Source organism: Chloroflexus sp., from assembly GCF_034431535.1.
Lineage (GTDB): Bacteria > Chloroflexota > Chloroflexia > Chloroflexales > Chloroflexaceae > Chloroflexus.
Genome location: NZ_DAOUDC010000072.1, coordinates 57672 through 115342, shown reverse-complemented (window position 1 = coordinate 115342; position 57671 = coordinate 57672). Strand labels below are relative to the sequence as shown.

49 protein-coding genes and 2 pseudogenes (2 of these 51 cut by a window edge) are annotated in these 57671 nt (G+C 58.7%); 22 read left to right on the top strand and 29 right to left on the bottom strand.

From position 1 onward, the window contains the following. A protein-coding gene (hisF, locus tag U9R61_RS17955) for an imidazole glycerol phosphate synthase subunit HisF (protein WP_322490186.1) crosses the window boundary here: on the top strand, window positions 1-117 show its 3' portion. Its footprint begins 663 nt before the window's first position; 117 of the gene's 780 nt are visible here — the last part of the coding sequence; its start codon lies off the left edge, out of view; it ends in the stop codon at window positions 115-117. 29 nt (window positions 118-146) lie between these two features. Here hisF and U9R61_RS17950 read toward each other — a convergent pair whose 3' ends face one another. Further along, window positions 147-2129, bottom strand: coding sequence for an NHL repeat-containing protein (locus U9R61_RS17950; protein WP_322490185.1), 1983 nt, complete (start codon window positions 2127-2129; stop codon window positions 147-149). A gap of 222 nt (window positions 2130-2351) precedes the next feature. Here U9R61_RS17950 and U9R61_RS17945 point away from each other — a divergent pair, with 222 nt between their 5' ends. The 3 genes from U9R61_RS17945 to U9R61_RS17935 are packed head-to-tail and all read left to right on the top strand — an operon-like array spanning window position 2352 to window position 5778. Further along, window positions 2352-3476 carry a glycosyltransferase family 4 protein gene (locus U9R61_RS17945; RefSeq protein ID WP_322490184.1) on the top strand — a complete coding sequence of 375 codons (1125 nt, stop codon included), beginning with the start codon at window positions 2352-2354 and terminating at the stop codon, window positions 3474-3476. After that, entirely contained in the window at window positions 3473-4585 is a 1113-nt protein-coding gene (locus U9R61_RS17940; protein WP_322490183.1) for a glycosyltransferase family 4 protein, read from the top strand. Before U9R61_RS17945 ends, U9R61_RS17940 begins: the two co-directional genes overlap by 4 nt. Continuing rightward, window positions 4582-5778: a glycosyltransferase family 2 protein gene (locus tag U9R61_RS17935; RefSeq protein WP_322490182.1), complete on the top strand. Its 1197-nt coding sequence runs from the start codon at window positions 4582-4584 to the stop codon at window positions 5776-5778. The genes U9R61_RS17940 and U9R61_RS17935 overlap by 4 nt, the downstream gene beginning before the upstream one ends. 67 nt (window positions 5779-5845) lie before the next feature. On the opposite strand, the gene U9R61_RS17930 is transcribed toward U9R61_RS17935, so the two are convergent. The 5 genes from U9R61_RS17930 to U9R61_RS17910 form a co-directional block, all read right to left on the bottom strand. Continuing rightward, window positions 5846-6640 (bottom strand): hypothetical protein, encoded by a 795-nt coding sequence (locus tag U9R61_RS17930; protein ID WP_322490181.1) that lies wholly within the window; start codon window positions 6638-6640, stop codon window positions 5846-5848. 291 nt (window positions 6641-6931) lie between these two features. Then, on the bottom strand, window positions 6932-8458 hold the full coding sequence (locus U9R61_RS17925) for an O-antigen ligase family protein (RefSeq protein ID WP_322490180.1): 1527 nt from the start codon (window positions 8456-8458) through the stop codon (window positions 6932-6934). A 25-nt stretch (window positions 8459-8483) separates the two neighbouring features. After that, the gene (locus tag U9R61_RS17920; protein WP_322490179.1) at window positions 8484-8627 is read right to left on the bottom strand and encodes a hypothetical protein; all 144 of its coding nucleotides are present in this window, start codon (window positions 8625-8627) and stop codon (window positions 8484-8486) included. 3 nt (window positions 8628-8630) lie between these two features. After that, window positions 8631-9413: a CpsD/CapB family tyrosine-protein kinase gene (locus U9R61_RS17915; protein ID WP_322490178.1), complete on the bottom strand. Its 783-nt coding sequence runs from the start codon at window positions 9411-9413 to the stop codon at window positions 8631-8633. A gap of 91 nt (window positions 9414-9504) precedes the next feature. Continuing rightward, on the bottom strand, window positions 9505-10551 hold the full coding sequence (locus U9R61_RS17910; protein WP_322490177.1) for a lipopolysaccharide biosynthesis protein: 1047 nt from the start codon (window positions 10549-10551) through the stop codon (window positions 9505-9507). Window positions 10552-10856: 305 nt separating this feature from the next. Here U9R61_RS17910 and U9R61_RS17905 point away from each other — a divergent pair, with 305 nt between their 5' ends. After that, window positions 10857-11417, top strand: a complete 561-nt coding sequence (locus U9R61_RS17905) for an acyltransferase (RefSeq protein ID WP_322490176.1) — start codon at window positions 10857-10859, stop codon at window positions 11415-11417. Between the two features lie 3 nt (window positions 11418-11420). Here U9R61_RS17905 and U9R61_RS17900 read toward each other — a convergent pair whose 3' ends face one another. Together U9R61_RS17900 and U9R61_RS17895 are read right to left on the bottom strand one after the other, a co-directional pair. Beyond that, on the bottom strand, window positions 11421-12662 hold the full coding sequence (locus U9R61_RS17900; protein WP_322490175.1) for a hypothetical protein: 1242 nt from the start codon (window positions 12660-12662) through the stop codon (window positions 11421-11423). Window positions 12663-12682: 20 nt separating this feature from the next. Then, window positions 12683-14284, bottom strand: coding sequence for an alpha-L-arabinofuranosidase (locus U9R61_RS17895; protein ID WP_322490174.1), 1602 nt, complete (start codon window positions 14282-14284; stop codon window positions 12683-12685). A gap of 387 nt (window positions 14285-14671) precedes the next feature. Between U9R61_RS17895 and U9R61_RS17890 the strand changes: the two genes are divergently transcribed. The 9 genes from U9R61_RS17890 (at window position 14672) to U9R61_RS17850 (ending at window position 24045) form a co-directional block, all read left to right on the top strand. Next, window positions 14672-15415: a sugar transferase gene (locus U9R61_RS17890; RefSeq protein WP_322490173.1), complete on the top strand. Its 744-nt coding sequence runs from the start codon at window positions 14672-14674 to the stop codon at window positions 15413-15415. A 15-nt stretch (window positions 15416-15430) separates the two neighbouring features. Next, window positions 15431-16951, top strand: a complete 1521-nt coding sequence (locus U9R61_RS17885; RefSeq protein WP_322490172.1) for a WecB/TagA/CpsF family glycosyltransferase — start codon at window positions 15431-15433, stop codon at window positions 16949-16951. After that, window positions 16948-18648 carry a sugar transferase gene (locus U9R61_RS17880; RefSeq protein ID WP_322490171.1) on the top strand — a complete coding sequence of 567 codons (1701 nt, stop codon included), beginning with the start codon at window positions 16948-16950 and terminating at the stop codon, window positions 18646-18648. The genes U9R61_RS17885 and U9R61_RS17880 overlap by 4 nt, the downstream gene beginning before the upstream one ends. A 77-nt stretch (window positions 18649-18725) precedes the next feature. Continuing rightward, a complete protein-coding gene (locus U9R61_RS17875; RefSeq protein WP_322490170.1) occupies window positions 18726-19064 on the top strand; it encodes an STAS domain-containing protein in 339 nt (112 codons plus the stop codon). A 12-nt stretch (window positions 19065-19076) separates the two neighbouring features. Further along, a complete protein-coding gene (locus U9R61_RS17870; RefSeq protein WP_322490169.1) occupies window positions 19077-20600 on the top strand; it encodes a PP2C family protein-serine/threonine phosphatase in 1524 nt (507 codons plus the stop codon). Next, window positions 20597-21028, top strand: a complete 432-nt coding sequence (locus tag U9R61_RS17865) for an ATP-binding protein (protein WP_322490168.1) — start codon at window positions 20597-20599, stop codon at window positions 21026-21028. The genes U9R61_RS17870 and U9R61_RS17865 overlap by 4 nt, the downstream gene beginning before the upstream one ends. 14 nt (window positions 21029-21042) lie before the next feature. Continuing rightward, window positions 21043-21441, top strand: a complete 399-nt coding sequence (locus tag U9R61_RS17860; protein WP_322490167.1) for a response regulator — start codon at window positions 21043-21045, stop codon at window positions 21439-21441. A gap of 103 nt (window positions 21442-21544) precedes the next feature. Beyond that, window positions 21545-22507 (top strand): glycosyltransferase, encoded by a 963-nt coding sequence (locus U9R61_RS17855; RefSeq protein ID WP_322490166.1) that lies wholly within the window; start codon window positions 21545-21547, stop codon window positions 22505-22507. Continuing rightward, window positions 22504-24045, top strand: coding sequence for a flippase (locus U9R61_RS17850; RefSeq protein ID WP_322490165.1), 1542 nt, complete (start codon window positions 22504-22506; stop codon window positions 24043-24045). Before U9R61_RS17855 ends, U9R61_RS17850 begins: the two co-directional genes overlap by 4 nt. Window positions 24046-24048: 3 nt before the next feature. On the opposite strand, the gene U9R61_RS17845 is transcribed toward U9R61_RS17850, so the two are convergent. Then, window positions 24049-25392, bottom strand: coding sequence for an MFS transporter (locus U9R61_RS17845; RefSeq protein ID WP_322490164.1), 1344 nt, complete (start codon window positions 25390-25392; stop codon window positions 24049-24051). Window positions 25393-25513: 121 nt separating this feature from the next. On the opposite strand from U9R61_RS17845, the gene U9R61_RS17840 reads away from it, so the two are divergent. From U9R61_RS17840 to U9R61_RS17820, 5 genes and pseudogenes are all read left to right on the top strand, one after another. Continuing rightward, window positions 25514-26065, top strand: coding sequence for a CvpA family protein (locus U9R61_RS17840; protein ID WP_322490163.1), 552 nt, complete (start codon window positions 25514-25516; stop codon window positions 26063-26065). Window positions 26066-26144: 79 nt separating this feature from the next. Next, window positions 26145-28607, top strand: a complete 2463-nt coding sequence (locus U9R61_RS17835) for an endonuclease MutS2 (protein ID WP_322490162.1) — start codon at window positions 26145-26147, stop codon at window positions 28605-28607. A gap of 508 nt (window positions 28608-29115) precedes the next feature. Continuing rightward, window positions 29116-29928, top strand: a complete 813-nt coding sequence (trpC, locus tag U9R61_RS17830) for an indole-3-glycerol phosphate synthase TrpC (protein ID WP_322490161.1) — start codon at window positions 29116-29118, stop codon at window positions 29926-29928. Window positions 29929-30096: 168 nt separating this feature from the next. Then, the gene (locus tag U9R61_RS17825) at window positions 30097-30483 is read left to right on the top strand and encodes a DUF4190 domain-containing protein (RefSeq protein WP_322490160.1); all 387 of its coding nucleotides are present in this window, start codon (window positions 30097-30099) and stop codon (window positions 30481-30483) included. A gap of 147 nt (window positions 30484-30630) precedes the next feature. Beyond that, window positions 30631-30900, top strand: a pseudogene (locus U9R61_RS17820) (DNA adenine methylase); the annotation flags it as partial. Between the two features lie 264 nt (window positions 30901-31164). On the opposite strand, the gene hpf reads toward U9R61_RS17820, so the two are convergent. The 3 genes from hpf to U9R61_RS17805 form a co-directional block, all read right to left on the bottom strand. Beyond that, the gene (hpf, locus tag U9R61_RS17815; protein ID WP_322490158.1) at window positions 31165-31758 is read right to left on the bottom strand and encodes a ribosome hibernation-promoting factor, HPF/YfiA family; all 594 of its coding nucleotides are present in this window, start codon (window positions 31756-31758) and stop codon (window positions 31165-31167) included. 334 nt (window positions 31759-32092) lie between these two features. Next, window positions 32093-32935: an MBL fold metallo-hydrolase gene (locus U9R61_RS17810; protein WP_322490157.1), complete on the bottom strand. Its 843-nt coding sequence runs from the start codon at window positions 32933-32935 to the stop codon at window positions 32093-32095. Further along, on the bottom strand, window positions 32932-33837 hold the full coding sequence (locus U9R61_RS17805; protein WP_322490156.1) for an MBL fold metallo-hydrolase: 906 nt from the start codon (window positions 33835-33837) through the stop codon (window positions 32932-32934). Before U9R61_RS17805 ends, U9R61_RS17810 begins: the two co-directional genes overlap by 4 nt. A gap of 151 nt (window positions 33838-33988) precedes the next feature. Here U9R61_RS17805 and U9R61_RS17800 point away from each other — a divergent pair, with 151 nt between their 5' ends. Further along, window positions 33989-34741 carry an LLM class F420-dependent oxidoreductase gene (locus U9R61_RS17800; protein WP_322490155.1) on the top strand — a complete coding sequence of 251 codons (753 nt, stop codon included), beginning with the start codon at window positions 33989-33991 and terminating at the stop codon, window positions 34739-34741. A gap of 78 nt (window positions 34742-34819) precedes the next feature. Here U9R61_RS17800 and U9R61_RS17795 read toward each other — a convergent pair whose 3' ends face one another. From U9R61_RS17795 to lspA (U9R61_RS17760), 8 genes are all read right to left on the bottom strand, one after another. Continuing rightward, the gene (locus U9R61_RS17795) at window positions 34820-35791 is read right to left on the bottom strand and encodes a hypothetical protein (protein WP_322490154.1); all 972 of its coding nucleotides are present in this window, start codon (window positions 35789-35791) and stop codon (window positions 34820-34822) included. Window positions 35792-36548: 757 nt separating this feature from the next. Further along, complete coding sequence (locus tag U9R61_RS17790; RefSeq protein ID WP_322490153.1) at window positions 36549-36938, bottom strand: PPOX class F420-dependent oxidoreductase; 390 nt, start codon at window positions 36936-36938, stop codon at window positions 36549-36551. 51 nt (window positions 36939-36989) lie between these two features. Then, a complete protein-coding gene (gene rsmA / locus U9R61_RS17785; protein ID WP_322490152.1) occupies window positions 36990-37862 on the bottom strand; it encodes a 16S rRNA (adenine(1518)-N(6)/adenine(1519)-N(6))-dimethyltransferase RsmA in 873 nt (290 codons plus the stop codon). A 2-nt stretch (window positions 37863-37864) separates the two neighbouring features. Further along, window positions 37865-39652 (bottom strand): GAF domain-containing sensor histidine kinase, encoded by a 1788-nt coding sequence (locus tag U9R61_RS17780; RefSeq protein ID WP_322490151.1) that lies wholly within the window; start codon window positions 39650-39652, stop codon window positions 37865-37867. 60 nt (window positions 39653-39712) lie between these two features. Continuing rightward, window positions 39713-40642 carry a malate dehydrogenase gene (mdh, locus tag U9R61_RS17775; protein WP_322490150.1) on the bottom strand — a complete coding sequence of 310 codons (930 nt, stop codon included), beginning with the start codon at window positions 40640-40642 and terminating at the stop codon, window positions 39713-39715. 89 nt (window positions 40643-40731) lie between these two features. Next, window positions 40732-41682: an RluA family pseudouridine synthase gene (locus tag U9R61_RS17770; RefSeq protein ID WP_322490149.1), complete on the bottom strand. Its 951-nt coding sequence runs from the start codon at window positions 41680-41682 to the stop codon at window positions 40732-40734. Further along, entirely contained in the window at window positions 41679-42254 is a 576-nt protein-coding gene (gene lspA / locus U9R61_RS17765) for a signal peptidase II (protein WP_322490148.1), read from the bottom strand. Before lspA (U9R61_RS17765) ends, U9R61_RS17770 begins: the two co-directional genes overlap by 4 nt. A 5-nt stretch (window positions 42255-42259) precedes the next feature. After that, window positions 42260-42769 carry a signal peptidase II gene (gene lspA, locus U9R61_RS17760; protein ID WP_322490147.1) on the bottom strand — a complete coding sequence of 170 codons (510 nt, stop codon included), beginning with the start codon at window positions 42767-42769 and terminating at the stop codon, window positions 42260-42262. A gap of 67 nt (window positions 42770-42836) precedes the next feature. On the opposite strand from lspA (U9R61_RS17760), the pseudogene U9R61_RS17755 reads away from it, so the two are divergent. Beyond that, window positions 42837-43452: pseudogene (locus U9R61_RS17755) on the top strand (restriction endonuclease). A gap of 499 nt (window positions 43453-43951) precedes the next feature. After that, window positions 43952-44497: a dihydrofolate reductase family protein gene (locus U9R61_RS17750; protein WP_322490146.1), complete on the top strand. Its 546-nt coding sequence runs from the start codon at window positions 43952-43954 to the stop codon at window positions 44495-44497. 81 nt (window positions 44498-44578) lie between these two features. Here U9R61_RS17750 and U9R61_RS17745 read toward each other — a convergent pair whose 3' ends face one another. The 9 genes from U9R61_RS17745 to U9R61_RS17705 all read right to left on the bottom strand — a co-directional run. Next, window positions 44579-45331, bottom strand: coding sequence for a hypothetical protein (locus U9R61_RS17745; RefSeq protein ID WP_322490145.1), 753 nt, complete (start codon window positions 45329-45331; stop codon window positions 44579-44581). Between the two features lie 319 nt (window positions 45332-45650). Then, a complete protein-coding gene (locus tag U9R61_RS17740) occupies window positions 45651-46568 on the bottom strand; it encodes a hypothetical protein (protein ID WP_322490144.1) in 918 nt (305 codons plus the stop codon). Between the two features lie 161 nt (window positions 46569-46729). Beyond that, window positions 46730-48718 carry an ATPase, T2SS/T4P/T4SS family gene (locus tag U9R61_RS17735; RefSeq protein WP_322490143.1) on the bottom strand — a complete coding sequence of 663 codons (1989 nt, stop codon included), beginning with the start codon at window positions 48716-48718 and terminating at the stop codon, window positions 46730-46732. 282 nt (window positions 48719-49000) lie between these two features. Next, the gene (locus U9R61_RS17730) at window positions 49001-50260 is read right to left on the bottom strand and encodes a ParA family protein (protein WP_322490142.1); all 1260 of its coding nucleotides are present in this window, start codon (window positions 50258-50260) and stop codon (window positions 49001-49003) included. Window positions 50261-50358: 98 nt separating this feature from the next. After that, window positions 50359-51564, bottom strand: coding sequence for an ATPase, T2SS/T4P/T4SS family (locus tag U9R61_RS17725; RefSeq protein WP_322490141.1), 1206 nt, complete (start codon window positions 51562-51564; stop codon window positions 50359-50361). Between the two features lie 162 nt (window positions 51565-51726). Next, complete coding sequence (locus U9R61_RS17720) at window positions 51727-52533, bottom strand: SAF domain-containing protein (protein ID WP_322490140.1); 807 nt, start codon at window positions 52531-52533, stop codon at window positions 51727-51729. Between the two features lie 25 nt (window positions 52534-52558). Next, entirely contained in the window at window positions 52559-53071 is a 513-nt protein-coding gene (locus U9R61_RS17715) for a TadE/TadG family type IV pilus assembly protein (protein WP_322490139.1), read from the bottom strand. A gap of 9 nt (window positions 53072-53080) precedes the next feature. After that, on the bottom strand, window positions 53081-53491 hold the full coding sequence (locus U9R61_RS17710; protein WP_322490138.1) for a TadE family protein: 411 nt from the start codon (window positions 53489-53491) through the stop codon (window positions 53081-53083). Between the two features lie 222 nt (window positions 53492-53713). Beyond that, on the bottom strand, window positions 53714-57671 hold the 3' portion of the coding sequence (locus tag U9R61_RS17705) for an SdrD B-like domain-containing protein (protein WP_322490137.1). It continues 512 nt past the right edge of the window; only the last 3958 of its 4470 coding nucleotides appear in the window; its start codon lies off the right edge, out of view — the gene reads right to left on this strand; its stop codon occupies window positions 53714-53716.

Here is a 57671-nt window from a genome sequence, read left to right as displayed (position 1 = left end):
GTCGAAGGCGGCGCTGACGCAGTACTGGCAGCCTCGATCTTCCACTTCGGCGACTATTCGGTCGTCGATGTCAAGCAGTATCTGGCTGAACACGGCGTTCCGGTGCGAAGGTCGTAGGGACATGGCACCGCAATGTCCCTACGTTATCACGGTACGCCGATTAATGCCACCGCATCGATCTCGCTCCAACTGCCATCGCGCTGATCAAGCGTGATCCGCGCGCCAACGATCCGGGTAAGGGCCTGCTCTACCGTGATCGTGAGCGCGAACGGGCACTCAGGCGCCGGGGCCGGTTCGGCGCGGTAGACCACCTTGGCTGTACCCTGTTCGTCAATCAGTTCGACCAGCGTGATGTAGCCGGGTTGGTGGTTTTGGTAGATGATCAGGCCGGTGGCAAAGACCGGATCGGCAAAGGAGACGGTCAGCGTCTCGCGGCTGCCGGGAGTCGCCGGCGCCCACGCCTTGGGGCTGTCTTGGCACGACGGCACATCAGGCGGCCCGACCACGCCGCTGGGATCGTAATCGGGCGCGTAGAAGCTGCTGGCCGTAGCTGACGCTGCCCACTGCTGCACCGTCTCGCTCGGCGGCGCTTCAGCGACCGGCGTGAGCGCCATTGCTGTCGCCAGCGCATCGGCGTCGGTTTGCAAGCGGAACGCTGTCACCGCGCTGTATTCGCCGCTATTGTCACTCACCCAGACCACGCCACCGGGAGCGGCCACAATCCCGTTGGGCAAGCTCAACTCGCCGGGGTTGGGGATGCTGCCGGGAGCAGCCGGCGCGCCGCCACGGGCCACAATCGTGCCGTCCGGAGCAAGGCGCAGGATCGTGCCGGCATAGGTGGCGAGGTAGAGGTATCCAGCGCGGTCAATATCGAGCACCGGCCCAGCCAATCGGGCAGGATCGGCTGGATCACCCCAACGGGCCAGCACACTGCCGTCAGGGGCCAATTTAACGATCGCACCGGCAAAACTCTCGGCCAGATAGATCGCGCCGCTGCGATCCACCACCAAGTCTGCAGGCGCGAGATCGGGCGGCAAGGCAATCCGTTCCAGCAGACGGCCTTCGGCGCTAAAGCGGACAATACTGCTAGCGGCTAGACCATCAAGGCCGAGACGGGTATCAAGCGCGTACACGCTGCCATCCGTACCAACGGCGATCCGTTGCGGCGCCGACAGGCCAAACTGGTCGGGGGCATCGCCGTGGCCGCCCCACCGGCCAAGAAACGCGCCATCGGCACTGAAGCGGACAATCGCGTTGCGTCCGTAATCGGCGACGTAGAGATCGCCGTTCGGACCAAGCGCAACATCGTAAGCGTCGAGCAATTCATCGGCGCCGAAGGTGGTGCGCAGCATGCCATCAGGAGCAAAGACCCAAATCCCGCGCCCGCTTTCGGCGAGGTAGAGCGCGCCATCGGGCGCTGCCGCCAGCCCGCGCACGGCGACAAACCGGCTATTGGCTGGGCCGCTGCGACCACCCAGCCGCAGCACAAAGCCCGGCGGCCCTGAACGCACAATTTGCGGCTGGGCAGCCACATCAACCGGCGTCGGGGTGGGAGTAGGCAACGGCAACACCTCCAGCGAAGCCACGATCCGTTCAATGATCGGTTGTTCAGCTTCCCAGTCGGCGGCCGCCGCTTGAGCCAACACGCGCACCACCCGCATCTCATCAACCAACACCCACAACCGGCCGGCACTGGCCGGGCCGCTGAGATCGGCGGCCAACCCTTGGGCCGCGCCGATCTGCACCGCTTGGGTAGGCCCAATCGTATAGCCAGCCGACTGGATCAAACTACTCGCCAGTTCAAACACCGTCTCTGGGTTAGCCGCCGCCGGGCCGTATTGCGCGGTCAGCGCCGCCAATGGCGTCGTATCGAGCGCAATTACCGGCCCATTGATCACACCGGTCGCGAGAGTAGCCGCATCAGGGGCAATACGTAACGCACTCCCTTCCACCCGGCTCTGCCATCCATCCGGCAGACGCAATCGCACGCCGAGTTCGGTAAACATCACTTCATTTAGCACGACCGCCGTCGTGCTAGGCGTCACCGGCGCCGGTGTTGGCGGCGGCGGCGCAGCACAAGCCGCGATCAGACTAGTGAGCAGGAATGCGATCAGCAGAGGTACGCGCATGCCGGTTCCTTTTGCCATCAGACCATCATTATTGCACCTGTAGATATACCACATACCGGCAGATGCATGGTTCAGCACCGTGCCAAGCGGTATGACAACATTGCAACCCGATCGAGCGTCAGATTAACGTTAAGGTTATGCTCATTCGCTATACTCAACGTCACAGGCAGGCAGGTTTTCGTTCAAGCGAGACAGCTTCTCTAGATTCGGCAGGCAATCAAGATGAATGGCTCAGCGTTGTACAACATTGGTTTTGTGCTTGAGCAAGCTCTTGGTCACGTCACGCATGCCAAAAACTTGCAGACAAACGTCCGGCGCGATCCTGACGTGCGGCCACACTGGGCACTGATCCCGTTCGAGACAAGCGGGATCGCGGCACAAATACCGATTTACAAAAGCAACTGGACAGTGCGCGCCGGTTTGCGCACTCGCCATTCGCTACGCCGGCTGGCCAAATACGCGACCATCGATGCCCTCTTTTTCCACACGCAGGTGCCGGCGGTATTAAACCCCGATTGGCTCCGCCGTTACCCCAGCATTGTTTCGCTAGATGCCACACCCTTGCAATACGACCAGCTCGGCCCTTATTACCAGCATGAGTCTGGTCCGCAATGGCTCGAACAGCTCAAGTGGCGGCTCAACCGGCGCTGCTTTTGTCTGGCGCGCCATTTAGTCACATGGAGCCAGTGGGCCAAAGAGGGGCTGATCGAGGGCTACGGCGTACCGGCAGATAAGATTACTGTCATTCCGCCCGGCGTGAATGTGTATGAGTGGCAACGCCCCACTCCACACACACGGCACGATGGACCGGTGAAAATTCTCTTCGTGGGGGCCGATTTGGAACGCAAAGGCGGCTTACTGCTGCTCGAATCCTTCCGAGCTCTCCGCCCGCTCGGCGTCGAGCTGCATCTTGTGACAAAAGATCACGTGCCAGCGGGAGAAGGAGTCTTTGTCTACCACGGCATGCAACCGAACAGCGCAGCTCTTAAAGCGCTCTACTCTCAAGCTGACATCTTTGCCCTACCAACGTTTGGTGACTGCCTGCCGATGGTATTGTCGGAAGCGGCCGCAGCCGGCTTGCCTGCCATTAGCACTCGCGTGGCCGCTATTCCTGAAATCGTGCGTGATGGCGAGACCGGTCTGCTTATTCCTGCTGGAGATCAAGCCGCGCTTACCGAAGCGTTGCGCCGTTTGGTCACGCATCCTGACGAGCGACTCCATTTCGGCGAACGGGCACAAGCCCATGTCATCCGGCATTATGACGCAGGCCGTAATGCTGGCCGGCTACTTGATGTGATCAAAGGTGAAATTGAGCTTACTCGCATGCAAGAGAGGATTCCGGCGTGAATCATGTTTTGCTCACCGTTTCGGGAGTGATTCCTCCCGATCTTGAACAGCAGATTGCAGCCGGACGCCGCCCGCGCGCCGATTACCTTGAGCTAGCCCGTCACTTCGATGCGGATCTGCTCGATTACCGCATAGCCCGCGCCACCAGCGGCGTCGTTGGTCGCCTATTTGAGAAATTGGGCGGGCCAAATTTGATGCTGGCATGGGCCTGTTTTACCCGCCGCCATCACTATCAGGCTATCTTCACCGATGGCGAGCAGGTTGGGTTGCCGCTAGCGGCATTGCTCAAGTTTTTTAGCCCCAATCGGCGACCGCGCCACCTAATGATCGTGCATATCCTGTCGGTGCCCAAGAAGATGGTCTTTCTCGACCGATTTGGCGTCCAGAGCCATATTGATCGCTTCGCGGTTTATTCAACATGGCAACAAAGGTTCATTACCAGCCGTTGGAACCTGCCGCAACAGCGGGTGCCCTTTACGCCATTTATGGTTGATGACCGCTTCTTCAACCCCCGTCTCGCCCCACCCCGACCTACGCCGCGGCCCCAGATCTGCGCGGTTGGCCTCGAACGGCGCGACTACCCCACGTTACTGCGCGCTGTCGATGGTCTCAACGCTGACGTAGTGGTCGCCGCGGCTAGCCCGTGGTCGAAACAACGCGATAGCACCCAAGGTCAGGCCATTCCGCCCAATGTCCGTGTGCAGAAGTTTAGCCAATACGAACTACGCCAACTCTACAGCGACAGCCGGTTTTTGGTCATGCCGCTGGAACCGGTGGAGTTTCAAGCGGGCGTGACCGCCATCCTTGAATCGATGGCAATGGAGCGCGCCGTGATTTGTACTCGCACTCCCGGCCAGACCGATGTGCTTGTCGACGGCGAGAACGGGTTATACGTGCCGCCGCGCGATCCGGCAGCCTTGCGCGCCGCGATCGAACGGCTGCTAGCCGAACCGGAAACCGCGACCCGGATGGGGCGCGCTGGTCGCCGGCTGATCGAAGAGCGGATGAACCTTGACCATTATGCCGTTCGCTTAACCGATCTGCTGTACGAGACGCTGGCTGAAGCTGGGGTTGAACCCCTCTCTACCAAGCAAAGGGAACGGCTATGATGTCGTTGGTGTGGCAAGTGCTGGCGATTGGCTACTGGATCATCGGCGGCGCACTGGCGTTGATCGTTGCTTATCTGCTGTTGTTGACGATTGCCGCCTTCTTTGCCCGTCGCACAACACCGCTACGTGACCGGCCCACGACCCGTTTCGTAATCATGATCCCGGCTCACAACGAAGAGCGGCTGCTGCCTGATCTGCTGACCAACCTCAACCAACTCGACTATCCGCGTGAGCTGTACAACGTTCACGTGGTCGCCGACAACTGCACCGACCGCACTGCCGCTGTAGCCAAACCTCACGGCGCGCAGGTGTACGAACGCTTCGATCAAACGCTGCGCGGCAAAGGGTATGCGCTCGAGTGGCTATTGCAGCAGATTTGGCAACGCAATGTGCCGCATGACGCGCTTGTCATTCTCGACGCTGACTCGGTCGTCTCGACCAATTTCTTGCGGGTCATGGATGCCCGCCTCGCTCGCGGTGAACGGGTGATTCAGGCTTATTACACGGTGCGCCAACCCGAAGGCGCGTGGAGCGCCGGAATTCGGGCCGTGGCGCTGATCGTCCTGCACTACCTGCGTCCGCTAGGCCGGATGGTGCTGGGCGGGTCAACCGGGTTGAAGGGCAACGGCATGGTCTTTGCCGCCGAGATTGTGCGTCGCCACCGCTGGACGGCCTCGCTCACTGAAGACATAGAGTACCACATGGCCTTGATTTTGGCCGGCGAACGGGCAATGTTCGCGCCTGACGCGGTGGTGTGGGCCGAGATGCCCGATAGTCTGCGCGCGGCACAAAGCCAAAACGAGCGGTGGGAACGAGGCCGGATGGAGATGGTGCGCAACTACGTGCCCCAACTCCTCCGCGAAGGGATCCGGAGGCGTAGTTTTCTCTTGATCGACGCCGCCATCGAGCAACTCATCCCGCCCTTCTCAGTAGTGACCGGCGCGAGCATTCTGATTGCACTCGCCGCAGTAGCCTTGCGCGATCCTGCAGCGTTGGCGCTGGCTGGGTTCATTCTCGGCGGTCAGATCGTCTACATCCTCAGCGGCTTGATCCTCGTGCGCGCGCCGTGGCCGATTTACCGATCGTTGCTATTTACACCATTTTTCATTGTGTGGAAGTTGTGGCTCTATGCGCGGCTCGCACTCGGCATCAAACCACGTGATTGGATCCGCACCGCGCGGAACCGGTCGTAAGGACACACGGATGTTTTTGGAGGCGCACTGCGGTGTGTTTTTGGAGGCACACGGCAGTGTGCCTCTACTACGGTGCGCGCACGAGGAATTCGATCTGATCGACGTAATATTGCGGCACGAGATCGCTGCTCGTTTTGAGGTAAAAACCGGTTACGTAGGCATATTCCGGCTCGTAGATCAGATCATCAAGCCAGACATAAACCTCGGCCCACTCACCAGGCGCAATTGCGCGATTGAGACCGAGAAAGTAGAGGCGGGTTTCAGGGAAGAGCGGCTCGGCACTATCAGTCACCCGTCCTTCCAACGTTACTGAATTATCGTCAGGCATCCAATACGGCACGCGATTGCTCCCCACCACTGAAATCGTCATAGCATCATTGGCAAGCGGTGTATCGCCGCCGCTCAGCCGGAGCCGCAGCGCCGCCACTTGATCGCGCCGCAACTCAATTCCGCTCTCGCGGGTGAGGGTGAAAAAGAGGATGCCGGTGCTCTCACTCGGCGTGACTGCAATCGCGGCTCGACCCAGCGCGATAACATTTGTCTGGGTTAGCGACAAACTGCTCAACAACGCGCTGTGCTCCACACTCCAACCCGGACTGAGGTCGTCACGGTAGACCGGCACGATCTGAAGATTACTCGTGTCATTACTGGTCACGGCAGTAGCAGTTGCCGCTAGATGCGTTGGCCATGGCGTGAAGGTCAGCAGTGGTATAAACGGAGTAGCAGTTGGGCGTTCTTGAAAAAAGGGTGCGATAGTTGGCGTGGGGGCAACAATAGTTGGCGGGTCAAAGCCCACACGGCGGCCACAACCGGTCAGGGCGATAAGCAGGCAAAGAATGAAACAAGCAAGCCGCACACGCATACGACCTCTGAATAAGAGCGCAGACCTAGCGGAACGATTGTTTTGAAGAAGCCTATTGCTGACAGCCACTATCGTTTCGGTGCTGCGAACGCATATCGACACAGCGATTTGTATGCTTCCCGGAAGTCATGGCCTGCATTGAGCTGGGAAACGCCCGCACAATGACATACAAACGCCAATCACAAGCATCCCGCTAGTGAGAGATAGCTGCACCGCTAGCGGCGGGCGATGATTGAGGGCCAACGTTGGCATACTGCGTCGCCAGTAACATCCAACTCATCTCAACAACCACTAGCTGCGATCAGAGGGCGGCTGGAACACACGCCATGGCCTCACCGGTGCCGGCTTGCTGGCGGCAATTTGCGGCATCGCATTGATCACACCCATCATTGTACCGACAAACACCATGCTGCCACCTTCCCATGACATGTCAACGTAGGCATAGACAAAGTGGGTAAAGATATAGAGGGTCGCAGTAAGCGCAAACACTCGCAATTGACCACGCGGCATTAATCGCACCATCCGCGCCCCATAGAGCATTGTAAGCGCTAATAGGAGGATGAGTGCATAAAATCCGATCACACCGATCTTCATCCAAACCCACATAATCGAGTTATGCGTGATATATTCCCACCATTCAAAGAAGCTAATATCAGGCATCGGCACAATCATGTAAAACTTATTGCCAAAGCCGATACCTGTTAACGGCGCTTGGCGAATGGTGAACATAATATTAATATTTTCCAAATCCCGATAGATATTCGAGGCTGCATCACGGGCGCTCGCTTGGCCGATCACTGAGCGCACGGCCCGAGCTAATATACCGAGTGGCCCCTCATTGTTCCAGAAGATCATCAAATATGCCGCCACTGCTATTGCACCGGTTGGCGCAATCAGATAAAACAGGCGACGATGTTCGAGATAAAGCAGCAACACAATCAAGCCAATTGCCATCCCCAAGGTCAAAAAGCCAGCACGGCGAAAATTGGCGACAAGGCTAAACAGCACAAACGGCGCCATCAAGACCATTGAGAAACGACGGGCGGTGGTGTCATAGTAGAGCCACGCCGCAATCAAGAGCACAAAGAAGAAATTGAAGTGGATCGACATCGCATGCTCGGCGATCCGCTCCACCCCCTCCAAATCCCACTTCAACACATCATGCACATACCAAACGCCGGCCATCCCCTTGGCAAACAAGGCCACGGTCGCAACCCAAAAAAGCGTATTCAATTGGGCGCGCGTTTCGATCAGATTGCTCGCCAACAGCAACATGAGCGGCAAGTAAAAGATTGAACGCACTTCCCAGAGCGCAATCACGCGATTACCGCCATTGGCTAACCCGTACCCCAAGCCAATCGCGTTAAAGATCAAAAAGAGCGCCGCCGGCCAAAAGAGCGGGCCAAAATGAATCCGCAACCGCCGTTCCGCCACCGCACGCACAAACCATACCACCAGTGTCCAAACAATTGTCAGCTCTTGCGGGCTAAACGAAAACGAGTCGGACACATACATGATCGACTCGAGACTGGACAGATTCTTGGTGAAGGGATACCACGGGTGCAGCGAGCGATCGCCAAACAGGGTCAAACCAAGAATGGCATACAGGCCGAAGCGCGGTTGGATCGCAGTCGCGAGCAGCACCCCGCCGAAAAGCAAAAAGGCCAGCACCGATTCGGGCGCTATCCGGCGGCGCAACAAGAGCATCACCACGCCGGTTAGCGCCACCACGGCCATAAACAGGATCCACCAGCGCCGTTCGTTACGGCGGGCGACAGTCATGACATCGGGATAGCGGGGAACGAGCAGATCAAGCATAATGCCACGCTGGCCTAGATACCGGTCAAATGAGGTTAAAGAAGTAGTAGGCAGCAACCACTGCAGCGCTCAACACGATCATCAGCGGCACCAGATCACGCATGCGCCAATGCGGTGTTAGCACACCAATGAACAAGCACAACACTAAAAAAGCGACAAAGAACTTCATGCCTTACTCCTGTGGAATGAGGCGATGGATCCAGCGCGGGGTTGCAATCTGCGCTTGATTAAGGATCACCCCTAACACTGGCACATGCTGAATGTCGTTGAGCGCACGTTGCACCTCGGTGATCGGTGTCACCCCCTGGCGCACAACGAGCGCACATGCGGTTGCCAAAGCGACGAGCGCCAACGAGTCACTGACTTCCAACACCGCCGGCACATCGAGCAACACGTGATCAAAGCGTTCGCTAAGCGTGTTGAGCAGGGATCGCAATTCGGCGCTGCGGGCCAGCAGCGGTCGTTGTTCAACCGTCGCAGCGCCAGCGGGCAGCAACCACAACCCAGCATGGTTCGTAGCGAGCAATGCTTCATCGAGGGTAACTTGCCCGCGCAACACTTCAGCCACACCGGGCAATACCGGCAGCGGCGTCGGCGTCGGGGCTGGTTCCCGGCGTTTGCCCCGTCCGCTGGCTAGCGGTGGCGGGTTAAGGTTGGTCAGCATCCCCGGCGCCAACCAATTGAATTCGACGGCGCAAACCCGCCGGCCAGTATCATGGGCAAGAGTGACAGCGCTGGCTAAGGTGATGTAGCTAACCCCCTCGCCGCGCAATGCTGCCGTGAAGCCGATCCGGTCAGGCAACCGCTGGCCGACGAGCAAATCGGTCACCATCCGGCGAAGCTGGCTAATCTGCGGGCCGGCAAAGATGCGGCGCAGACTGCCATTGGCCGTCTCGATCAGCAACGGTAATTCAGCGGGGGCCGCCGTGGCGGATTTTTTCCGCAATTTTAACATAACCTCATTCCTTGCAAGCAATGGGCCGGCTCAGCGCATCTGCACCCGTTAGCACATCTAGACAGGGCCCGAAAGCGATTTCCACGGCCAATCACACCTCTTGCGGCTGCAGCGAAGGCCGCTCCGCTTCGGGCGCGGCTGCCGCGACTACAGCCGGCGGCGTTACCTCTTGATTAAACGGCACGAGCGCCAAGAGCGGCACATTAAGCCCGTGACGCACATCGACCGGGAAGCGCAAGCTACGATCGAGCAGCGCGCCGCCGCCGATCAGACTGACCGACAAGAATACGCCAATCGCGACAAAGATGATCATATTCTTGACGAAGCCGGTGAGCGAGAATTCGGCTTTCTGCGGCAATTCGGGCTGGTCGATGATCTGATACGTCTGCCGGATCAGGCTCTCATTCTTTACCAGCGCCAACCGGGCGCTCTCTTCATTTTCGCGCACGGCGATCAATCGCTCTTCAGCCCGCTCCAGTGCTGCCCGCAACTGATCAAGCTGGAACTGCTCGCTGGGCGGGCGTTCGCCGCGCACCGGTTCGGGATTGTTGCTGAGAAAGTCGATCAATGCCTGCCGGGCCTGATCAACTTCGGCTTGATACGGCGCAATCAAGCTCTCGAAAAATTTCTGCGCCGCTACGCTCTCTTGGAAATCAGTGTTTAGTTTCCACTTGAGATAAGTATCCATTGTTGCCACTACCAACTGATACGAGAGTTCGGGATCATCAGTCGTGGCCCGGATTTCGACCAACTTATCACCAAGCGAGTTGATGCTGACTTCACGGCGAAAGAAGGTGAACGTTTCCCATACCACCTCTGGGCCGCCAGCCATCAGCGGTTCGAGTTTAGTCTGCTGGATCGCCGAACGGACAAAGGCATTCGTCGCCAGCAATTCACCCAACTCGTTGGCCGTGGCCTGTGCCGGCGTTACCCACCACGAGACATCGGTATTCGAGGAAGTGAGCGAGGCGAGTAGACTATCTTTCTCGACATAGATCTTACCGCTCGACAGGTATTCGGGCGGTGAGAGAAAGATGTAACCGGCACCCAAGATGAGCGCAATGGCGAATGGAGCGAGATTGAGCAATGGGCGGCGGAAAAAGCTCTCTAATAATCTGAGAATGATCAAACGAACCATACGCTACATCCCTCTTGCTGAGTTATCTCATGAACGATGCCTTGCTCATGCTACATGCATCATACCAGCTATAAACGCTCTTTGCATGAATACAAGCTTGTTAATTCGTTATGCAGTGCAAGGCAAACTTGACAGTGTCAAAAGCCACGCATGGCATTAGAACGGCATCAATGGGCCACATTCACCACGCGCAACCACACCCAAGCAGTTAACAGTTTCGTTAGCCGGCGTCAAGCCGCTAGCAGCAAACCCATTGATCTGGCACAATAACCGCTGTAAGCCGGCTATCACGCGAGGAGAACGCCATGCCAGAATCACGTATCGCTAAACTCCGCCGGATCGTGGATGAAGAGCTCGGTGCTTGGCAGCCGCGCTTGATCATTATGAACAGCCTGATTCGCTTGCTGCCGCGTTATACGGCAGCGCGCTTACGACCGCGCTTGCTTCGGTTAGCTGGCTTCGCCATCGGCTACGGCACGGTCATCATGGGGCCGATGCGCTTCCACGGGTACGGCCCGATCCACCGCCGGCTTCAGATCGGCCAACATTGTATTATCAACACCGATTGCTTTTTTGATCTGAACGATTGCATCACGATTGCCGATCACGTGGGTGTTGGTCACGAAGTGATGATTCTGACCGCTTCGCATACAATGGGCGCTGCTGAACATCGCGCCGGCCCGCTAACCACCGCACCGGTAGCCATCGAATCTGGCGCATGGATCGGTGCGCGAACCTTGCTGCTGCCCGGCATCAAGATTGGCGCCGGCAGCGTGATCGCTGCCGGCAGTGTGGTCAATCGTTCGGTGCCAGCCAACACCTTGGTGGGAGGGGTACCGGCTAAGCCGATCCGCACTCTTACGTAAAGTTTACCGGGTGACAATCGGCACCCAATACTTAAACGGTGAGAAGATGGAGATCGTAGCGCCGATTTCATCCTCTTCCCTGGGATCACCGTTATGATTAGGATCAGGATCAAAACCGGGCATCGAAACATCGGTGACGGTAACATTTCCTGAGCGGGCAACCAGATTGACGACATTCCGAAACACGACCGGCCCCGGCGGTGGCTGCACCCAAACGACCAAGCTCAAACGCGCCCGCTGACCGGGAGCCAAACTCTGATTGGCCGCCAATAGTTCAAGGTCGTGCTGACCGTCAAATGACGGATTGACATTAAACACGGCAAACCCGCTTTCAGACATTGAGCTGAGTGAAACAACTTCCCATGCTTCGGCGCTGGCAAACACAGTAGCGAGATCATCCATTGCTTGTACGTCTGCCACCGGATTAGCGCCCAAGTTACGGAACGTGATCCAGTACTCTAGCCGGAAACCCTCTTCACCGTTGCGCGTTTCGGCGACCGGCGGGAAGGCATATTTCGCCACGCCAACTCCGCTCACACACTGCTTGAGGTTAATCTGGGTCATGGCGAAATCATCGCCAAAGGTGCTGTTGGTCAAACTATCAATCTGTAAGGTGATGCTCGTCACATTGTTACCAGTGGTAAATGCAAACTGGATCGGCACCCAGCGATCAGGTGTCTTGGGGACCCTCGTCGTACCTACTGATAGGTTATTGACGCGCAGCTCGATAAGCGGATCGGCAGTGCCATTGGCACTCTTCACCGGGTCGAGCAAATTGTCGAAATAGGCAAAGAAATTGTAGGTGGTGTTGGGAGCTACCGCCACGACCTGCGTCCACAAATTGACCCGGCCATTGCCGGCGAGGTAATTCGCTTCGCTAGGGTTTGAGTAGAAATAGGTATCTGACGGCGGCACATCACGCTGCGGGTCGCCGGGAAACGGGCGGCCATATAGATACGGATTGGCCTCGAAGGGTGGATAGACCACAGTACCCGTTTGGATCGAGAAACCGCCACCGTTGGAGTCATCAGGGTAGACGCTATGACCTCGATTGATCAAGTTTGAGGTAAAGCCCACCACACCTTGGGCAAAATCACCGTTTTGTACCAGATTGGCACCACCCACGATCGTATTGATCGGGCAGCCGCCGGAGCCGGGATCGAGAATTTCAGCGCTAGCATCTTGAGCAGGGACCAGAGCCTGAACCAGAATGACTGCTATAATTAACAACGATACTCTACGCATCACCTTCCTCCTCTATTGCTCTATTGAGGGATGACAAATGTGAGAAGCGTCAGCGTATAGGGCGCAAAGGTATAAGAGTCGCCGCTAGCGACAAGCAACGCTTCTGATTTGGCCAGCGTCACCGTCTCGGCGAGCAAATCGGTCGCGCTTACCACGGTGGCAGACATCTGCCAATCACCTGCTGGCAACGCTATCGTGGCCGTCAACGACTGATCGGTCTTGTTAAGCGCTAGCAGGGTTAATGAGCCATCGGCGCGCCGGCCAGCATACACGCTCAATGTCGTAGCTGGATCAAACGGATGCTGCACGTCCAGCAATTCATCACCAAACTGGCTCCAGAGCAGCAGGGCATAGTATTGGGGATTGGGCGCAAAGGTATCGGCATCGAGCAAGCCATAGTCAGTGCCATTATAGGCTCGCCCATTCGCTAAATCCCACTGATTGGCGATTGCAACGCCGTGAACCGCCATCTGGCCGATAGTATCGGCGATAAAGAACAGATTCACCGCGCGCCGCATCAATTGGCCGTTATCGCTGTCTTGAAATGAAACGAGATTGTACTCGGTGACAGCTACCAGCACTTGCCGGCCAAGATGGCGATCGAATGCGGCGCGCAGATCAGCCATGATCCTCGGCCAACTGCGTTGCGGCTGCTGCAACGCGCCGGCCGGGTTTTCGGGCGGTTGGAAGTACGGGTAATAGTGAACAACGTAGAAATCAAGCTTCTCGCCAGCGCCGGCAATGACGCGATTGCCCCAATCGCTCCAATCGTCGGGCTTTTCCACCCCGACTGCGCCGATCTGAATCGAGCGATCAACCGCTTTCATCGCATCGTAAAAGGCGAGATAGCCATCATAGGCTACCCCGTTAAACGTTGCGCCGCGCAGATATTCATCGGCATCGCACGTCCAGACATCTTCCCAACCCCACTCTGAACAATTCGGCCCTATCTCGCGCTTTGCGCCATACACTTCATTGCTAATTTCCCAGTAGCGAACCGGAAACGGCTCTTGACCAACCACTTCGGCGCGCAATCGCGCCCAATGGCCTACTGTCTGCCAATCACGCCCGCGAGAATCCGGCCCAATTGGTCGTTCATCATCTATAGAACCATTGAAAAACGCCACTAACGCTGCTGCTTCTTGCGCTGAACCGTTGATCGAGACCGTCCAGATTATCTCGGCGTTTACTGTACGCGCAAACCGGAGGAAATCAGACGGCTTTGCCGCCCACGGCCAATAGCAACCTTCCCCACCCGTCTCACAATCGGCCCATGCGTAAGCATTGCTCCAGCTTCCCCCCGGCATCCGTAACAACGTCAGGCCGAGCTCGGCTGTGCGGCTCATAAATGTTTCATCATTCAGACGATATGGATTAAGCCATGCCGGAACGTTGGCGCCGAGCAATTCCCGGGCAAATGGACGCGCCACGCTTGGATCGATCATAATCATGGGGCTAGCTGGCGCTGCGGTTGGCGACGCCGGCACAGCCGAAGGCGATAATGCCGGCGCCGTGGGGCCGGCTGGAGCCACGGCCGTTGGCGCCGGAGCCGAAACCGGCGCTTGGCAAGCGACTAATATGATTACAAACCCGATCCAAAGCCAGCGGGAAACCGTTGCCATACAAGAACCTCATCACGATAGAACAAGAACGCTCAATCGAAAACCGATTCGCCATCCTTACTATGCCACCGCAAGCTGACAAATCAATGGTTATATGCATGGACAAGCGCATGGAAACCGAAGAGCGTTGATATGCTGCAAACAACGTCGCAACGCTAACGAAAGATAACCGTCTATTAACAAAAAACAATCTTTTGGATGACAGTTTACAAGCTGCCACTTATCACGCAAAAAAGCGAGTATATACCATGCAGCAGTATAGTACGAACACCGCACAAAGATTGCCGGCAGCGTGACATATTCGTCACCGCCAGATCTTTTCGTGTAAGCATTTTGTTCGCTTGCTGGTATATAGTAAGAACGAACAAAACCGGAGAGGTGTCAGGTATGAGCACAACTAAACCAATTCCAACAAGCTACGATGCCAAAAGTCAGCGTATGTTAGAAATCTTTGCAAAACGGCGATTTCAGCGCAACCGCGCCAACCAACGCCTGCGTTTTACCCTCTCGCTCTGGGTCATTCGCACCAAGCTCCTCACCCGACTCAAGCGCGTTTTGGATATTACCGTTGCCAGCATTGCAATTGTGTTAACTGCACCGATCATGCTGATTACCGCGATCTTGATCAAGCTTGAATCGCCGGGTCCGGTAATCTTCAAGCAGGTGCGGGTCGGGAAAGACGGCGAACATTTCTATTGTTATAAATTTCGCTCGATGTATGTTGATGCCGAACAGCGGCTGCGTGAATTGCAAGCCCAAAATGAAGCCGACGGCCCCGTGTTCAAAATGAAGCGCGATCCGCGCGTGACACAAGTTGGCCGGGTGATCCGTAAATTGAGCATTGACGAACTGCCACAGCTCTTCAACGTGCTGAAAGGCGACATGAGTCTGGTCGGGCCACGCCCGGCGCTGCCCAGCGAAGTTGCCAAATACACCTATGAGCAGCTTGGCCGGTTGCATGCAATTCCGGGCATTACCGGGCTGCAACAGGTGTCAGGGCGCAGCGATCTCGATTTCAAGCGCTGGGTCGAACTCGATCTGCAATACATTGCCGAGCAGAGCATTTGGAAAGATATTGAAATCCTGCTCCGCACTATTCCAGCGGTCTTGCTCGGTCGCGGCGCGTATTGACGAGGATGGAAAGACATGCGCAAACTGCTCGTCATTTTAGGAGTGCCAATTGACAATCTGACCATGGCTGAAGCGCTCGACCGTTGCGATGAATTTGTCGCGACTGGGCGAGCCACTGGCCGGCTGCACCAGATCGCTACGGTCAATGCCGATTTTGTGGTCAACGCCCTCCACGATCCCGAATTACGGCGTATCTTGCAAGAGGCGGATATGGCCACAGCCGATGGCATGCCGCTGGTATGGGCATCGCGACTGCTCGGCGGGCCATTACCCGGCCGGGTCACCGGCGCCGATATGGTGCCAGCGCTAGCCGAACGAGCAGCGCAACGCGGCTATTCGATCTTTTTCCTTGGCGCACGTGAGGGGGTGGCGGCCAAAGCTGCCGCCATCTTACAAGAGCGTTATCCCGGTCTGCGGGTAGCCGGCGTGCTCTCGCCACCGCCAAGCTCGGTACTCGAGATGGATCGATCGGTGGTAGAAGCCGTGAAAGCGGCACAGCCTGATATTGTGCTGGTTGCGTTCGGCAACCCCAAGCAAGAGAAGTGGATCCGGATGTATGCCCACGAGCTGCGGGTACCGATCGCGATTGGGGTCGGCGGCACCTTCGATATGATTGTCGGCGTTACCAAACGAGCGCCGCTCTGGATGCAACGAACCGGGCTAGAGTGGGTCTACCGCCTTGCGCAGGAACCACGCCGATTGTGGAAACGGTATGTTCACGACTTCATCTACTTTGGCTATTTCTTCCTGCGCCAGTGGTGGGCAATGCAGCGCGGCAACACCTTAAGCATGGTTCCGCGAGAGGCGCCTGCCCCACCGCCAGCGCCGCCTGCCGCGCCAACGCCGGTCATTCCATGGCCTGTGCTAGCCGTTGGCTCGCGACTCGACGTGAGCAGTCTTGAGCCGTTTACTCAAGAGGCCAATCGGTTGCTGGAAACGAATCAGTATATCATCCTTGATCTCAGCGCCACCCAATTTCTCGACAGTTCAGCGCTAGGCGCATTGGTGGCATTGGCCAAGCGCGCTCGAACCAATGGCGGCGATATCTTGCTGTTGCGTGTACAAGAACCGATTAACCGCTTGCTTGATCTGCTCAAGCTTGACCGGTTCTTCGAGCGTTTCACCGATTTGCCGGCAATCACCGCATGGATCGAACAACACCAACAGACGCAACTACCAGCACCGGTCACTCATGGCTGGACCATCATCACCGCGCCACGGCTGTTTGACGCAGCTACTGCGCCCGCCTTGCTGGCACAGGCCAGCGTAGTGCTGGAACAGGGCGGGCGCGTGATCATCGATTGCAGCACGACAACCTTTATGGCCAGCGCCGGCATGGCCTCATTGGTGAAGCTCGACCGGCAGGCGCGTGAGCTGGGCAGCGCCCTCCGCATCGCCGGGTGCGCACGTGATGTCTTGCGCACACTCCAGTTAGTGAAGCTCGATCAGGTGCTGTCGATCTTCGCCGATGTGCCGGCAGCGACGGCGGCGCCGTTGATGACTGCAACTGTTGCAACAGAAGGTGCTAAGCAATGACGATAGCGTTGTTACTTGCGACGGCTGAAGAACACCGGTTGCCGCCTTTGACTAGAGTATTGCCAAACGTCTTGCTGCCGGTGGTTGAACGGCCAGTGATGGTAACTACAGTAGAACTACTGGCTCGCGCCGGCATCAAACGAATCCTGATCGCACTGCATGAACAGAGCGCTCTCATCACAGCAGCGTTTGGCAGCGGCCGGCGTTGGGGAGTTGAGATTGAATATATCACCTTGCCCGAAGCATGGGCCGATGGCGGCGCGCTGCGTTGGGCCGGGCCGTTAGTGCATGAGACTTGCCTTGTGCTGCCGGGGGCTGCAATTATCGACTTGCCGATTGAAGCGGCGCTATCCCAGCACCAACGCCACCGCGCGCTCATCACTGCAATCAGCCACACGCCGCGCGATCAGCAAACTGGTCTACGCGCACACATAACACCGGATGGCCTCATCAGCACCATTGTGCCGGCAGCACATAGTCTCGATGCGCCGGAATTGACCGGGGCCTACATCGTTGAACCGGCGCTGATCGCTCAGATTCCGCTCCGCAGCCGCTGCAACATCGCAACCGATCTCCTGCCGCGTCTGCTTGAACAGGGCCAGTTAGTGGGGAACTTTACATTCGACGGCTATTGGAACCCGCTCGGCACATTGGCCGATTACCACGCTGCGCAACAGGTCTTTCTCTACAGCGCATACCGGGCTGCGGATGCGGCAATCACAGACGGGCCAAGCGAAACTGTGCGGTATCCATCAATCAGCGGGCGCCAGATTGCCCCCGGCATCTGGGTGGGGCGCAACGCCTCGATTCATCCCAGCGCGCGAATTGCACCGCCGTTGTACATTAGCGATAACTGTTGGATTGGGCGCGACAGCGAACTCGGCCCCGGCGCGGTGATTGGCGCCGGTTGCATGATCGATGATGAAGCTACGGTCACAATGAGCACGATTTGGCCTGACACCTACGTCGGCCAATTAGTCAACGTCAACCGGCGCATTGTCTATCCGGGTATGATCATCGATCCCGACACTGGTGAACAGACAGCAGTGGTCGATCCGTTCCTGATTGGGCGGGTATCGGCAGTGACGGCGAGCGTGAGCCGGATTGCGAGCGTAATCAATCGGTTAGGAGCATTCTTCTTGCTGATCATCCTGAGCCCACTGCTCTTGCTGAGCGGCCTGCTCGCCGCCATCGGCAACGGCGGGCGCCCATTGATTGGCGTACCGTGCGCAGGTGAACGAGTGGTGCTGGCCAATGGGCAAACGACGCTGCGGTCGTTCACGCTTTGGCGCTGGCGCACCCGACGACCAGATGGGCGCTATCTCTGGTTTGGAGAATGGCTTGAACGGTATGAGTTCCACCGGCTGCCTGAACTCTTGAACGTCATTCGCGGCGAACTCCAACTCGTGGGAGTCAAACCATTGACGCTTCCCGAAGCCGAATTGCTCAGCGAAGAATGGCAGCAACGCCGACATGATGCGCCGCCCGGCATTACCGGGCTATGGTACGTTCAAGCCAACAGCGAGATCGATGCGGTGATTGTGGCCGATGTATACTATAGTGCAATCCGCACGTGGCGAGAAGATCTCAACATTCTATTGCGTACACCCATTGTTTGGCTGCGCCGGACCAAAATGTCAAGCGCTTCAGCCCAAACGATGATCACAGCAGATATCGCGCCACCAACAGGTCAATAGGCAACACACGCCATTTGACTTCTCAACTATCATGCATGTGTCACAGTGAACTATTACTGTAAGGAGAATGGTTGGCCATGGAAATGAAGCCGCAACAAGTCAACAATGTGGCAATTCTTGCAATCGAAGGCCGGTTCGATGCAAATACTGTACCGCCAGTACAACACTGGCTCGAACAGGCAACCGCAACACCCGGTGCGCGAGTACTCGTTGATTTGAGCGAAACCACCTTTGTTGATTCGACGGCATTGGCAACGCTGGTCTCAGCGATGAAACGTTGTCAGCAGAGCAAGGGTGAATTTGCTCTCTGTGGGTTACGGCGCCCGGTGTTGATGATTTTTGAACTGACCCGCCTTGACAGAGCCTTCAACATTTTTGTCGACGCTGACCATGCGTTGGCCGTCTTAAACGCCTGAGGCAGCAGCTGTATGTTGGTTTCCCTCCTCAGTTCACAATACAGCCGGATACAGACGATTGCCGAAGCATGGATCGCGCAGGGGGCACAAGCCTTCGGCGTCTACGAACATGGCCGACCTCTCGTCTATTGGCCATCTGGTCAACGTATGCTGCCGCCGGATCTCACGGCTGCGATCTACCAGTATGACGAGATTGTCGGCGAGCTGCACCTGAGCGGGTTGCGGAACGAGGCGGCACGGCGGCGGTTACAAGCTGACGCCAGTTTAATCGGCTACATCCTGCAGCTCGAATACGAATTACAGTGTCTAACAGCAGATTTGGTCACGAGCCAAGATCAGCAACTTGCCCTTTACCGATTGACCCAAGCAATGCGCGATCTAGTAACCATTCGCGAAACCCTAACTGCGGTGGTAAGCGAAGCGCAACGCATGCTGAAGGGTAGATCAGGATTCGCCGCTTATATCCCAACGCATGGGGGTGATCCGCTGATTGTGCAATCAGCCGAGAATAGCTTGAACACCGAAGCGATCTGGCGGCTGTACTGGCAATTACAAACCGCAGATCGTCCGCTGTTATTAAGTGAAGAAGATGGCGATTTGCGCCGCCCGCCCGGAGTGCGCAACCTGATGCTGATACCAATTCGCGTACGCGGGATGGTCATGGCATGCTTGGGTATCATGGATCGCGCCGATCGGTTCGGCACGCCAGAATTGAAGCTTGGCCGGGCAATTGCCGATCAGGCAAGCGCCCAGATTGAGCGCATCTTGTTATACCAAGAGATGGTCGAGCAAGCCCGGCTGCGCAGCGAGATGGATCTGGCCCGGCGCGTGCAAACTGATCTTCTGCCGCGCTCGTTGCCCAACGTGAGCGGTCTTGATATCTACGCCTATTCACGCCCAGCCCTGCAAGTGGGCGGCGATTTCTTTGACTTCATCAACCTGCCGAACCACCCATTCATCTTTACCATCGGCGATGTTAGTGGCAAGGGCGTTTCAGCGGCGCTGTTAATGTCAATGACGCGCACCGCGCTCCATAGCAAAGCGCAATTTATGCCTGCGCCGACGCCGGCGCTGGTGATGCGACAATCGAATGAAGATCTCTACAACGACTTCACCCGCATTGGCGTCTTTGCAACCGTGTTTGTTGGCCAATATGATGATGCCGAACGAGTCATTACTTATGCGAACGCCGGCCACGCTCCGGTGATCTACCGGCCACGCAATGGACGCGCTGAATTGCTCTTGGCCGACAACACAGCGATTGGCATCTTGCCGGTTAATCATTTTCAAAACCGTTCATTGGCGATAGAGGACGGAGATCTCCTGATTGTCGCTACCGACGGGTTTAGCGATGCACGCAATGACCAAGATGAATTATTCGGCATCGAGCGACTATTGGTAGCAGTTGATGAATTGGCCGCCCAACCGGCGCAGGCCATTACCGATGCTCTCTTTCGAGCCATCGACCAATTTAGCGCCGGCCATCCGCAAGATGATGATCAAACCCTCATCGTGCTCAAAGGAGCAGCACCGTGAGTCTGCAACACAGCGAAGTCATCCGGCTTGATTTGCCGGCCCGCCCGGCCTACCTCCATCTGCTGAGCGAAACTATCGCTGAATTACTGCGGCAGATAGGAGCGTCTGATGAGGCATTAGTATATAATGTGCAACTGGCAGCCCATGAAGTCTGCACCAACATTGTCAGCCATGCATATCGTAACCGTCGCGCTGGCGAAGGACGTATTGCGATCACGCTTGCCCTCCATCCGCAACCGCTGAGGCTTGAAATCGAACTGCAAGACACCGGCGAATCATTTGATCCGGAACTGGTGCCTCAACCTAATCTTAGCGAAGCGCAAATTCACGGCTATGGCATGTTCCTGATCCGCCATCTTATGGATAGGGTGAGTTATACTACGCGCCCTGACGGCAATCATTGGCATTTGATGAAACGTCTGGCATAGAGGAGACAACAGCCATGACAACTATCATGATAGTTGACGACTACGTTCCCAGTCATCGCTTGATGAGCTTTGTGCTCGAACAGTACGGCTATGTTGTTGTTACTGCGCTTGATGGCCAGCAGGCGTTGCATCGTCTCGACTCCTTTCCAGTTGATCTCGTGATAACTGACCTGACGATGCCAAGGATGGATGGGATCGAATTAGCGCGCGCCATCCGGGCTCATACGCGCCACGCTGAACTACCGATTATTATGATCACTGGCAGCGTCAAAGAGCAAGATGAAGTAAAAGCGGCTGGTGTCGGCGTTAATTCCTTTCTCACCAAGCCGGTCGATTCTGATGATTTGATCAACGAGATTCAACGACTCTTATACCCCATCCCGGTGCGAACCATAGCATCATCTGAAAGGTGACGGTCTCGTTAAGTACGACCGGCCACCGTTTCAGCAAAGTGTCAACTATCAGGCGTACACTGCTGCCGTCAGCGGTTATGGGCAGTAATTAGGCAGTAATACTATGCATACGCCGGCAGTTGATGTTGTGATTTCGACCTACGAACGTGGCGCAGTGATTGATGCCACGATCACGAGTCTCCGCCAAAGTGCATATCCGCATTTTACGCTTTGGGTGCTCGACCAGAGCAAAGATGACCGAACTGAACAATGTGTGCGTGCGCATGCCGCTAGCGACGCGCGGATCAGATATCTGCGCCGGCCGGTGTATGGCATTTCGGCGACCCGTAATGCCGGCGCTGCTTTAGGCAATGCTCCCTACATCCTGTTCACGAACGATGATTGTGTTCTTGATCCGCATTGGATCACCGGTTTGGTGAGCGAATTGCGCCACGATCAGGTCTGGCTTGCTTTCGGCGCAGTGTATCCGGGAGTACAGCCAACCACTAGCGACGAATTGGTGCTTGGCACCTGCAGCGGGCCACGCCGCGTCTTTCATCAAAATCGGTTTAACCTCTCTTTTGGTCACGGCCACAATATGGGTGCGCGGCGGGAAGCCTTTGAACGCTTAGGCGGCTTTGATGAGTTGATTGGGGCTGGCGCGCCGCTCGGCGCATGGGAAGAGCGTGATCTCGGCTATCGCGCATTGAAAGCTGGCGGTTGGATTGTGTTTACGCCGCATGCCATTGCATACCATCATCACCTTCAGAATTGGCAAGGCGTGCGCCGGAGCTATCGCGCCTATGGCATCGGCACCGGCGCTGTCGCCGGCAAATACCTGCGCTGTGGTGATGTGGGCGGGCTGGTCATGCTAGGTGAGTGGCTGTTTAGCCAAGGGTTGCGCCAAATCGCTTCCGGCATTTTGAAATGGCACCGTCGTGATAAAGTGTTGCTTGGGCTTGATCAGCTCTATTATCCATTTGCCGGCTTGAGCAAAAGCTGGAAGTATGCGATCAATCACGCGTCGTGCTGCTACGTTCCAATCGCCCAATTAGCTGATCAGTCGCAGAGAGGAGTGAAACTGTGAGCGCTGAACCATCACCCAACGCCGGCTCGCCGCCGCCAATCAGTGGAGCGCGGCTGGCGCGCAATGCCAGCGCTATGATGGCCGCCCAGTTACTCACGTGGAGCATGGCGTTTTTGGTGGCTATCTTTCAGCCCCGCATTCTTGGCCCGCTCGCCATCGGCCAACTCTCGATTGCGTTCTCAATCTGGATGATTGCCGGCGTGTTAATCACGTTTGGCATGGATACCTACCTCACCAAGGTTATTGCCCGCGATCCTCAGCACACCGGCGCCTTGGTAGGGACGAGCATGCTGGTGAGGGTGGCGCTATGGGCCATTGGGTGTCTGGTTGTTTTCGGTTACGATCTGCTTGCAGTGGCGGCTGATCCTACCCAAACCGCGCTGATCTGGATAGTCGGGATCACGACTCTGCTCACTGTGCTTAGCAGCGGCTTGATCGCGGCGCTCAACGGGCTAGAGCAGACGCATTATGTCTCGTTGGTCTCAGTGATCAGCAAGATTGTGCTCACGATCGTGAGCCTTGGCCTGCTCTTCGCCGGATTTAACGTGATCTGGATCGGCTGGGCAAATGTGCTGGCAGCGCTGGTCGCTTTGGCGGGCGATGCATTTTTCCTCTTTCGCCAACACCCCCCCCGCTGGAGGATTGATCTGGCTGCGGCGCGCAGTATGCTGCTCGCCTCAAAACAATATCTAGTGACGGCATTGACACTGATGGTCTATCAGCAGATTGACCGACTCTTTATCGCGCTTTTCGCCTCAACCGAGGCGGTAGGCTGGTATGGCACGGCTGTCAACCTTTTTGGCACGTTGATGTTCTTTCCAATGGCGATTGGCACCGTCATTTTTCCCACACTGACCCGCCGCTTCGCCGCTGGTCAAGATCATCTGAGCCAAGCGGCCCGCCCGATTTTTAACATTATGCTGGCGCTCAGTATGCCAATCGGATTGGGATTGTTGGCGCTGGCTGAGCCAATCGCGCTGCTACTCTACGGCGAGGCCTTTCGCCCGACTGGCATGGTGCTGGCCGTGCTGGGGTTGGTGTTGATCTGCACCTACCTCAACACGGTGCTGAGCCAGTTGTTGATCGCCGCTGAACGAACTGCGGCACTCAATATGATAATGATCGCCGCGACCATCGCCACCTTGCCGCTCGACTTTGTGTTGGTGCCTTGGACAGATCAGGCGTTCGGGAATGGCGCACTGGGCGGCGCGCTAGCCTACACCATCACTGAGTTGGGCATTTTAATTGCAGCGATTAAGGTATTGCCGAAAGGCACGCTGGGAGCGCAAAACTGGCGGGCCAGCGGCCTCACCGGCTTGGCTGGGATCGGGATGCTGATCTCGATCTGGTGGCTGCGGGAATCGGCCTTTTTCTTCCTCGCTGTGCCATTGGGTATGGTGGTGTATACCGGCCTTGTACTCGCGTTACGGGCTTTGCCTGCTGAAGACATGGCTATCATCAAAGAGGCGCTTACCAAGGCCCTCGAACGGCTTCCGTTTCTACGCCGCAAGCTGGCCGCCATCCCGCCCAAAGCCTAACCGCTAACGCGCTAACACGCGCCAGAATGCGACCACCATCACAATCCGGCCGATCATCGTGAGCGCAAACAGCGTTGCCAACCCGCTCACGGCCAGCGGCCCCAAGGCAATGGTGACGCCGGCCATCGCTTGGCCGATGGCGCCGCCGGCCAACGAGGCCAGCAACGTACCAAAGCCGGTGAGCAGGCTAAAGATCGCCATCGCCGCACCCCGCTGCGCTGCCGGCGCCCGCCCCATCAAGAGGTTGCCTAACCCTTGATTCACCCCCGGCCAGAAGACTCCAGAGAAGATTGAAGTCAACCACAGCGGCACGATATTGTCAGGGGTCGAGAGGACCCAACCCAAGGGCAGCGGTATTGTCCCCATAACGCACGCCGTCACCACCAACCGGTAGCCGTAGCGATCCATCAACCAGCCGGCCAACGGTGAGAAAAAGAGGGCGACCGCATTGGTCACCACGCCAGTGAGCGCCAGCAGCGAGAAATCGAGCCGCAGGGCAGTGAGGCCGTAGGCGTTAAAGAAGGGGGCGGCAATGCCGGTGACTAAGGCCCAGCCAGTCGCCAGCACGGTAAAACTCCGGAAGCTGGCATCGCGCAATGGATCAAACAAAAACGCGCTCACGCCGTTCCACGGGCGCGGAGTAATGGGCGGTTCAGGCTGGCGCGCAATCAGCAGCGCCGCACCAAACGCCGCCAGCACCGCCACGCCAAAGATGACGGCATAGCCCTGCGCTGTAGCGCCATCGGCGCGAAACCGGTCGAGCGCGAGACCGGCAACGTAGACGCTGACCATGGCGCTGATCCCGACTACCGTGTTGCGGATGCCAAAATAGCTGCCGCGCCGGTTGGGCGGCACCAGATCGCTCATCCAGCTCATCCACGCATTGCCGGCCATGCCGTTGAGGCCGTAGGAAAAGCCAAGAGCAATGAAAAAGACGGTTAATTGCCATGCTGTCGGCCAACCGGTAAACGGCAAGCAGAGCAGAAATACCCAGACCAGCCGGCCAGCCAGCACTGCATAGAGCACAATCGCGCGCCGATTGGCGAAACACGCTTCGAGGTAGGCGCTGAGAAATTGAAAGAGCTGACCAATAAACGGCAGCGCCCCCAACAAGCCGATTTGGAAATGATTGGCGCCGAGCAAGATGGCAAACCCGCTAAGGAAGACGCTGCCACCAATGGCGCCGGTGATACTGATGTGAATGTTGGCAATCGCCCCTTCCCAAATGGAGATTGTCAGGCCACGCTGCACTTCCGATGGCAGTAACGGGCGCGGGGTAGAAGGCGCTGGGGCGGTGTGATCGGTCGTTGCGGCGGCTGGGCCGGCAACATCGGTTTGGCTTGTCATTGTGACAACCTCATAGAACCATAGACGCGCTGCGAACCAGAAATGGGTAAGCCAGTATGCTATAATCGGCTAGCATGTCTTTGCGCTATAGACAGAGATTAGCGCCGGGAGAAATGGAATTATGAATATCATCGATCTCCTCTTCGTTGTGCTCTTCTTCGGCGCGCTGGCGGTAGGCTTTTTTCAGGGCACCGTGCGGCTGCTGTTGATCATCCTCTCGTTTTATCTCAGCACCGTGCTGGCCAGCTTGTACTACCAGAGTCTGGCCGATATCTTTGTGCGCGAACTAGGCGGGCAACGTTTCGTCAGCCAATACGTCGCCTTTGCACTGATCCACATGCTCTGCTTTATCGTGCTCACCTTTGTCGGTATCTACACCTTCCGCTACGTGCATACCCCGCACCATCTTGAGATGGTTGACCGCATTGTCGGCACCGCACTCGGCCTTATCATCGGCGGGATGATACTGGGGCTGACCGCCGTTCTGCTCTGGAACCTCTTCATTGTGCGCGGGTTTGCCAACATCGATTACCCAATTACGCGCTGGCTCGGCGGTCAAATCGGTGCCTCGCTGATGTTGCGGTTCTTTGCCAATGCCGTTTTACCCAGCCTGTACGAGATTGTTGATCCGGTGTTGCCCGATGCGGCGCGGATCATCTTTCAAGTGCAGTAATCAACCTTGCGGCTGATGGCGCGATCGCAGCGCTAATGGTAGGCTGAACGCAGGAACGGCTGGGTTCAACGGTACGAGTATGTCGATCCCGGAATCATCGCTGCATACGCTTGAATTTGACGCGATCCGCGACCGCCTAGCGCACTATACCGCGTTTTCGGCCTCGCGTGAACTGGCCTTAAGTCTGACTCCGGCCACCGATCTGGCCGAGGTGCGCCAGCGGCAGGCGCTGACCGCCGAGGCGCGCTTGTTGTTGGAAGCGTGGCCGGAATTGAGCATCGGCGGGGCGCGCGATGTGCGCCGGGCGGTGCAGCATGCCGCGCGCGGCGGCATCCTCGACGGCGTTACCTTGCGCGAGATTGCCGCTACCTTGCAGAGCGCGGCGCTGTTGCGCCAGCGCCTCAGCCGGCTTGACGCGCGCTTTCCGCATCTGATTGATCGTGGCAACACGTTGCCGGCGTTGCCGCAGGTGGTCGAAGCGATTGAGCGAGCGATCGATGATGACGGGCAGGTGCTCGATAGCGCCAGCCCTACGCTGGCCCGCTTGCGCCATGAGGTGCGAGTGGCCTTCAACCGTCTGCACGAGCGCTTGCAGAGCATGATTCATTCCAGCGCGCTGGCCAATGCCCTGCAAGAGCCGATTGTCACGGTGCGGAACGGGCGGTATGTCATTCCGGTCAAGGCTAGCCACCGGCGCGAAGTGCGCGGGTTGGTGCATGATCAGTCCGGTTCGGGGGCGACGCTCTATATCGAGCCAATGGCGGTGGTTGAGCTGAATAACCGCTGGCGCGAGTTGCAATCGGCGGAAGCGGAAGAGGTGCAGCGCATCCTCAGCACACTCTCAGAGCAGGTTGGCGCGGCGGTGAGTGCGATTACCAGCGCCGTCAGTACCCTCGCTGCGCTCGATCTGGCGTTCGCGCTGGCCCGTTATGCGATTGCCACCCGCAGTATCGCACCGGAGATTGTCGAATGGCGGCCTGACGATCCGCCACCTGCCGAACCGCCCTTCCGGCTGACCCGCGCTCGTCACCCGCTTTTGCCTACTGACACGGTGGTACCGATCGATCTGTGGCTCGGCGGCGAGTTTTCAATCCTGTTGATTACCGGCCCAAACACCGGCGGCAAAACCGTGGCGCTCAAGACAGCCGGCTTGCTGGCGCTGATGGCGCAGGCCGGCATGCAAATCCCTGCTGATCAACCCTCGCGCCTGCCAGTCTTTCAGTATATCTTCGCCGACATCGGCGATGAGCAGAGCATCGAGCAAAGCCTGAGCACTTTTTCGTCGCACATGGCGAATATCATTCGCGTGTTGCAGACGCTCGACGCAGCGCAACAAGCGCCGCCGGCGCCTGACGAGCAGGGTCTGTTCGATCATCGCCGTTCGGTAGCGTTGGTCTTGTTCGACGAGCTAGGGGCGGGCACCGATCCGGTTGAAGGCGCGGCGCTGGCGCGAGCGATCATTGGCCGGCTATTGGAATTGGGAGTGCTGGCGATCGCGACGACCCACTACGCCGAATTGAAGGCGTTTGCCTACACCACGCCGGGAGTGCAGAACGCTTCGGTCGAGTTTGATGTCGAAACGCTAGCGCCCACCTACCGGCTGAGCATCGGCATTCCCGGTCGCTCGAACGCGCTGGCGATTGCGGCCCGGCTGGGGCTTGATCCGGCGCTGATCGAGCAGGCGCGCTTGTTCATTGACCGCAAAGAGGCGCAAGTCGAAGACCTGCTGGCCGGCATCCAACGCGAGCGCGACGCTACCGCGGCGGCGTTGCAACGCGCCGAAGAGCTACGCGCCGACGCCGAGAAGTACCGTGACCGGCTGGCCGCCGAGCAGCAGGCGTTTGCCGCCGAACGCGAGGCGGCATTGGCCGCGGCTCGCCAAGAGATCGAGGCCGAACTGCGCGAGGCGCGCCAGCAATTGCGCCGGCTGCGCGAAGAATTCCGCTCGGTCAACATCTCGCGCCAATGGCTGGAAGAAGCGGAAAAGCGGTTGGCCGCCGCCGCCGAACAATCCCAGCAAGCCACCGAGAAGCTGCGCCAGAAGCATGCTCCTACTGCGCCGCCGCCCCCCGCCGAACGTCCGCTACAAGTTGGGGATACGGTGCATATCGCTTCGATCGGCCTCAATGGCGAGATTGTTGCCATCGATCAGGAAGATGGCACGGCCACCGTGCAAGTGGGCGGCTTCCGCATGACGGTCAAGCTCAGCGAACTCAAGCGCACCAAAGCGCAGGCCAGCGACGAGCGGCGCTACACCCCCCCCGAACGCAGCGTCAACCTGCCCAGCGCCCCCGACGTCTCAATGACCTTCGACATGCGCGGCTGGCGCGCCTCCGAGGTCAGCGACCGGCTCGACCGCTACCTCAACGACGCCTATCTGGCCGGCTTGCACCAAGTGCGCCTCATTCACGGTAAAGGCACCGGCGCGTTGCGCCAAGTTGTGCGTGATGTGCTGGCCACCCACCCGCTAGTAGCTTCGTTTAGCAGCGGCGGGCGCGACGGCGGCGAGGGGGTGACGATTGCTACGCTGATTGAGCAGTGAATCGAACGACCGGTTATTCAGCAATAGGACACGGATCAACCCGGATGATACGGATGTGCCCGAATCAGGCGTGGAGCACGGCCTCGCTCTGGTCATGACGAGCCCCATGGCGGCGCAGCAAGCTCCCGCAAGCACGGAGATAATCTGTTCAGCCATCTCTCCCGCCGCAGCGAGAGATGGCTACGGGGGCTGCGCCCCCTCGCTATGACCACCGATTACGCCCCGCTCCGGTCATTGCCAGCCTCCCACGGCGACGAAGCAAGCTCCCCCTCAATGCGACTGCTTTGCCGTGCAGCTTAGCAAGAAGACACAGCTAAAAAATAGGATTGGGCATTATGTTGGCAAGACCGCTCCCGCCCGACACGGGAACGATCCAGCGAAACGGGAGAAAATGCGGACATGGATTGACACAGATCGGCGTAAATCCGTCGCACCCGTGCCAATCCCGTGTCCCATTCATGTGATGATACAATACCCCTCAGCACCCTCACAGCGCCAAGGAACACGTATGAGCGAACCGACTATTCTGGAACAGATTCTGGCCCATAAACGGATCGAAGTAAGCCGCCAGCAAGCGAAAATCCCGCTGGCGGCCCTACAAGACAAGATTCAGCGGATGCCGACGGTGCGCGATTTCGCCGCTGCGCTGCGCCGCTCGCCGGCCACCGCGCTGATCGCCGAGGTGAAGAAAGCCTCGCCGAGCCGTGGCGTTTTGCTGGCCAATTTCGACCATCTGGCCCTTGCCCGTACCTATGTCGCCAACGGCGCGACGGCCATCTCGGTCTTGACCGACCAGCGCTTTTTTCAGGGCAGCCTGACCTATCTGGCCGGCATTCGCGCCTTACCAGAGGTGCAAGCCGCCGGTACTCCTCTGCTGCGCAAAGACTTCCTCATCGATCCGTATCAGGTGTATGAGGCGCGTGCGTATGGCGCCGATGCCGTCTTGCTGATTGTCGCCGCACTCGATGATGCTAGCTTGAGCGAGCTCTTCGCGTTGACCTACGAACTCGGCATGCATGCGTTGATCGAAGTGCATACCGTTGCCGAATTGGAACGGGCGCTGCGCCTGAACCCGCCGATCATCGGCGTCAACAACCGCGACTTGCACCGTTTTATCACCGACCGGGCCACCACCAAAGCCATTGCCGATCACCTGCCCGTTGGGCCGCAGCGCCCGGTGGTGGTCAGCGAGAGCGGCATCTTTACGCCGGAACATGTCGTCGAAGTTCGTGGGTATGGCGCGGACGCGATCTTGGTCGGCGAAGCCTTGGTGACGGCCCCCGACATCGGTGCGCAGGTGCGCGCATTGGCGACGGCGTAAGCTTGCAGTGCATTCGGCCCGGGGATCTCCGACCCGCAGCGTCCGCAGCCGTTGTCGCACCCGCGAACGCTATCTGCTTACGCTTTGGTAATACCAGTGCATACCATAATAAGTGACATGCCCAGTCACCAGACGCGGAGCGCGATTGTTGACAACAAGGAGCTTACTGTGCGACAGTGCCCTAGCTGCGGTCATACCATCACCGGCGCTGAACGGTTCTGCCCGGCCTGCGGCCAAGCGTTGGCGGTAGCGGTCTGGCAACCAGCGCCAGCGATTGACGCCACCCTGCCGATAACGCCGGTCCGCAACAGCCGGTTGGCGATTGCCAGCCTGATCTGCGGCATCACCACGTGGATACTCTTCTTCATTCCGCTCTTGCTCGCCGTGCCGGCGATCATTTGCGGCCATCTCGGCCAGAGCGCCGTCAAGCGCGGCAATGGCGAGCTTACCGGCAGCGGGTTGGCCCTGTTCGGATTGGCGCTGGGTTATGCCCACGTTGCCTTGACGATCGTGGCGTTGTGCGTAGGAGTAGCGGTGATGGCGGTAGGGGTGTGACGTATCTTAGAGGAGTTTGGCATGAGTGCAATTAAGCACGCATCAGATTAACCAGAAGGAAAGAAGCGCGGATTATCGCCAATTTATCTCAACGATATCTTTGGCAATCCTGCTATTGTCTACCCGCGCTAGCGCCAGCGCAAACGCATCGTTTTCGGCTGGTATGGCGGCAAGTTCAATCACCTTGACTGGTTATTACCCTTATTGCCGGCATGCCACTCCTATTGGGAACCGTTTGGCGGCTCGGCGGCTGTATTGCTCAATCGCGATCCAGCGCCGGTGGCAACTTATCATGACATTGATGGCGATGTAGTTAATTTCTTTCGCGTTCTGCGCGATCACTACGAAGAACTTACGCGGGCCATTGCGCTCACCCCATTCTCGCGCGAAGAGTTTTATCTCGCGATGGATGGCGATGATCACGACATTCTCGAATTACGACCTTGGATACGCTATCTCCTGAGCATCACTGGCGCAACAAGACGGCAAACGTTTGTTAAAAATTCATCGAATTAATAGATAGGAATAACATTTCTTCTGTTATCAAAACCGCTTGGAATGAAGCGATGAAACAAGTGCTAGCGCAATAACAACTCAAATGTGCATGATCTCCTCTCGCATAAACACCCCTCCCCCCGCGTGAGCGAGGGGAGGGGCTGGCGGGGAGGGGCTGGGAGAGGGTTAGCCGACTTCCGGCACGATCACCCCGTAATTACCGTCGCGCCGGCGGTAGAGCACGCTGATCTGCATCGTCTCAGCGTTCTGGAAGATAAAGAAATTGTGGCCGAGCAGCTCCATCTGCTCGATCGCATCATCAACGAACATCGGGCGCAAGCGGAAGGTCTTGGTGCGGATCACCTTCGCCTCTGGTTCAGGCTCGGCAGGCGCAGCCACGGCCTCGGCCTCCGCCTCGGCAATCGCCACCTCTTCGGCGGGCGTAAACCCATTCGTTGCCCGTCGCAGCTCGCGGCTGCGCCGCCAATATTTCTCTTTATAGCGAGAAATCTGGCGCTGCAATACCTCCTGCACTTCATCGATGGCGGCATAGAGGTCGGATGCGCGCTCTTCGGCGCGCAGGATCACGCCGTGCTCGGCAACCAGCGTCGTCTGCACCCGATAGACTTCGCCGGCATTCCGCTGTTGTTCATGTTGGATTTCGACGGCGATGCTGGTAATGCCGTTAAGATAACGCCCCAATTTGGCGAGTTTCTCTTCGATGTGCTCGCGTTGACGCTCTGAGATCTTGCCGTTCCGGCTCTTGATGGTGAGTTCCATCGCATTCCTCCATCCGCTGTTGCCAACCCGTCATTGGGTGGCCGGGCGATAAAAACAACCCGGCCCCCGCCATCAGCGCGGCGAGGACCGAGCTATTTCTCAAAAGGCCATCAGTTGCGGAGCATTGCGGCTGACCAAAGGGGTCATAAAGCCTCACTCCTGAATGGGTGCTACTCCCATGTAGCACTCGCTGAAGAGCTTTGCCAGTATTCTACTACGCCACCAGCCGTCTCGCAAGATAGGAAGAGTGGGAAACTGTTCACCATGGGCATTATTTGTATACGATGGTTGCCGATCACAGAGCACACGTTTGCCAACGATAAGAGACGGAGCCTCACACGACCAATTCCATCCCCTCGGCTGCCGCGACCACTTGCAACGAGCTGCGCTGCGCTGCGAGTTCGGCGCTGAGCCGCGCAACAATCGCATCAAGTTCATCGTCGGTGCGATTCGGGGCATGGTGAAACAGCAATAACCGCTCAACGCCAGCAGCTTGGGCAACTTCGACGGCGTCTTCGATCCGGCTATGGCCATAGTCTTCGAGCTGCTCGGTGCGAAGATAGGGGGCGCTATGGATCAGCACATGCGCATTGCGCGCAAAGGCGATCGCCTCCTCACGAATACCATCTTCGCCGTAGCGTACATCAGTAATATAGACCAACACCCGGCCCTCTTCTTCCAGCCGATAGGCCCAGATTGGCGAATGCTGGCGGCGCGAGAGGGGCAGGGCGCACACCAGCAAGCGACCGATCGTAAACGGCTCGGTTGAGATGGTCGTAAACCGGTGCGTCGCGCCAATATGGGCCAACCCATACACCGGTGAATAGACCGGCGAGAGCATACCATCGTACACCATCTGCAACGAGCCGCGCGTGCTATCGGGGCCATAGATATCGAGGCGATTGCCGGGGACATGCACCACGCCGGGGAAGGGCAAACCGAGAATATGATCCCAATACGTATGGCTAATCAACAGCGTCAACGTGCCGCGACCACGGCCAAACTCGCCTTGCATCAATTCATCGCCCAACATACAAAAGCCGGTGCCGGTATCAAGCACCACCAATTCGCCATGTTCACCGATGACGGCAGTGCAGCAGGTATTGCCGCCGTACCGCAGCATAGCGGCATGCGGCGTCGGCACATAGCCGCGTACCCCCCAAAACTGCACCTTCATGGCTTCCTCCACAACTCCATACCCTCAAAGGCTGCCGTCACCAGCAATCCCGGCGCAGCGAGCGCTTGCTGTTCGGCCACAATCCGATCCAGTTCTTCATCGGTGCGGTGAGGATCGTGGTGAAACAAGATCAACTGGCGCACCTGCGCCTCTTCAGCGATTTCACGAGCTTGGGTTGCGCTACTGTGCCCCCAATGCGGAAAGCGCGCGTATTGGGCATCGGTGAATTGGGCATCGTAAATGAGCCAATCAGCGCGGTAGGCCAATTCAAGGATGGCCGCTTTCATCGCCGCCAATTCGCGCAATTCGCTTTGGCTGCGCGCCGTGGGTTGGCCAGTCCACTCAATCCGCTCCTCACCGAAGAGCACCGTGTGGAAGGGGCCAGTATCGGGAATAAAGGTCAGCACGCCATCAGGCGTTTCGAGCCGGTAAGCGAGCGCGCGGTACGGATGGTTGGCCAGCGCCGTGCGCACCTGCACCGGCCCCAATTCAAAGCAATGACCGGTGCCAATTTCAAAAAAGTTAATCTGCGCGCGCAAATCATCCATATTCAGCGGCAAGAGCGGATCGCTCAACGCGCCGGCCAAGGTCGTCCGCAGACTCGACTGGGTACGCGCCAAACCATAAATGTCGAGTTTCAAATCTGGATCAAACAGGGGTGCAAAAAACGGGAAACCTATGATATGATCCCAATGGGTATGGGTAATTAAGAGATCGAGCTGCCGTGGTGCCTGCTCTTGCGCAAGTGAATCGCCTAACATACGCAGGCCAGTGCCGGCGTCGAGAATAATATGGCGCCCTTCCGCCACTACCTCCACACAGGTAGTATTCCCGCCATACCGCAGCATACTGGCGTGGGCAACTGGATACGAGCCGCGCGTGCCCCAGATACGAACTCTCATCGGTGCGCCCGTGTAGATTGTCGTACAATGAAATGCTGCTGCGCAACGTGATGCAGCTCTGCATTTCACAGTTTACAGCATAAACGTAGTTTGTGAATGCTTTTTAAAGGATCATTTTACCGGTCAAGCGCGTAATCAGAAAGGTGAGGTTATGGCTCGATTTCGGGTTGGCGTCCAACTCCATCCACAGCATACCACGTGGGAGTCGTACCGTGATGCCGTGCGTTATGCCGAAGCGATCGGCTGCGATACGATCTGGAATTGGGATCACTTCTTTCCGCTCTATGGCCCGCCAGATGGCCCGCACTTCGAGGGTTGGACGCTCTTGACCGCGATGGCGACCATCACCCAGCGCGCCGAGATCGGCTGTTTGGTGACGTGCAACAGCTATCGTAATCCGGCGCTGCTCTCGAATATGGCCAAGACGGTTGATCACATCAGCGGGGGGCGGCTGATCCTCGGGCTTGGCGCCGGCTGGTTTGAACGTGATTATACCGAGTTTGGCTACACCTTCGGCACTGCCGCCGATCGCTTGCGCGCCTTGCGCGAAGCATTGTCGATCATCAAAGCGCGCTGGGAGGTCGATCAGCCGCCGCCGCTGCGCCGCATCCCGATCTTGATTGGTGGCGGCGGTGAAAAAGTCACCCTGCGGATCACCGCCGAGCACGCCGATATCTGGCACGGTTTCGGGCCGGTCGAAAACTTCAAGCGCAAGAATGAGATTCTTGACCAGTGGTGCGCTCAGGCAGGCCGTGATCCAGCTGCGATCGAGCGCAGCGTCTCGCCGCGCGCAGGCGAGCCGATTGAGCCATACCTTGAAGCTGGCGCAACGCATATCATTATCGGTCTGGGTGAGCCGTGGAACTTCGCGCCGGTAGAGGAGCTGCTCAAGCTGCGCGATTAACCGGCGACGCTAAGGCGCACCGAGAGGACGGGGCAGCAGACTAAGCCCTTGCCCGCGGTGCGCCTTGACACAGAGCATTCACCGCAACGTCGCATACCATTCAGTATAGAGTTCTTGAAAACTCTTGCCGTAGATCCCGCGGTAATTGGCCGAGCCGGGAGCGCGCCCGCGACCATTGGCATACAATGCATTGAACTTATCCCAGCCGTAGGTACGAGCCAGATATTCGACAAACCCGGCCCACATCTCGTAAGCGGCCATCGAATCGGCGATACCGGCTAAGGCCGCTAGATTGCCGCGATAACCGGCTTGGTATAACTCGCGCGCGCGGGCTTGAAACGATGGCGAATCGGACAAGCTCAGCCAATATTCGCCCGAAATCCACGTCGCCAACCCTTCCAACAACACCAGATCAGAGCGGCCCTGCTCTTCGCGACCATACGCCTCGGCCTGCAAGGCGTGCGCGAGCTCGTGGGTGGCGATCACTAATGCCTTGTAGGTATCGTCGTTGGGGCCGTAGAAAAGGCGAATATTCGTGCGATCGTGGGTGTAGGCAATGCCGCGGGTATCGCTCGTCGGGGCTAAAGCCGGATTATAGAACCCGATCGAGACGCGGTCGGTCAGTTGGACATCAAACCGGCGTTGCAGATAACCAAGCGCGTACTCGATCTTGACCGCCAAGTCACGCACCTGATCGGCGCTAAACGTACCCCGACCAACGTAGAAATCGATCCGGCGCCCGGAATAAACCAATTCACCGGGCAAGACTGGGCCGCGACCGGGCAGGAAGCTGGTTGGCGCAGTTTTGACATCGAACGACTCGAGGAACTCGCGCCGGGCAAGGGTGGGGGTCAGGGTTGGTTCGGGGATCGGCGATGGCGAAGGCGTGGCGGTAGGGAGCACTTCTACGGTTGGCGTCTCGAGCGGCGGGAGATCAGCCACCTTTGTCGCCGGAGGCGGGGTAGGCGGTGTTGCCGCCATCAAGACCACCAGCAGCAACAAGGCTAGCACGGGCAGGAGCGCAAGCAGAGCGCGATTCGGACGTTTCACCCGATCTCTCCTGTGTCGCGCAACGAGGCGCTGAGAGCCATGGATCGCCATCAGTCGCCATCTTATACCACCACTTGCGCACAACTGTCAAATCGTTTGATGGCCATTGGTCGAGCAACTGATGGGACATAGAGATTTAGGAGGCAATTGTGCGTTGGCAGATCGCTTGCTGAACGACAAGGCGCCGGTTGGCGTCGTGAAGGCTGCAGGCGGCAAACCGATCCCCTTGTGAACACGAGAGGCGACAATTTTGATGTGGCGATTTATCTTGTGGGAGCCACACCGCTGCGCGGCGCGACGGTATTTAGCGAGCTGCCGCACGATTCAAGGGCGGCCAGAAAGCCTAATCATAGATGCGTTTGACGGCTTTGGGAGGCGCTGTTGCGCTCTCACCCCCAGCCCATCTTCCACTGGCGCGGGAGAGGGGCGTGCAGCGCCGAGCGTTGAGGCATCGCACAACGATCAACGGTTGAGATCGATCAGATCGCCGGTTGTCTAAACAGGAGCTTGCTGCGGGCGCTGCGCGTCCTCGCAAGGACAGCGAGAGATCGGGTTCGCCCTCACCTCCAGCCCCTCTCCCACTAGCGCGGGAGAGGGGCGTGCAGCGCCAAGCGTTGAGGCATCGCACAGCGATCAACGGTTGCACGCGACCACATGTTCTGTCTAGCCATTCAGCCGCACGGCAGGGACCGTCCTTATTGGGTGATGATTCATCGATTGGGAGCCGCACTGCCGTGCGACTCGACAGGGATCGTTTTTATTCGGCTGGGGAAATTTCGATCCACGCCCGTTCGACGCCGCGCACATTCATGAAAAAATCGAACATCGCCTTCATCAGGCCATACTTATCATCGAGGGCATCACGCGCCACCTTGGCCTCTTCAGGGGGCAGAATGCGCGCCCGCGCCTGAACGGTCGGCCCCAACGGCTTACCGGCGCGATCCGACGGCCCAACTTCGACTTGCGGATTGTTACGGATGCGTTTGACCTTGCCGGCATTGGCGGTCGTCATCACATACAGCTTGCCATTGCGTTCGGCAAACCAAACCGGTGTCACCACCGGCTGGCCATTTTTGCGGAACGTGATCAAATTGGCATATTCGTGCCGGCGGAGACCGGCGAAATAGGATGTCGTCTGCTCGGCCACAGCTTCCTCCAGAGGTATAGACGTACGAACCAACAGTTGGCTCTCTTAGTACTATACCTCCGATTCGGGTAAAATGGCGAGCAAGTTCGCCCATTCGGCCAATGTCACCGTTTCGGCGCGGCGTTGGGGGTCAATCCCGGCAGTGCATAGCGCCGCCGCCACCTGTTCACGAGTGATAGTGATGCCTAACGCGGCTAAGCCACTCGGCAAGGCATTGCCTAATTGCTTACGAGCATGGAGGAAACCGGCCTTAATCAACCGGAAGAGGGCATTGACATCAGCCACCGTCACTGCCGGCTGCGCGCGGCGTTGCAGGCGCAAGATCGCCGAATCGACGGCAGGTGCGGGGAAGAAGCTGCTGGCAGGCACGCGAGCCACGATCGCAGGTTCGGCGTAAAACTGGATCGCATGGGCCAGCACGCTATAATCGCCGGGGCCGGCGCAGATGCGCTGGGCAACCTCCCATTGCACCAGCAACACACTGAGCTCAGGCGGAACGGTCGCTTCGAGGAAATGGCGCAGCAGCGGCGCAGTAATCGCATAAGGGATATTGGCAACCAGTTTGTAAGGCGGCGTAGCGCCAGCGCGGGCCAGCAGATCAGCCGGAGCCAGATCAAGCACATCACCCTGCACCAACGCGAGATTGGCGCGATCGCGGAACTCGGCGGCCAAGCGGTCAGCCAACCGGCGATCGAGCTCAACGCAAATCACCCGGCCTGCCCGTGCCAGCAACTCCCACGTCAACACACCCAACCCCGGCCCCACTTCGATAACGGTATCGGATGGGGTCAGCGCAGCTTCGGCGACAATGGTTACCAGCACATGGCCATCGAGCAAAAAATTCTGACCCATGCCACGGGTTGGGCGCAGATTGAGTGCGCGCAACGCGGCGCGGATCCGTTGCGGATTGAGATAGGGGTTCACGATTATTCAACCGGCACAAAGATGGTGATGCGGGTGCCCTTACCGGGTGTCGAATCAATCTCGGCGCGACCGCCGGCTAACCGGGCTCGCTCATCGATATTCAAGAGACCGAAACTGCCGCGCTTCTCGTAGCTTTTGAGCAAGGCCGCTTTATCGAAGCCAACGCCATCATCTTCGATCACCACTTCCAGCATCTTATCTTGCAACTGCCGCAAACGCACCCAAATATGGGCGGCATTAGCGTGCTTAATCGCATTGGTGACCGATTCTTGGATCATGTTAAATAACGCGCCCTCCACCTTTGAGCCGAGACGGAGCTGATCAATATCGCTGGCTTCGAGAATGATAGCCGTCTTGCCGGCTTTGGCGCGCAACCGATCCAGATACTGCTCTAACGTCACCTTCAAGCCCTGCGTTTCGAGCATCAGCGGGCGCAGCTCAAACAGCATCGTGCGCACCTCATAGTTGGTACGCTTGGCAATCGTGCTCAACTCATCAAGTTCGGCCAACGCTTGGGCTGGATCGCGTTCAAGCAAGCGTTTGATAAACTCGGCCTTCATCGTGATGACGGCCATTGATTGGGCGGGGCCATCGTGCAGATCGCGCGCCAACTGGTGGCGCACCTCTTCCTCACGTGAGAGCAATTTTTCCCGTTCTTCTTTGAGATCGAAAATCAGTTGCGCATTGTGCAACGCGACGATAGCATAATTCGCTAACGCCATCAACATCTCGGTCTGATCCATTTGCAGCATGTGATCGGTGGCGACTACAAACAGACCATAGGCACGCATCCCTGCTTGGAGAGGAATCAGGGCCGCCGAGACGCAATCACGCAGCGCGCCGATCTGTTGCAACGACGGAAACTGGGCAAAGGAGGTAATCGTCTGAGCCATATTGGCGCGCAATGCTGTCGCCAAGCCAGCATCCATCTGCACGGTGCGATTCAGATCACCCGGCGCCAGATTGGAGCCAAACGCGACATACAGCTCATTTGGCCGGCCAGAGGAAAGCAACACCACACCGGCGCGATAGGGCACAATTTTACGGCTTTCACGCAGCAGCGTATCAAGCACCTGCCGATAATCGGCGGTTGTTCCCAACGCCAGCGCCACGTGGTAGAGCGAGCGCATCTGATCGCGGTAGGCATTGGCTTCTTGCAACGCCCGTTCAGCCTCTTGTTGGGCCTGCGCGACACGATAGCGATTGGCTTCGCTTTGGCGTTCAGCCAGATTTCCCGTCACCCACGGCACAATCGCCAGCGTCAAACCACGCAATGCCAGCGCCACATAATCGAGCATGGTCATCAATGCTTCAGGCGCAATCAGCCGGCGCCAGCCGATAAAGGCGGCCATATACGTGACTGCCGCCAATGCGCCCGAAAGGACGCCAATGTGGAGCGGCTGCCGGATAGCAGCATAGGTCAGTGGCACCAAATAGAGCGGAAAAAAGATCACAATCCGCTCGCCGCCCAAAAAGGCCATCAGTGAAATGAAGGCAATATCAAACAGGTATGACAAGCTTACAAGGCCGGCAGCGAGCGGCACAAACGCCAACAAGGTAAAAATCAGCGCAAACCCGGCATACAGCCAAAAGATCAAATCTAACGATTCTAAATCGCCATTGATCGGCCAAAGACTACCGTTGGTCAGAAATTGGGTAACGATACCAAGCAAGATAATCATCACCCAGCGCGCCATGGCATAGAAGCGCTCGCCGCCTAGCGGGCTCCACGCCGATGTTGTGCGTTGTGATGGCGATGATTGCATTGACGATTGCGCCGAACTGGCCATAGCAGTATTCGCAAACAGAGAGGCGGCGGCACGAACCGGCGTGCCACCGCCGCACTGATATTACAACGACTTCAACGTCTCAAGCGTCGTCCGCACCGCCTTCACCGAGGCGTTCAGCAGCACCAATTCTTCTTCGTTGAGCGGCAACTCGATAATCTTCTCGACCCCGCCGGCGCCCAACACCACCGGCACGCCGAAATACATATCGTTCAGACCGTATTGGCCGGTCAGATATGCCGCCACCGGCACCACCCGCTTCTTATCCTTCAAGATTGCCTCAACCATTAGTGTCGTCGAAGCAGCCGGAGCGTAGTAGGCACTGCCGGTCTTGAGCAGATTGACAATCTCGCCGCCACCCTTGCGCGTCCGCTCAACGATCTGAGCCAGCCGGTCAGGCGCAATGAATTGACTCACTGGAATGCCGCCGATGGTCGAGAAGCGGGGCAAGGGCACCATCTCGTCACCGTGGCCGCCCATCAGCATCGCCTGCACATCTTCGACCGAAACGCCAACCTCCATGGCGATAAAGGTGCGGTAGCGCGCCGCATCGAGCACGCCGGCCTGCCCCATCACCCGCTCTTTGGGGAAGCCGCTCACCTCAGCCGCCAGATAGGTCATCGCGTCCAGCGGGTTGTTGACCATAATAATGAATGCGTTTGGCGACAGCGGCGCCGCCTTGCTAATGCAATCGCGGGTAATATCGGCATTGACCTTAATCAGATCCTCGCGACTCATACCCGGCTTGCGCGGCGCGCCGGAGGTGACAACAATAACGTCGGAATTGGCGGTATCGGCATAATCGTTGGTGCCGATCACCCGCACATCGTACCCCTCTACCGGCGCTGCCTCATAGAGATCAAGCGCCTTACCCTGCGGCACGCCCTCGACAATATCCAACAGCACGATGTCGCCTAGTTCTTTGGCGGCCAGCCAGTGCGCCGTCGTCGAACCGACAAACCCTGCCCCGATAATGCTGATTTTTTTGCGCATAACCGTCTCCTCACATCTTCGCGGCGCCAGTTATGGAATGCGACGGAGTGCGTCGTTGCCATACCTGCGCATTGTAGCACATTGTGGGCTTAGTGCGTTGATGCAACCATTTGTAAATGGTTGAGAACAGATGATAGATCGGGCGGCAGGGGCGCAGTGAATTGCCGCCATTGCCCATCACGCGGGTGAAACAGGCCCAACTCGCCGGCATGCAAAAACTGGCGCGACAGGTGCAGATGCTCGCGGCGCGGCCCATAGACCGGGTCGCCAACGATCGGATAGCCGAGGTGACGCAAATGCACCCGGATCTGGTGCGTGCGGCCGGTTTCGAGTTGCACTTCGAGCAAACTATAATCGCCAAAGGCAGCGATCACCCGATAATGGGTGCGCGCCGGGCGGCCATCGCTCACCACCGCCATGCGCAGCCGGTCACGCGGATCGCGGCCAATCGGCGCATCAATCGTGCCCGCGGCTGGCGGACGACCAATCACCAACGCCTGATAGATTTTGCGCATGCGTCGCGCCTGTTGTTGTTCGACCAACGCGCGTAGGGCGGCATCGTGTCGGGCAATGACTAACAAACCAGATGTGTCGCGATCGAGACGATGGACAATGCCGGGGCGAACCTCGCCGCCAACCGCCAAATCGGGGTAGCGGGACAAGAGGGCATTCACCAGTGTGCCCCGTCCATGGCCCGGCGCCGGATGCACGACCATACTGGCTGGCTTGTTGATCACGGCAATATCGGCATCTTCGTACACTACGTCAAGCGGGATCGGTTCGGCCACCAGTTCGGTCGGCACGGGCGGGAGAATGGTGACGTGAATAGCTATGCCGGGGCGTACCGGCTGGCTGGCGCGGGTTGGCCGGCCCGCATAGAGCACCATTCCCTGCTCGATCAAGCGTTGCACTTGCGCCCGCGACAGATCAGGCAACGTCGCCGCCAGAAACCGGTCGATCCGCTCGCCGCTCACCTCGGCAGGAACGATCACTAGCCGTTCATCAGCGTCGAGCCATTCCAACACGCTGGCGTCGTTCATGACGGCGACTCCGAATTACGATTGCGCGGCTCGGCGGGCAGTGATGTTTCGGGATCACGGCTCAACAACTCGCTGAGCAAACTATCATCGACCGGCTCGGGTTCGGCTGGCTCTGGTTCATCGCCAATGAAGATAACATGAAAGGCCAATGCCGCGACGCCGAGCGAGATCGCGCTATCGGCTAGATTGAACACTGGCCACCAACCGATCTGAATAAAATCGATCACATACCCCTGCCGAATCCGGTCAAAGAGGTTGGAAATCCCGCCGCCGAAGATCAATCCGACCGCAGCCGTTACCCACCGCGACTCAGCAGGGAGGAGATGTTGATACGTGTAGGCCAGCAAGATGAGCACTAAGCCGGCGCCAACCGAGAGGACACCGCCTTGGTCGGGGAAGAGACCAAACGCGACCCCCGTATTCTCGTGATAGGCGAGCTGAACCCAATCAAAGAACAGTGGGATCGGGCGATTGGCACGCGCTAGCACACCGCTCAACCAGACCTTGCTCAGTTGGTCGAGCAGAAAGATCGGTATTGCCACTAGAATGAGCATCCTCCAACGGGTGCGCATCGCCATCACTGTGACATCATCGCTTGCCGCACACGGCGGAGAGCGATCTCATCAAGCGCGTATTGCAACATCAAGAGAGCCGCACCAACCGTAATCGCGCTATCAGCGAGATTAAAGATCGGGAACCAACCGACTTGAATAAAATCGACCACATACCCCAACCGGATCCGATCGATCACATTGCCCAAGGCGCCGCCAAGGATCAACCCCATTGCGATCTGCACGAGCCGGCGCCGGTTAGGTAATTGCGTTATGTAGAGATAGATCGCGCCAGTGATGATCACCAACGCAACGATGGTCAATACGTCTGACTTGCCTTGAAACAAGCTAAAGGCAATCCCCGTATTATGTGAATACGCCAGCCGGATATCGTTGCCAATCAGTGGAATAAAGCGGGTCATCGTTTCAGGGCCAAGGGTGGCGACAATCCAGCGTTTTGATGCTTGATCGAGGGCAACCACTAGCGCGGCGACGAGTAATGGCGTAATCCAGCGAGCTTGCACCAGTGACTTCACTATTACGTCCCTTCCTCACGAATCTGATCTCGTTTTCTCTCATTATAACGTAGGGCGCTAGAAATGGATGGGTAATAACGCTTTGTTAACATTTTCGTACTATGTGTGCTCGTTGTATTTGACAGGAGCTTCCGGCATGACTCGGCGTTCTAGCACTCGTTCCCGCGCCGTTCGCGAGGAGTTTGACCCGATCAGTGACTTGTTGGCAATTGGGGTGATTTTGGGCAGTCTTTCCTTATCGCTCCCGTTCTTGTGGACGCTGACCGTGATGGTTGCCGGGCTAACCGTCTTCTTCATCAACCGCTGGTTGCGCGAACGGCGCCTCCAGAGGTTGCGCCGCCAGCAGTTGCTCGATCTTTCGCCAAGCAAGTTCGAGCAGCGGGTTGCCCGCTTACTGGAAGATCTCGGCTGGAAGCAGGTCACGATGCGCGGCGGCAGCGGCGATCGCGGTGTTGACATCACCGCCGAACGCAATGGGTTACGCTTTATCATTACAATGCAAACGCTACCCCAAACCGGTCAGGCCAAACTATGTGCGTGATCTGGTCGGCGCGCTGCAAATTCAGCAAGCGGATCGCGCGATTTTGGTCGCAACCAGTGCATTTACCCACCAATCACAACTTGAAGCGCGCGGGCAGCGGGTTGAATTTGTGGGACGACCGGATCCTCTTGCAGCGCATTGACGAAGCGGAACGGCTGCGGGCCACCTAGCAACCGCGCCGCAAACAAGAGAGCACGCTTCGCTACGCCGGTGCGCTGGGCCTGAATCTGATCCTAGCCGGGGTTGCACTCTTGTTTGGGGGCTGCCTATCAGCCACGCTGAAGTACAGATAGAGCAAGCAGCTTCTTTGGCGTAACCGCCAATGCGCCAGCATTCAACCCAATCGTAGCGGCGGCAGCGCCAGCAACCGCCACCGTGTTTAACGGCGGTAATGTGCGGGCCGAGCCAACCTTGAAAGGCACGGTGTTGGATCAGATCCATTCCTATGAGACTGTGATCTTGCTTGGGCGGAGCGCCGATGAGGTCTAGATCCGGATCATCAATCCCCGCCCGCAAGAAGGCTGGGTACATCGCACGCTGCTCACGCTCGATCCAGCGATCGAGGCGACGTTGCCGGTAATCACGCATTGAGGCAGGGAGCAGGGAGATAGGGAATAGGGAAGCTACGAGGAGATTTGGATATGCGCCGAATCCGGTATCAGGTGGTTTGTAGTCTTGACGGGTATATTGCCGGACCACAAGGCGATATCAGTTGGATTCCGGCTGAGCCGGAGATTGATTTTGGCGCATTGCTTGCTGAATTCGATACCCTCTTGATGGGGCGCAAGACCTTTGCCGGCTTGCCGCTCATCGATCCGGAGTATGGCCAGTTGTACGCCGGGAAAGAGTTGGTCGTGGCTTCAACCACGCTCGCGGCGGCTGACCATCCGCACGTGACCATCATCAACGAGCTGAGCCGTCACGCGATCGAACTGTTGCGCCAGCGTCCCGGCAAAGACATCTGGCTGTTTGGCGGCGGCGAACTGTTTCGCCATCTGTTAGGATTGGATATGGTTGATACGATTGAGCTGGCTGTTGCGCCGGTGTTATTGGGCGGCGGCATTCCATTCCTGCCCGCACCGGGGCCATCACGCCGGCTCACGCTCACCGAGCAACGCCGGTATGAACACTCAGGTATGGTCTGGCTGAGTTACCGGATTGAGCCAGCAGTGAATTCAGGAAGCTGATGCGTTGGTTGTTAAAGTACCGGCCCAGCTAATGAATACTGGTATGGAGTGCGGTAGTTAAACTGCCGCACTCCATAGATATCACCACAACGCAAACACTTCGCTGCCCACCACCATCACAAAGAGCAAGTTGAGCAAAATCCCGACCACCAGACTGATCGCAGCCAGCAAAAGCAGGTACATCGTGCGCCGGCGGATGAGACGGCGAAACTCGCCTTGCAACAACGCTTCGAGAGTTTGTTGTTGAGCGGCTAGCACCATCTCGACCGGCGTACCTTCGGTTTCGGCTTGGGCCAGCGCAGCGGTGGCATCGATCAGATCACGGCAACGGTAGCGACGGGCCACCTCGGCTAGCGCCGCAAAGGGACGCATACGCTGCTCTTCACCGAGTTCGATTGCGGCAGCGACCACTTCGCGCATCGGCGCTTGGCGCGGCGCAGCCTGTATGCAGTAACGGCGCAAGAGCATACTCGGCGCTTCAAAGCTGCCAAGAGCAACGCGGATGAAACTAATCAACCCCGGTGTGAGCCGGCGCAACTCTTGCTCCATACGTTCGCGGGCACGGCGCGGCTGGCGCGGCCACACCAAGCCGAGCGCCAAATAGGCCGCCAGCGCCAAGCCGAGCCAGATCGGACCGCCGCTGAGCGCCGCGCCCGCACAGAGCAGGGCCAAAACCGTGCCGCCGGCCTGGCCGATGATCAGTCGTTGCCGTTCGTTGAATGACGGCGTGGCAATGGGTTTCCCGCGCAACACCACACCAAGCGCGGCCAGCAGCGCACCGCACAATGCGGCCAGCAAGGCCGGTGCAGCGGGAGTAGTTAGGACATGAGGCATGATTGTGCTCCTTTCAAGAATGTTGTGCGTATCCGGTTGGTCAGTTCTCTCCGCCGGCTCTGTTTCTGCCAGCCGGAGGTGGTGATGAAGCGGGCCATTGTCGAGTACGGCTGTTGGACTGCCGCTTTGGGTCGTGTGCAGGATTCCAACTGAGACCGTGCGGCAGTTGAACTGCCGCACTCCATAGCTCTGCGGTCGGGAGCGCGCAGCAGCCCACCTCAGACCGCGCGGCAGTTGCGGCAGTTGAACTGCCGCACTCCATAGTCCTGACCGATTTCGCCTACAGACTAGATTTGCCCACCGTACTCGCTCATCCGCCCTAATACTCCACATCCTCCACCCGCGAGAACCAGATGCCGCCAGCGATAGGGGCCAGCAGCGCCAAACCGACAATGACCGCAAAGACCATTCCCAATGGGGTGCTGTAGGCAATGCGCACCCGTTCCCATTGGGTTGCGATCAAGTAGACGGCCATCAGCACACCGGCCCCGCCGACGGCTAAGCCGCTGTAGCGCATCTGGGCCAGCTCGGTGAGCGCCTCTTCACGGCGACGTTCCGAGGCTTGCAAGGCGGCATAGACGGCAGCGCAGCGGCGGGCTTGCAAGTCTTGCGGTTGGTCGGCGACAACAGCGAGGTGGTTGAGCAGGGTAGCATGACGAGCCGCCGAGGTTTGCGCGGCCAACGCCGCAATCACTTGGCGCATGGTAGCAATGCTGCTATCGGCCAACGGCGCACCTTGTTGCCGGATCAGCCATGACCATTCGCTTTGTAACGGGCCGGCGGTCATATCGGCGAGCAACCGCTCGAAGGCAGTACGCAGACCCAAACCGCCGCCGAGCAGAGCGCTGAGCCTGCCAATCGCTGGGGTTAGCTCCCGTTCAAGCTGGTGGTTATAGCGTTGCGCAGCCAACGCAAAACTCACGCGCACCACGAGCGCAGCGGCTGCCGGCGCTGCCGCCAATGCCAACCAGAGCGAACCGACAAAACCCAGCGCCGCGCTCACGAAGACCGCTGCCCCGGTAGCGATAAGTAGGGCCGTTGCCGGTTTTAGCAGGGTTGGCCGCCACACCAAGGCCGGATCAAGCGCCGCCGGTGATCGCCGCTGGGCCAGCCGGGCCAGCCAGCGCGCCAAAGGTTGGCGCAAGACGAAGGTTGACGTCAACGTAATCAGCGCGGCCAACAGCGCCGGCGCTGCTCGCAGCAGCCACGCCGTTTCGGGATGGGTGAGTGTTTCCATAGTGGCTGAACCCTTTCACGCTTCAATCCGTATGAACTTGCTGTTGCCAGCCAGCAGATGGCTTCCCTGTTCGCAGGAGATTACTTCGGGCTAGCTAGCCTTTGCGTTGCACCCCACCTAGCCCTCACAACGAAATCAGAAACCGCACCGTTGCGTTTGCGCTACGCACCTTGCACCTTCAGCGCCGCTTCGCGCATACGCAACGCGGCGGCCACCGGCGTCAATGCCGCTGCGCCGACTTCACCGCTGGTAACGAGCGCATTGAGCGCAGCGTAACGCACGCGCAGCAAGGCCAGCGCCGTCTCGTCGCTGAGGCGCGCCGGTTCGAGGTGGGCCAGCAGATCGAGCGCGTCGCGAGTCCGACTCTGCGCCAATGCCTGCTCAGCGCGTTTAATAGCCACACCGGCCTCGTGATCGGCGCGCTGTCCGGCAGCGATCACTGCTGCCAACGCCGGCCAGCCGCCAGCTGGCGCAAACGCGGCGTACCGTTCGAGATTGGCGCTCAGTTCATCGTACAGCGTTGCCGCAATCTGCCACCGCCGCGCGGCCAAGGCCGTACTGATCTGCTCATACGCGGCACGGGCCGCCTCTGCCGCTTGTTGCTGCCGCTCCGGATCCATAGCGAGCGACTGCCGGGCCGCGTGCGCTAACCGCTCATCGTTGCGCTCGGCCCATGCTCGCCGCAAGATGGCCAATGCGCGCTCGGACACACCGGCTTGGCGGGCCAACGCAGCTTGGGCCAACGCTTCATCAACCACGGCCCGGCTGCTCGCCACGGCGCGGGGTCGCTCGGCAAGCTTGAGCAGCGCCAGCCGTTGCGCCAGCATCTCCGGCGTCTGATCAGCGCCATGCCAGATCAACCGATCGCCATCGGCGCGAGCCGCGCAATGCCAGCGCACCCCTTCAACGGTTGGTTCAACCCACGCTAAGCGGATCAACCTTGGCCGCAAGCCAGCGGCCGTCTCGTCACAGCCATCGAGTAATGCCACCTCATCGATATAGCGGCGTCCCGCTGTGCGGCTGAGATGGATCACGACATTGAAGTTGTCACAAATGTCTTCCAACGCATTGGCGCGTCGGCCCTCGTAGAGATAGGCCCCCGGCATCGCGGCGCAGTCAGCCAACCGGCTCACGGCGCGCAAGGCGGCGCGGGCGTGAATCGTGGTGACTACCGCATGGCCGCTAACAGCAACGGCCAAAATCGCGCCGGCCTCGGCTGCACGTGTCTCTCCCGGCGCCACCAGTGAAGGGGTTTGGCGCAAGACCTCCCGCGCCGCTCGCCCAAAGGCCAGCGGATCGAGACTGGTCTGCACTAGTTCGCGCGTCCACGCCGCATGGCGAACATTGATCTCAAGCGTGTTGTCTTCGATCGTGATCACGTGCGGTTCGCCCGGCCATGAATTGACAATCGCTTCCAGAAGCGCCGTCTTGCCACAGCCGGTCTCACCGGCGATCAGAAACGAGCAGCGAGCGCGTACCAGCAATTGCAGCAACGCAAACAAGGGTTCATCACACGCGCCGCGGCGCAGAATATCAGCCAGCGTCCACGCCGCACGACGACCGCGCCGGATACAGATGAGAGCAGTGTCGTTAGGCGTGCATGGTGGGATCGTCACGTGCATCCGGGTACCGTGCGCAAGCGGCAAGGTGTCTTGCGGGCGGCTGCGGTCGAGTGGCACCGCTAGCCGCGACGCCAGCACCAAGGCGCGATCAAGCGCTTGTCGCGGCGAGCTAAAGCGTTCCGGCGCAAGGGTAAAGTCAGCCCCCTCTTCTTGCACCATAATGCGATCACCGATAATCTTAACCTCTTGGATCCGCTCGTCATCGAGATAGGGTTGGGCCGGCCCCCAACCGATCGTATCGTGAAAGAGGCGGAGTAGGCTGGCATCGTCGGTGGGCAAGCCGGCCAATGGCCCGCCACGTTCGGTTTGGGTACCGATAGCAATCCGCAGCACGCGCAGCACCGCCGGGTCACGCTCGGCAGCCGGCGCTACCGGGTCGAGCAAATCGGGCGGCAGCTCGGCGAGCAGCAGATCGCGCGCCGCTTGCAACGCCGCCGCCGCCGGATCAACCGTTGCCTGCTGCTGCGGCATCAAATCGGCCAACCCACCCTCTTCCAGCACTGTGAGAGGCCGGTATGCAGGATGCATGTATCTCCTCCATGACAGCTTATAGTGGTTCGTATTTGGCTAACCAAGCCGCACGGCTCAGGCCATCGCTTTGGGCAGAAGGCGTCCAGCATGGCTGGGTGCCTTCTGCCCAAAGCGATTCCCGCCGAAAGCGAACGGCATACCCGAAAGAGATCGGTAAAACGGTTCATTAAGCGCATGAGCAACGTTGCGGTTGGCTAGGTGCGTGATTGCAGCGGTGTTGACGCCTCGCGCAATGTGAGGTATTCTCGCACTCCCGTTGCCAACCACGTCACCCCGACATCACGACAACGCCGGCGCAGCAGCGCGCTGACCCAACATCTGTTCGCTCAACCGCGCCCACCAACCAACTCGCGGCAACGGCAGACGCGGCTTCAGTCCGGCATGGGCGCACAGCGCCTCAACTACCTGATGGGTAGCGCGAGCAAACCGGCTTTGCGGACCGAGATCGAGCATCGAGATGTAGCCATCGTGTTCGTCGGCAAGACTGGCGAGCCGTGGTTCGCGCGGCAAGATGCCAAGGGTGCCGATCCGTGGGTAGCGGCGGGCAAAGAGATCAGCCACCATGCTGACCGTCACCGTCACCCCGCGCTCTGGCTCCATAAAGAGCAGTGAGCAGCGTTCGAGCCGTTCCGGAGCCAATTCAGTAAAGTGTTCGAGCATGTGACCGACACCCATGCGCTCGCGGGCGCCGGGCGGGGTGGGCAAGACGACGCTGCCGCCGGCTTGCAAGACATGGGTGGCGTAAGGCCGGCGTAGATAGTCGGGCGGGGTATCAATCAACACCACATCGTACCCTTCCAGCGCCACAATCCCCTGATACAGCCCTTGCCAATCGGGCAGGCGCAGATCGTTCTCGGCCCGCGCTACCGAATACGAACCGATCAGCAGGTCGATCCGGCCCCACCCGTGCTGATTGGCACGAGTGTGTTCAGGTTGAAAGATGAAGGACTGGATACCAGCCGGATTCCAGTATGATGGCCCGCGCTGCACGAGATGGAGGTACGACGGGGCGCTGGCCGGAACACGAAACGCCGGCACCAAACCGGGGTTTGAGATGTCGCTATCCCACACCAGCACATCAAGCCCGCGCCGGCGCAGTCCTTCGGCCAACACGCAGGTCGCGAAGGTCTTACCAATACCGCCTTTCGCGGCGCCAATCGCAATCACCGGTAGGCGCTGCGCACCGCTCCCGCGTCGCCGGCCAAGTTGAGCGCCGATCCAATCGGCTAGCGCCACAGGATTACGTTCAGCAGTCGCCGGTAAACCGGCGGCCAGCGCATCGGGCAACGCTGCCCGCGCCGGGCCGGCCAACCCTAACATCACCCGCGTCCCTACCTGTTGGGCGCGGGCGGCCAGATCCCACAGATCGGCCAGCGGCGTCCCGCGACTATCATCGAGGAAGATAGCATCGGGCGGGCGCGTACCGACCAGTAACCGCTGCACCTGATCGATCCGCGATGGCGCCAATACGGCCACGTCGCGCAACTGCTCAACTTCGGCTTGCAAGCCCTCGATCGCGCTAAAGATGATGAGTTCCATGGGGGTTGCTCCTTTTGAGAATTGATAAACCGCAATCGTTACGGGCGGTTGTAGGGTCATAGCGACGCGATGACCAAAGGCACAGCAGCGCTGTGCCGCTACAACCGTCCCGCTCCCCACCCAGCATTGACGTAGCCAGCCCGCACTAACCGTTCGCTCGCGCGGTCGTAACGGAAGAGCGGGTTGGTTGGGAAGGGATCGCCGCTCTGCCCTTGCGCCCCTTGCGGCAATACCTCTTCGACGGCCATTACACCGCGCTTCCCGTGATGAGTGCGCCCAATCAGCACCACCAGCAGATTCACCACATCAGAGGTGATCAGACCACGCACAATCTGCGCCGCCGCTTGCCCGGCGCCGGTCGTCTCATGGGCCAAGCCGATCAACGCCATCCGCTCCAAATTGCGCAACGCACCCTGCACGGTCGCCGCGTGGATGGTGCCCAAGCTGGGATGGCCGGTCGCGGCGGCTTGCAACATCGCCATCGCCTCGCCACCGCGCACTTCGCCAATGATGATGTAGTTGGGCTTTTGGCGCAAGGCAAACGTGACCGCCCGGCTGAAGCCGCCAGCTTCCGCCGGCGCTTCAATGTGCAAACTGTTCGCACTCCGCGGCAGTTCGCCGCCATCTTCGATCACCACCAACCGCATCCGCGTCCCGATTGCTTGGCTGAGCGCCGCCGCCAGCGTCGTCTTACCGCTACCAGTTGCCCCCGCAATCAGCAGCGAAGCCCCTCCATTAAGCGCAGCCAGCAACAGATCGCTCGCCTCGCGGCTGATCACGTTGCTCTGCACCAGATCGTCGAGCGTCGCCCAACGTTCGGGCAACAGCCGGATCGAAAGGCTAGGGCCGGCTGGCGAGGCCCGCCGACTCGTGAGCGCATAGCGCAAGCCATCCACCACACCTTGCGAAAACGCCGGTACATCGACAAGTCCATCGTGACTGCGCTGCACCAGTTGGCGTTGCGTCCAATCAATCCATGCCGAATGGACCATCACGCCGGTGTTGACCATCATGCCGCGCTGGACGACGAAGAAGGGCGAGTCGGGCGGGCCGTTGAAGAGAATGTCTGAAACTGCGTGTTCTGGATCGCGCCAGATTTCGAGCGGGCCATACCACGCCACCTCGTGCCAGCGGATCGCGCCATCAAAGCCGAGCCGCGCGAAGGCTTCCGTTGGTGGCAGATGCCAACAATCGCGCAAGCGTCCGCTGCGCAGCAGCATGCGCAACTCATCGGCGATAGCGGCGTCGGTGGTTGGCAAGGCAGCCGGCGTGTGCGTCAAAGTATCCCAACCGCTCTGCATCATTAACAACTCCTTCCGTGTTTCTGTGATTGGTTGCCGCACTCCATCATCTGTTCGGGGCGGGCAGCCGCTCCGCAACCCCACTCCAGCTCGGTGTGGGACGGAGAGCGGCAGGCTGCCGCGATCCCAGCACATTGCACTCTGCGTATTGGCCAATGCTAGGGCCTACTTATCACCTTCAGCAGGTGCAACCGGCGCGGTCAACTCGCTCACCGTAAACTGGCCAATGTCAAGCCGTTCGAGCGCAGGCAAGAGTGGCCCATCGCTGCTGTAGCGTTCGCCCCACAGCGGCAGCCCGGCGGCTTGCAAGGCCCAGATCGCATGCGACTGGTACGGGGTCAGTTCGAGGTAGGCCATTTGCGCTTCGGCATCGACATAGAGCACGCGCGCGCCACTGAGCAGGCGACACGCATACGGACGCGGCGGCAAGGGCGACGCCGGAGGCTGCACCGTTGGCGCGCGACCCTCGGCGGCGCTGCGCGCCTGATCACACACATCGGGCGAACCGTTGGGATCGTTGAAGCCGATATTGATCCGATCGTGATGGGTGAGCGGGCCGATTGTTTCGGTGCTGAACGGTACTGGCACCATCCCCGGCGTCAAGGCCTCGCCATTCGGATAGACCGGCTGGGCCGGCGGGCGCTCCATGATCATCGACGGTTGCAATAAATCGTTAGCGGCGAGATTGCGAGTTGCATACTGGCCAACCGCAAGCGACGGCGCACCGATCCCCACGAGTTGGGCCGGACGATGGCGCGGCAGAAGCACTACCGCCAGATCATCGGCGCTGAGCTGCTGGCCGTAGGGGACATCGCGCGCCAGAATGACGACCGGTTCGCTACTCCCAGCTTCCAGAAAAGCTAGAACGGTAAACACAGCGGTGATGATCAAACCGAGGCCGATCAGGATCGCCGGGAGCGGATTCGTACGGCGACGGGTGAGCGCCTGATTGAGAGTGCCAAGAGCGGACATTGCGAGTTCTCCTTTCGATACGAGATTACGGTTGGCCCAAACGATCGATGGTATCAGCCGCGCGGATACGAGGGCGCACTTCACCCAAGCCAAACAATCCACGCATGGTTGGTTGCAATTCGGCGCAGAGCAGCGGCGTTGCACTGGCTACACCGGCGCACGCGCCGCCTTGCGGTAAGACTGTCCAGCGCGCAGTAGCCGACAGCGCAGCCGGATCAATCCCGGTCAATTGCGTCGCTTGCATATTGACCAGCAGAAATTGATGCGCCACTTTGACAATATCCGCACACTGACTGGGAGCGTGAATGGTCACAGCTTGGCACGTGCGGTTGCCGCGCAGCGCCTGCCCATTGCGCGCCAAAGCGGCATACTCGATCTGCTGTACCGCCGAGCGAGTGGCCTGCTGGAGCGCATCTTCCATCACTGCCACCGCCAGCCAGAGATTGGCTAACTCGATCACCACCATCACAAAGAGCACCAACACCGGCAATATCAATGCCAGCAGCGGCAATGCTTGACCTGAACGGCGACAGTGCATGCGGGCCTCCTACTGCTGATCGCGCTCGGCAGCGCGAGTGGCGCGAGCGCGCACCACAATCTCGTCGCCAAAGGGCAATAGGGCGACTGGCGCCCATAGCGCAGCGCGGTACCGCACCTCAACGGTGATCGGGTCATACCGGCGGCATGGCTGGCGCAGGCACGAGATCACTACTTCACTGGCAGTTGGCTCAATCCCAAGGCTGCCGGCCAAGGCTTGATGCGCCGCGGTTTCAGTAACGGTGCGATTGCCGCCGGTCAGCGCGGCCTGATGCGCCGCTGCGCGGGCCGCTTGGCTGACGGCATAGTGGGTCAACAGTATCTGGCCGACCGAGAAGAGACCGACGACCAAGGTCAACAAGATCGGCAAAGCTAGCGCCATCTCGATGAGGGTTTGGCCGCGCTGATGAGCTTGTCGCATCACTCAAATCCTTTCGCTATATCTTGCCCAGACCGAGAATCGCGAACGCCGCAGGTGGGTGGATTGCACGACTCGCCTTTCCCTAAACCACCGCTTGAAAAGAGCATGCCTGAGTCCTCATCACCATTAGGTGGTGAACGATTCCGTGAGCGTTTGGTTTTCATCGTGAAGATTGATTGGCGGCAGGCAGCGCCAACGTTGCCTGCCGCAACGGATGGCCAATTAATTACCCGGCGCAACGAGTGAGCGCGGTGCCAGCAGAGTGATTTCGATCTGGTCGGTCACAAGCTGGCGCGCCGGATTGGGCAGCGGGGCCACCGATACCGGCGGCAGCGGCACACCGCCAATACTGCCCGGCGCTTGATTGACGATCTGCACTTCCAGCTCGATCTGGATCGTGAGCCGGGCGCGACCGAGCACGTCAGTCGTGTAGAGGTAAACATCAGGGCGCATCGCCGGCGCCGGCGGACGGCTCCAGTAGAGATGGATCTGATCGTCGAGATCGCGTTCGCGCAGCACGCTGGAACCGAACTGGTCACGGCTCTGCCCGCCGAGATAGCGATAGATGCAGCCGGTCAGCAGTTGCGAGGTGAGGAGCGGGCGCGCTCCCGGACGGCAACCGGCCATTCCGCGACTATCAGCGGCGCGTGGATCGAAGCGTTGCCCACCCACTGCAACCTCGGCCAAACTCCAACCCACAACGCGCGCTTGGTAGGCATACGGCCACGGCAACGGCTCATCAGCAAAGGTCAGATTTGCCAATTGCGGGGTCAGATCGAGCACTTCACCCGCCGGCCACGCAATCGCCGCGCCATTCGAGAGGTAAATGCCATTCGTCTGGTTCGCATCATTCGCCGCCGGATCAAGCGTCGAGCGAATCGCCACCCGCAGATCACCACTCGCTACGCCGATGGTAGAGGGCGGCGGCACCACATTGATCGTAAGCGAGGCGACGTTATCAACCGGATCATCCGCCGGCGTGCTGGTCGAGATGCGAGCCATCGCCGGCAAGACCGCGCCGGCAGGAACACTCGTCTGCACCACGACCTCGATACTGCCGGCAGCTTGCGGGTTCAGCATCCCTAGATCCCAGCGCAACCGGCGACCGGTTTGGCTCGTAGGCAAACGGCTGGCCCCCACCAGTTGCACATCAGCCGGCAGCTCGAGTTCAAGCGTCGTATTGGCAGCAGCGCGAGTCTGGGCAGGCCGACGATGATACAGGTTGCCGTAGTCAATCGTGTAGGCAAACACGCTGCCCTGCCCGACAATGCTGGCAGGTGCGCGCAACTGCACGAACGGGTTGGGACGCACGATCGTTACCGTGGCGCTGGCCGTGTTATCAGCCTGATACGCGGGCAGTTCAGGGGTGGTCGTCGCAATCGTGGCCTGCGCTGCCAATTGATCGACCGCGATCGTTGCCGGCAGCGTGAGACCAATGTGCAGCTCGCCACTCGCCGCCGGCAGCACATCACCGAGGACACAGGTTAGCTGATAGCCATTGCGCTGGCACATCGGCGGCCATGTGGTGATCGTCGCTGCGCTCGGCGCATCAACCGTAACTGTCACAGCACGGGCCAGCCCATTGCCAAGGTTGCGGTAGCCAACCACCAGCTCGGTCGCTTCACCCGCGGCTGCCGGCGCCGGCGCAAAGGCGAGACTGACCACCGGGTTGGGGCGCACATGGGCCGTGCTTGCCGCCGCCGTATTGTCCGCCGGCGAATCACCGGCAGTCGTGGTCGTGACGGTGGCCCGGTTATCAAGCCGGTCGGCTGCGGTGGGCCGTGGCCGTGTCTGTACACTGACAATGACTTCTTCATTCGGCGCAATGCTGCTGATCGTGCAGCGCAAGGTATGCTGCGCCCCTTCGTAGCGGCATGTGCCCGCCGGTGCGCGCAGGATGCTGGTAACATCAACCTGCGCCGGCAACGGATCGGTGATCGTCACATTGGCTGCCGGTGCGCTGCCACGATTCACCACCCGCAGGGTGTACAACAGGGTATCACCGCTAAGCACAGCCGCCGGCGCTTCTTTGCTGATACTGAGTTCAGCGAGTGTTAAGCGCGTCTGTTGGCTGGCGCTATTGTTGGCCGGATTGTGGTCAGGTGGGTTGGAGCTAATGGTTGCTGTTGCGGTCACAGTTTGGTGCAAACTGGCGCCAATTGCAGCCGGCGCATGCACGCGCACCGCAATCGCACCGGCGGCGTTTGGTTCAAGCCGCGCAAACTGCCAGATCAACGTCGCACCGCTCTGGTTGGGTGCATGGCTGGCACTGAGGAAGGTTGCCCCAGACGGCAGCTCCATCCGCACTTCAACATGAGTTGCCGCAACGTTCCCAGCGCTGCGGTAGGTTACGTTGTAAACCAACTCATCACCGACGACCGCTTCAGCCGTTCCACTCAGCGCAATACTGAGATCGGTTTGAGGTTGGCTCACCAAACCAACATCAATGTCAGACCGGATCGCGCCATAGCCTAGGACAATCACTGCGCTCGCGCCCGTCTGTTCATCGACATCGCTATCAAGCGGGGCATTGCCACCACGACCAAATGGCGCAAAGGCATACCCTTGCGTACCTGCTACGACCACCCGATACTGGCCGGGTTCGAGATTGGCGAAGGTATAGCGCCCCTGCCCATCGCTCACCGTCACTCGTGGGTAAGCATTTATTGCCGGCGCCGAACCGGGCAAGCGTTCGAGCCGCAGCGACACGCCGGCAACACCGGGTTCGTTGTTGTCTTGTACGCCATTGCGATTGAGATCGTGCCACACCCGATCACCGATCATCGCTGGCTGAAATTGGCGAGTCAGGCCAATATCGATGTGACGAATCGTCGCTTCGCGCACTGGCAAAGGCAATGCGGCACCGGTAACGCCATTGCCGGTATGCCGGCCAGCAAACTCAACCACGCCAAAAACCGGATGGGCATCGCTATCGCGACTGTCATCGGCGCCAGCATTTACCGGCGCGTAGACCATGCCGGCTAACGGACGGCCAGCAGCAAATTCGCTGAGTGCCACGCGCAGGTGCAGCGCGCGGTTGGGCGGCACGGCAATGGTATAGCTGCCATCAGCCGCAGTCACCACCTGCCCCAATATCGTCGAACGCACAGGATCAACCACTTCAAGGCGAATCCCGTTTAGCAACGCTTCACCCGCCTCGCGCACGCCATTGCCGTTCACATCGTGCCAAAGCTGGCCACGAATAAAGGCATAGGTGCAGAGCAATTCGAGATCGCCGAGGCCGGGTGCTTTACTTGTACCCGACGGAATCAGCGTCAGTGAAGCTTGCCGATTTCGTTCAGGCAGATGGTAAATCCCCAGACCAGACGATCCGGCGCCGAAGAGACTGGTAGTGACGACGAGTTCTCCTAATGGTGCAGGTATACTCACAATCCCACCCATGTGGTTTTCCACATGAGGAGGCGGGGCCTTGTCAAAAATAACTCGGTTGTCGTTAACCCAATCAGTAGAATGGGCACGGAATAAGAAGTTCGGATCAGACTCTTTCACATGATCGTATGGACGATCGTTGAGTTCAAGCTGCCATTGATTATTGGTTGAGCGATAACTGAGCGTATCACCTTGACTGATCGCAATAAATTGTCTTAATGGTGGATTATTGAAAAATGTAATATCGCCAGTTCGATCGCGAAAACCGAGACGCATTGCTTGCCCATCAGGGCTAAACTCGATGTCAACCAAAAATGGTTGTGGATAATAGATGTGGCTATTGCTATGAATCGGCAACATACGTGAAAAATCATTACTCCATGGGTACCATCCTTGGAAGGTTGCATCAGGATACAGTCGCTTAAGCGCTTGGTCGAACAACGTTCCGCTCAAGCGGCTGTTGAGTTCTGCGGATGTGAGTGACTGGATGAGAACGTGACGCCACGTGCCAGTAGAAACGTTCCACTCTAAAACATGCGCAGATGGTGCATTGATATTGGTAAGACCCACGAATAATCGTGGTGATTCGTCTTCATGTAGAAGAGGAGCAAATTCGAGCGCAAAGGGGCGAAGGAATTGTTGGGTTGGAATATTAGCAGAGACGGTTTGCAACGGAATCGCAATGGGATCTAGTCGTATCGGCATCACCTGTGAAATATCGTAGCGCTCGATCTGGCGCGCAGCGAGATTTACAATGTATAACGTAGTACCATCAGGACTAATCTCCATA

Bases quoted from the DNA above. Each gene is read 5' to 3' on its own strand.
- U9R61_RS17950 (WP_322490185.1), bottom strand. From the start codon at position 2,129: ATGCGCGTACCTCTGCTGATCGCATTCCTGCTCACTAGTCTGATCGCG.
- U9R61_RS17945 (WP_322490184.1), top strand. From the start codon at position 2,352: ATGAATGGCTCAGCGTTGTACAACATTGGTTTTGTGCTTGAGCAAGCT.
- U9R61_RS17935 (WP_322490182.1), top strand. From the start codon at position 4,582: ATGATGTCGTTGGTGTGGCAAGTGCTGGCGATTGGCTACTGGATCATC.
- U9R61_RS17930 (WP_322490181.1), bottom strand. From the start codon at position 6,640: ATGCGTGTGCGGCTTGCTTGTTTCATTCTTTGCCTGCTTATCGCCCTG.
- U9R61_RS17925 (WP_322490180.1), bottom strand. From the start codon at position 8,458: ATGCTTGATCTGCTCGTTCCCCGCTATCCCGATGTCATGACTGTCGCC.
- U9R61_RS17920 (WP_322490179.1), bottom strand. From the start codon at position 8,627: ATGAAGTTCTTTGTCGCTTTTTTAGTGTTGTGCTTGTTCATTGGTGTG.
- U9R61_RS17915 (WP_322490178.1), bottom strand. From the start codon at position 9,413: ATGTTAAAATTGCGGAAAAAATCCGCCACGGCGGCCCCCGCTGAATTA.
- U9R61_RS17910 (WP_322490177.1), bottom strand. From the start codon at position 10,551: ATGGTTCGTTTGATCATTCTCAGATTATTAGAGAGCTTTTTCCGCCGC.
- U9R61_RS17905 (WP_322490176.1), top strand. From the start codon at position 10,857: ATGCCAGAATCACGTATCGCTAAACTCCGCCGGATCGTGGATGAAGAG.
- U9R61_RS17900 (WP_322490175.1), bottom strand. From the start codon at position 12,662: ATGCGTAGAGTATCGTTGTTAATTATAGCAGTCATTCTGGTTCAGGCT.
- U9R61_RS17895 (WP_322490174.1), bottom strand. From the start codon at position 14,284: ATGGCAACGGTTTCCCGCTGGCTTTGGATCGGGTTTGTAATCATATTA.
- U9R61_RS17890 (WP_322490173.1), top strand. From the start codon at position 14,672: ATGAGCACAACTAAACCAATTCCAACAAGCTACGATGCCAAAAGTCAG.
- U9R61_RS17885 (WP_322490172.1), top strand. From the start codon at position 15,431: ATGCGCAAACTGCTCGTCATTTTAGGAGTGCCAATTGACAATCTGACC.
- U9R61_RS17880 (WP_322490171.1), top strand. From the start codon at position 16,948: ATGACGATAGCGTTGTTACTTGCGACGGCTGAAGAACACCGGTTGCCG.
- U9R61_RS17875 (WP_322490170.1), top strand. From the start codon at position 18,726: ATGGAAATGAAGCCGCAACAAGTCAACAATGTGGCAATTCTTGCAATC.
- U9R61_RS17870 (WP_322490169.1), top strand. From the start codon at position 19,077: ATGTTGGTTTCCCTCCTCAGTTCACAATACAGCCGGATACAGACGATT.
- U9R61_RS17860 (WP_322490167.1), top strand. From the start codon at position 21,043: ATGACAACTATCATGATAGTTGACGACTACGTTCCCAGTCATCGCTTG.
- U9R61_RS17855 (WP_322490166.1), top strand. From the start codon at position 21,545: ATGCATACGCCGGCAGTTGATGTTGTGATTTCGACCTACGAACGTGGC.
- U9R61_RS17845 (WP_322490164.1), bottom strand. From the start codon at position 25,392: ATGACAAGCCAAACCGATGTTGCCGGCCCAGCCGCCGCAACGACCGAT.
- U9R61_RS17840 (WP_322490163.1), top strand. From the start codon at position 25,514: ATGAATATCATCGATCTCCTCTTCGTTGTGCTCTTCTTCGGCGCGCTG.
- U9R61_RS17835 (WP_322490162.1), top strand. From the start codon at position 26,145: ATGTCGATCCCGGAATCATCGCTGCATACGCTTGAATTTGACGCGATC.
- trpC (WP_322490161.1), top strand. From the start codon at position 29,116: ATGAGCGAACCGACTATTCTGGAACAGATTCTGGCCCATAAACGGATC.
- hpf (WP_322490158.1), bottom strand. From the start codon at position 31,758: ATGGAACTCACCATCAAGAGCCGGAACGGCAAGATCTCAGAGCGTCAA.
- U9R61_RS17810 (WP_322490157.1), bottom strand. From the start codon at position 32,935: ATGAAGGTGCAGTTTTGGGGGGTACGCGGCTATGTGCCGACGCCGCAT.
- U9R61_RS17805 (WP_322490156.1), bottom strand. From the start codon at position 33,837: ATGAGAGTTCGTATCTGGGGCACGCGCGGCTCGTATCCAGTTGCCCAC.
- U9R61_RS17800 (WP_322490155.1), top strand. From the start codon at position 33,989: ATGGCTCGATTTCGGGTTGGCGTCCAACTCCATCCACAGCATACCACG.
- U9R61_RS17780 (WP_322490151.1), bottom strand. From the start codon at position 39,652: ATGGCCAGTTCGGCGCAATCGTCAATGCAATCATCGCCATCACAACGC.
- mdh (WP_322490150.1), bottom strand. From the start codon at position 40,642: ATGCGCAAAAAAATCAGCATTATCGGGGCAGGGTTTGTCGGTTCGACG.
- U9R61_RS17770 (WP_322490149.1), bottom strand. From the start codon at position 41,682: ATGAACGACGCCAGCGTGTTGGAATGGCTCGACGCTGATGAACGGCTA.
- lspA (WP_322490148.1), bottom strand. From the start codon at position 42,254: ATGCGCACCCGTTGGAGGATGCTCATTCTAGTGGCAATACCGATCTTT.
- U9R61_RS17750 (WP_322490146.1), top strand. From the start codon at position 43,952: ATGCGCCGAATCCGGTATCAGGTGGTTTGTAGTCTTGACGGGTATATT.
- U9R61_RS17745 (WP_322490145.1), bottom strand. From the start codon at position 45,331: ATGCCTCATGTCCTAACTACTCCCGCTGCACCGGCCTTGCTGGCCGCA.
- U9R61_RS17740 (WP_322490144.1), bottom strand. From the start codon at position 46,568: ATGGAAACACTCACCCATCCCGAAACGGCGTGGCTGCTGCGAGCAGCG.
- U9R61_RS17735 (WP_322490143.1), bottom strand. From the start codon at position 48,718: ATGCATCCTGCATACCGGCCTCTCACAGTGCTGGAAGAGGGTGGGTTG.
- U9R61_RS17730 (WP_322490142.1), bottom strand. From the start codon at position 50,260: ATGGAACTCATCATCTTTAGCGCGATCGAGGGCTTGCAAGCCGAAGTT.
- U9R61_RS17725 (WP_322490141.1), bottom strand. From the start codon at position 51,564: ATGATGCAGAGCGGTTGGGATACTTTGACGCACACGCCGGCTGCCTTG.
- U9R61_RS17720 (WP_322490140.1), bottom strand. From the start codon at position 52,533: ATGTCCGCTCTTGGCACTCTCAATCAGGCGCTCACCCGTCGCCGTACG.
- U9R61_RS17715 (WP_322490139.1), bottom strand. From the start codon at position 53,071: ATGCACTGTCGCCGTTCAGGTCAAGCATTGCCGCTGCTGGCATTGATA.
- U9R61_RS17710 (WP_322490138.1), bottom strand. From the start codon at position 53,491: ATGCGACAAGCTCATCAGCGCGGCCAAACCCTCATCGAGATGGCGCTA.